Source organism: Undibacterium sp. 5I2, from assembly GCF_035019605.1.
Classification (GTDB): Bacteria; Pseudomonadota; Gammaproteobacteria; order Burkholderiales; family Burkholderiaceae_D; genus Undibacterium.
On the sequence record NZ_JASJVS010000028.1, the window covers coordinates 1 to 54,635 of the forward strand.

The following is a 54,635-nucleotide window of genomic DNA, read 5'->3' on the forward strand; positions in this document are numbered from 1 at the left end:
GGGACTCGAACCCCCACACCTTGCGGCACATGGACCTGAACCATGCGCGTCTACCAATTCCGCCACGTGGGCAACGGAAGGCGCTAGTATACTGGAAGTGCTCTCTATTAGGGGTGATTATTAAAAATTTATTTTGAATTGGCTGTAGACATTGATTTTAAGCTTGCACTTAGTGCAAAATTGGAGTGGACACAAAAAAGCCCGTTGAGGTATCAACGGGCTTTCGCAAAACGGTGGTGCCCACGGAGGGACTCGAACCCCCACACCTTGCGGCACATGGACCTGAACCATGCGCGTCTACCAATTCCGCCACGTGGGCAACGGGAGAGCAAGATTATAAATCGTTTGGCCGTCATGTCAAGTACTGGCCTTGAGCTTATTCAAGAATAGTTAGGTGATTGGCGCTCGCTCCGGTAAACTACAGGGTATGTCTCTGTTTGGGACCTGAGCTCACTTTTTTAGAAATCAACGACATTTGAACAAGCACAACTACCCCATTCCGAGCCGTGAAGAAATCCTGGGTGTCCTGCGTACCAGTCAGGAAACGATGGATATTGCGGCACTTGCAGATAGACTCGGCGTGAAACCCGAGGAATTCGATGGCTTGACACGCAGGCTCAATGCGATGGAAAGAGATGGCCAGATCAAACCTGATCACACAGGCAACTATGCCTTGGCCAATCACGAACATTTCATTTCTGGTAAAGTCAGCAGCCACCGCGATGGTTACGGCTTTCTGATACCCGATGACGGCAGTGCCGATTTGTATCTGTCCGAGCGCGAAATGCAAAAGGTTTTGCATGGCGACGTAGTCACGGCGCGCGTGGTCGGTACCGACAAGCGCGGCCGTCTCGAAGGCAGCATTATCGAAATCCTCGAGCGCGCCAATTCCCATGTGATAGGCCGACTGCTGCATGAAAACGGTGTTTGGGTGATTGCACCCGAAGATAATCGCATGACCCAGGACATTTTACTGGCCGGTTCGCCCGGTAAAGCCAAGGCTGGCCAGGTTGTGAGTGTGCAACTGACTGAGCAGCCGACGCGTTACGCCCAAGCGGTTGGCAAGATCGTTGAAATTCTCGGTGAGATCGATGATCCGGGGATGGAAATCGAAATTGCGGTGCGTAAATTCGGTGTGCCGCATGTGTTTTCCGACTTGGCGCAAAAAGCCGCGGCCAAGCTGCCGCTCGAAGTGCGTCCACAAGATTTGGCCGCACGCGTCGATTTGCGCGATATTCCGCTCGTCACCATCGACGGTGAAGATGCGCGCGATTTTGATGATGCGGTGTATTGCGAGCCGGTGAAAATCGGTCGCGCCCGTGGCTACCGCCTCTTGGTGGCGATTGCCGATGTCAGTCATTATGTGACACCGAACGATGGCCTCGATGGCGATGCGCTGTTGCGCAGTACCTCGGTGTATTTTCCGCGGCGCGTCATCCCTATGCTGCCGGAGAAACTCTCCAATGGCTTGTGCTCCTTGAATCCGCATGTCGATCGCTTGACCTTGGTTTGCGATATGGTGATCACCGCTGACGGCGATATTCATGCTTACCAGTTTTACCCGGCCGTGATTCATTCGGCGGCGCGCTTTACGTATACCGAAGTGGCCGCCGTGTTGGGCAACACCAAGGGGCCGGAAGCGGCCAAGCATCAAGCTTTGGTGCCGCACCTGTCGCACCTGTATGAAGTGTTTCAAGCCTTGCTCAAGGCGCGCCATGTGCGCGGCGCGATCGACTTTGAAACCACGGAAACCTATATCGTCTGCAACGCGGCTGGAAAGATTGAAAAAATCATTCCACGCACGCGCAATGATGCGCATAAATTGATCGAAGAATGCATGTTGGCCGCCAATGTGTGCGCCGCCAATTTGCTTGAAACTTTCAAGCATCCCGGTACCTACCGTATTCATGCTGGCCCGACCAAGGAAAAGCTGATGCAAGTGCGCAATTTCCTCAAGCAGGTTGGCCTTAACCTGGCTGGTGGCGATAAACCGAGTGCCTCCGATTATGCGGCCTTGATGACCAAGATCAAGGGGCGTGCCGATGCGCCTTTGCTGCAGACGATGTTGTTGCGCTCTATGCAGCAAGCGGTGTATAGCCCGGATAATATCGGTCATTTCGGCTTGTCGTATCAAGCCTATGCGCATTTCACCAGCCCGATTCGACGCTATCCCGATTTGCTCACGCATCGCGCTATCAAAGCGATTTTGCTCGGCAAGGTCTACGAGCCCAAGGGTATCGATGCCAGCTTGCTCAACACCACGATCTCGAATGCAGCGCGCAAACAGTTGGTGCTCGATAAAGCTTCTGGTAAAAAGAAAGTCGAAAAAGATAACACTATCTGGGATGCGCTCGGCACCCATTGTTCGGCCAATGAGCGGCGTGCCGATGAAGCCTCGCGCGATGTCGAAGCATGGCTCAAATGTTATTTCATCAAAAATAAAATCGGCGAAGAATTCATCGGCACGATTACAGGGGTCACACAGTTCGGTATTTTCGTCCAACTCGATGAAATTTATATCGAAGGCTTGGTACACGTCACCGAGCTCGGCACCGATTACTTCCAGTTCGATGAGGCGCGCCATGAATTGCGCGGTGAACGTACCGGCAAACGCTATCAGTTGACCGATAAAGTGACGGTGCAGATCAGCCGGGTTGATCTGGATGCGCGCAAAATCGACCTCAGTATGGCTGGGGTCGCAGCGGTCGGCAGTCGTGCCCCCGCTGGTGGTAAGAAGTCGACGCCTGGCACGCCGCTCAATAAAATGCCTGCAGCGGCACCACGTACTGGAAAAAAATCCTTTGTGGCGGCGGATAAGCCGAAATCGGCACCGCCTGCGGCCAAAGCTGCTGCGAGCAAGTCAAACGGTGCGGCCGCCGGTGGCGGCAAGAAAGTGGCAGCCAATGCGGCCAGTAAGTCTGTGAAGAAAAGACGTTAATTTAAAAGAGTATTATGAAAAGTAAAATGATTTTTGGTTTCCACGCCGTGACCTCGCGGATTCGTCACGAGGCCTCTTCAGTGGAAGAGCTGTATGTCGACGCCGAACGCAACGACCGCCGCATGCAGGATTTGCTGGCCAATGCCAAGGCGGCCGGTGTACGCATCATTCACGCCGATGACCAGCGCTTGTCGAATATCGTCGGTACCCGTCGCCATCAAGGTGTGGTTGCCAAGGCCGGTGAATTGTCATTGGCGCGCAATTTAGATGAATTGCTCGATGCGATCGATGGTCCACCCTTATTATTGGTGCTCGATGGGATTACTGATCCGCATAATCTCGGTGCCTGCCTGCGGGTAGCCGACGGCGTTGGTGCGCATGCTGTGATCGCACCGAAAGATCGTGCGGTCGGTTTGAATGCGACTGCTGCTAAAGTCGCCAGCGGTGCGGCGGAAACCGTTCCTTACATCACTGTCACCAATTTGGCGCGCACTTTGCGCGAATTGAAAGAGCGCGACATTCTGTTGGTCGGTACCTCGGACGACGCCGACAGCAAGACCATCTACGATGTCGACATGAGTGGTGGTTGCGCCATCATCATGGGCTCCGAAGGCGAGGGCATGCGCCGTTTGACGCGTGAAACCTGTGATGTCTTGGTCAGCGTGCCGATGTTCGGTACGGTCGAGAGTCTCAATGTCTCGGTAGCTTCCGGTGTGTGTTTGTACGAAGCGCGTCGTCAGCGTTTGCCGAAAACCATCTGATCTTCAGGCGCGGGAAAAAATGCGCTTCGGCGCATTTTTTTTGTTTGCGTTACACTCACTGCCAGTTAACCCTTCATACCGTCCTCATGTTCAGCCGTTTCCGCGAAGATATCGCGAGCATCATAGAAAAAGATCCCGCCGCCCGCAATGCTTGGGAGGTGATTACCTGTTATCCCGGCTTCCAAGCCATCGTCATGCATGGCTGGGCGCAGTGGTGCTGGCGGCGCGGTTGGAAATGGTTGGGGCGCTTTATCTCGCACATCGCACGGGTATTGACCGGAATAGAAATTCATCCGGGCTCGACCATCGGTCGGCGGGTATTCATCGATCATGGTTTTGGTGTGGTGATCGGTGAGACTGCCGAGGTTGGCGATGATTGTACGATTTACCAAGGGGTCACGCTCGGAGGTACTTCGCTGTCGCGCGGTGCCAAGCGCCATCCTACACTCGAAGCCGGCGTCATCGTCGGTGCCGGTGCCAAGGTGCTCGGCAATTTCACCATCGGTGCTGGGGCGAAAATCGGTTCGAATTCGGTGGTGGTGAAACCGGTGCCGGCTGGTGCCACGGCAGTTGGGAATCCTGCTCATATCGTCAAAAAAGATCAGGCTGCCGAAGCCGGCAATGGGCAATTGTTCTCAGCCTATGGTGTGACGCAGAACAGTGATGATCCGATCTCCAAGGTGCTGCATAAGCTGATCGACCATGCGGTTTCTCAGCAGGAGCAAATAGAAAAACTGACCGCAGCGATCGCCTGTGCCGGGATTGCCTGTGATGCCCAGGAAAAAGAAAAGCTCATTGCCGAGCAAATCAATAGTTTGGTCGATTGAGTGTGGCGCTGACGAGTAGATTGAGTTGCCGGCGTATCGCCGACGCTAATTCGCCGGCATGCAGCCCTATGGGGCCGTCACCGTCTGCGACCAATTGATCAGCGGCTGCGCCATGCAGCCAAACCGCCAAGCGCGCTGCCGCATCGCCATCCATGCCTTGCGCCAGCAGGGCACCGACCAGACCGGCCAAGACATCGCCGCTGCCACCGCTGGCCAGACCAGGGTTGCCAGTGGTATTGATGGCCAGTTGCGTATTCGGACTGGCAATGATGCTGCCGGTCCCCTTGAGTACCACCGTGCAGTGCCAGTCGGCGGCTAATTTGGCGGCGCTGGGCAGGCGCGCGCCTTGGATAGCCGCGGCATTGCACTGTAACAGGCGCGCCGCTTCAAGCGGATGCGGCGTCAGTACCGTCGCGCTGCGGCGTGCGCGTAGCCGAGCTTGCAAGGGCGCCTGGGTGGCCAACAGGTTGAGGGCATCGGCATCGATGACCAAGCGGCAGTCAGACTCGAGCGCGCGCGTCAGCCAGTCGGCCGCTGCCGGCGTTTGGCCTAGGCCGGGGCCGATCACCACGATTTCACGCCCGAAGACATGGCTGCGCAGATCGCGGCACATGATTTCCGGGTACGCCAGATCGTAACTGATGCCGCCTTCCGGCAGACCGAGCATGACTCGGCCAGCGCCGCCATACAGCGCCGCGCGCGCCGCCAAGATAGCGGCACCGACCATGCCGACGCTACCACCGATGATCAAGACATCGCCGTAACTACCCTTGTGGCTGTTGTGCCGGCGCGTTGGTAAATCGAAATCAAAACTCAGTGGACAATTCAATACACTCTCGCTGTGCGCTTGATCAGTACGCGCGACGGCCAGGTCGGCCAGACTGACGTGTCCGGCATAATCTTTACCAGCGGCCGTATGCAAGCCAGCTTTGTCGGTGATGAATGTGAGGGTGTGGTCGGCGCGGATAGCGATACCGGTATCGTCTGCGTCGTCGCTGATTACGCAGCCGCTGTCGGCATCAAGTCCGCTTGGCACATCGAGTGCCAACAGTGGTAGTCGATGTGTCGCCGTGTGGGCATTGATGTGCTCGACCAAGCTGCGATAAGGTCCACTGAGTGCGCGTGCCAGGCCGATGCCGAACAGGCCGTCGATGATCAAGTCCCAGTCTTGTTGTAATAATTGAGTGAGTTGCTCGGGCCGAGCGATCGTCGCGCCGGTGCTGCGCGCTTGCGCCAGCGCTTGGCGCGCATTCTTGGCTGCGGCATAGTCATCGTCGGCATACAGCAGCAGAGAGACCTGCCAGCCCGCTTGCGCCAGTATAGCGGCGCAAGCGCACGCGTCGCCACCATTATTGCCAGGGCCGGCCAGCAGCAATACCTTGCGGGCTGGCTGGCCGAGCAGGGTGATAGCGAAGTCGGCCGCGGCTTGGCCGGCGGCTGGCATCAGTGCTGCGCCGCTCGCCAAGGCCGCGCTTTCGAGTGTGCGAATACTGGCAACGCTGTAGAGATCGAGGGCGGCGCGCGGTGAAATCGGCATGCTGATCAACTTTTTGGAATGGCTTGCTTGAGATTAAGTATCGTATCCAAGCCGAGATGGAACAGATTTTCCATCGGCATGGCCAAATACGGCAAAATCAGGGCCAGCATCAGAAAGCCGACGCCTATCGTGATCGGAAAGCCGATGCCGAACAGATTGAGCTGGGGTGCCGCACGGGTCAGTATACCGAGTGCGACGTTGGTCAACAATAAGGCGGCGACGATAGGCAGTGCCAAGCGCAGGCCGGTCATGAAAATTTGTTCGCCCCACAGCGTCAATTGGTAAAAATTAAAGCCACTTTGCAAGGTGGTCGAAATGGGTATGGTTTTGAAACTTTCGATCAGGGCACTGATCAAGGCGATGTGAATATTGAGGGTGAAAAACAATAAGGTGGCGATCAGTACCAGAAATTGCGACAGTGCTGAAGAGCGGCCCTGAGTTTGGGGATCGAAAAACGAGGCGAAGCCCAGGCCCATGGTGGTGGCCGAGAGTTCACCGGCCAGTTCGATGGCGGCAAACACTAAGCGCATCACAAAGCCCATGCCCAAGCCTATCACCAGTTGCTGAGCCAGAATCATGATGCCGGTGAGTGACATCGGATCGGCCCCGGGCAGAGCTGGCATGGTGGGGGCGACGATCAGGGCGATCATCACGCCGAGCGCGAGCTTGACTTGGACCGGGATGGAACTGTTGCCGAATGGAGGAGCAATCGCGATCAGTCCGAGGATGCGGGTCAATGGCCACAAAAAGGAGGTCAAGAGCGCCAGCAATTCGTTACTGGTGAAGGAGATCATTGCCTCATCCGGCCATGGTGGCGATGCTGGTAAACATTTGCCGCATGTAATCCATCAGGATGGTCAACATCCATGGGCCGGCAATGATCAGTGTGGCAAAGATGCCCACTAACTTGGGAATGAAGGACAGGGTGGTTTCATTGATTTGGGTGGCGGCTTGAAAAATACTGACGATCAAACCGATCACCAGAGCCACCAGCAGCAAAGGTGCCGAAACCATGAGCGTGACTTCAATGGCTTGCATGCCCAGTGTCATCACATTGTCGGGAGTCATGGCCATTTTCAGTAAAAACTTTGTGCCAGCGAACCGATGATCAACTGCCAGCCATCGACCAGTACGAACAGCATCAGTTTAAACGGTAGCGAGACAATAGACGGCGATACCATCATCATCCCCATCGACATCAGCACACTGGCGACGACCATGTCGATGATGAGGAAGGGAATGAAAATCGCGAAACTGATTTGAAATGCGGTTTTCAATTCACTGGTGATGAAAGCCGGAATCAAGACGCGGAACGTGACATCTTCCGGGCCTTGTAAGGCTGGCGAATTCGACAGTTTGACATACAGTGCCAAGTCGGATTGACGGGTTTGCTTCATCATGAATTGTTTCAGCGGTACGCCGCCTTTGTCGACTGCATCCATCATGCTGATTTTTTCTTGCGAGAACGGCAGATACGCGTCGGTATAGATTTTATCGAACACCGGCCCCATCACGAACAAGGTCAGGAACAGTGACAAGCCGATCATCACTTGATTCGGCGGTGCTGATTGGGTGCCCAAGGCTTGGCGCAGCATCGACAGCACGATGATGATGCGGGTGAAGCTGGTCATCATCAACAGCGCCGCCGGAATGAAGCTGAGTGCCGATAGAAACAGCAGCGTTTGTATGCTCAGTGAATAGTTCTGTCCGCCGCCGGTTGCCGGTGTTGCGCTGATGGCTGGCAAACCGCCGGCCGCTTGCGCCAATTCAGGTACGGTGAGCAGCAGGCTCAGCAAGGCGAGCGGGAGCAGTAGCGTCGGCCGCAGTGTTTTCATGTCGGCGAACCTGGTTTGCTGTCGTCGCGCGCTTGTTTGCGTTGTTCGATAGTCCGGCTGAGCCAAGCCTGAAACGGTCCGCCGACCAGTGTCGCATCGGCGCTCACGCCTTCTTGTTTCGGTAAATTGCCGAGATGGTTGATTTGATTGGCGGTCACGCCGAGTATCAGCCACTGATCGCCCACTTCGACCACCATCACGCGCTCACGATTGCCGATACTGATGCCGGCGACCACTTTGAGATTGAGTTTATTGGCTTGCGCGATAGGCCCCATGCGCTTGAGTAGCCAAGTGCCACCGAACAGTAATGCCAACACCAACAGCAAGGCCAAGGTGATTTGGCTGAAACCGATGGCCGGGGTGATGGCCGGTGCGACTGCGGCCGCTTCGGCCGCCATGCTGCTGCCGCTGGCCAGCGCCAAGGCGATACAGTAAAGTAAGCGAGTACGATTCATTATTTATTGAGTTTGCGTATGCGTTCAGCCGGTGTCACGATATCGGTCAGGCGTATGCCGAACTTATCATTGACCACCACCACCTCGCCTTGAGCGATCAGGCAGCCGTTGACCAGCACATCCATCGGTTCGCCGGCCATGCCGTCGAGTTCGACCACCGAGCCTTGTGCTAATTGCAGCAGATTTTTAATGGCGATTTTAGTGCGCCCCAATTCCACCGTCAACTGCACCGGGATATCGAGAATAAAATCGATATCGTTGTGGGTTTCGGTATGGACACCTTTGCTGCCGCTGAATTCTTTGAAGATGGCGGCACTGGCCGGAGCTTCGGTTTTTTGGCTGGCGGCCGCTTCGGCTTTTTCTTGCTCGGCAATTGCCGCGCCCCAGTCGTCTTCGCTGATCGGGACTTCGGTATTTTCATCCATGGTTCTCTCCTTGTGCTACTTCGTGTACGCTCGAGTTGATCAGCTTCTCGACGCGTAAGGCGTATTGGCCGTTAAATACACCGTATTTGCATTCCATGACAGGGGTGCCGTCGACCTTGGCCGACAGCAGTTCCGGTACATGGAATGGAATGATGTCACCGGTTTTCATATTGAGTATGTCGCCCAGAGTGATGCGGGCAGTACCCAGGTCGGCGACGATTTCTACTTCGGCAATTTGGATTTGCTGCGTCATCAGGCGCACCCAACGTTTGTCGATTTCCAGCGTTTCGCCTTGCAAGCTCGAGGTGAGGATGTCGCGTATCGGTTCTATCGTCGAGTACGGCATGCAGATATGCATTTCACCGCTGACCGGCCCAAGTTCTATCGTAAATGTGGTCGAAACCACGACTTCATTAGGGGTGGCGATATTGGCAAACTGGGTATTCATTTCTGAGCGGATATATTCGAATTCAATCGGATACACCGGCTCCCAGGATTTTGAATAGGTTTCGAACACAATTTCGAGTATGCGCTGAATGATGCGCTGCTCGGTTTGGGTGAAATCGCGCCCTTCGACCCGGGTATGGAAGCGGCCATCGCCACCGAACAGATTGTCGACTATCAAGAAGACCAAACCGGGATCGAGCACGATGAGCGAGGTACCACGCAAGGGTTTCATGTGTACCAGATTCAAATTGGTTGGCACGACCAAGTTGCGGATGAATTCACTGTATTTCGACACGCGCACGGTACCGACTGAGACTTCAGCACTGCGCCGCAGAAAATTGAACAAGCCTATGCGCAGCAGTCGAGCGAAACGTTCGTTGATGATTTCCAGCGTAGGCATACGGCCGCGAACGATACGTTCCTGGGTGGCCAAATTATATGGTCGAACCCCGGAAGTATCTTCCTGCGACTGCGAATCATCTTGATCTCCCGTGACGCCCTTGAGCAGGGCATCGACTTCTTCTTGGGAGAGAAAGTTATCGGACATGATCTTACTGCACTATGAAGGAAGTGAAATACACGCCGCTGACTTTTTGCGGTTCGCCCTTGGCAGTAAACGGCTGACTGATTTTTTCCATGATTTCTTCCACCAGTTTGTCTTTACCCTCGTTGGAAATGATTTCACTCGCGTCTTTACTCGATAACAGCAGTAACAAACGACTGCGCACTTGCGGCATATTCGCTTTGATCACATTGACTTGTTCTTCGCCTTCGACTTCGACCGTCATGGTTATTTGCAAATACTTATCATTGCCGTCGGATTGCAAGTTGACGGTAAACGGTTCCAGAGGCAGAAAAACGGCTGGCTTGGCGACTTCGGTTTTATGTTCTTTTTCTTTAGCACCGGCATTTTTCTTCGATAAAAAGAATACAGCACCGCCGCCCAAACCGGCCAACAGCAGAACTGCAGCCAGAATGATGATGATCAGTTTCTTTTTCGACTTTCCAGCTGGCGCTGCCTCAGCGTGTTCTGGAGCTGCTTTCGCAGGTTTTTTTGCCATGTTTATCCTCAAGCCAGGCAGAATTGCCACAAAATAATTTTTCCGACCGCGCCGAATTCTTGCCGGACTTGTTTTTCCGAGCGTTCTTGTTTGCTAAGTCATATACCTCGTCATTCTACATGCTTGAGTGGCAATTTGAAGCAGCGACTGCACGGTGTCTGATCAAGTTCCTGTTAAATTTCTGCAAATTTGCCATTGGCTATCCCGATTTTCAGGCGAAAGTATCGACTTCTCCTATGCGCGAGCTGAACTTTTGCACGTTTGTTGCTGCGCCGCTCACTACTGGCAGACTGTCCTTGCCGCTGTTGCCGCTGTATTGCGGTGTTTGTGGCGCACGGTAGGCATTGCCTTGTTGACCGGCACCAGCCGAACCGGTATTGACCGCAAAACCAGATAACTCTATTCCAGCTTCACTCATCATTTGCCGCAGTTTCGGCAGCGAGGCTTCGAGCGCGGCACGCACTTCCGGCTGTGCCGTGGTAAATGAGGCACTCGCTTGCTCGTTACTGATCTTCAAGACCACCTGTAAGGGGCCGAGATCGGGCGGATTGAGGCTTAATTCCGCTGAATGGATGCTGGCACCCACCATCCACAACACTTTTTGTCCTATTGCTTTATCCCAGCCTGGGTTACCCAACGCTTGCGGCACATGTTTGAGCGCCGTCGCGGCGGCCAAGCTCGGGTCGGGCAGGGTAGTGAGGGTAGCGCTTGGGGCCGCAGCAGCGCTGATCGGCGTGTCTGTTGGTTTTTCCAGTGCTGCGGGCGACAATTCCGGTGTTACCTCCGCTTTCACGGTGCCGAGCGCGGCACTGAGCGCTGGCGCCAGCTGGGTGCTCGCGCTGCTGGTGTCGCTGCTGTGTGTGTCGGTGATGTCTGGCGGCGCGTTGGTGGCCTGGTCTTGGGCCGTCAAGCTGGCGGAAAAATTGCTGACGGCCGGTGAGTTTTTGGCGCTGGCGCTGGTCTTTTTGCTGTCGGTGTTGGCGCTGAGGCTGGCACTCAATGCAGTTGCTGCCAGCTTGCTGGCATCGGTGGCGGCATCAGTCGTTGCCGAGTCGATAGTCGGCGCTGGTATCGCTCGCATCGCTGGCGTGCTCACTACCTCGCGCGGATCGGGTGGCATCGCTGGGGTGCTCGCTACGCTGGATGGATCGCTTGGTGTCGGTGCGGCGCTCGCTAAGCTGGGCAGATCGCTTGGTGTTGGTGCGGTACTCGCTAAGCTGGGCAGATCGCTTGGTGCTGTTGAGCTGCTCACTACGCCACGCAGATCACTTGGTGTCGCCGAGGTACTCGCTACAGTGGGCGGGTCTACTGGTTTGGCAACTTCGCTCATCGCACCGAATAGCACTAACAGCGGATGCACACTGTCGCTGGCAGCGGTGTTGCTGCTTGGATCACTATCTTCAGTGCTGTCCGTGTCCGTGGTTTTTTTGCTACTGCTCGTGGACGCTGTTGCTGTTGTCGGCGCTGTTGCCGGCATTGTGCTGTCTGCTGGTACCGATGCCGCCGCCTGTTTGCGCAGCTGCTCATTGGCAGTGGCGCTGGCTTGTTGATTACTGCTATTGGTTGCGGCGGTTTGATTGCTTTGATTGAGTTTGCTAGTCGTGATTTCGCGCTTCAATATGCGATTGAACGATGTGTCTGCGCTGCTCTCGGCCGGATTGCGACTGGCTGGTGCGGCAGCTTGCAGGGCCGGTGTGCTGGCAATATTTATCGTTGGCATCATGAGACCGTTAGGAAAAAGACTTAGGTTTTGTAAAAATAGCTGCGGGCGGCAAATTCATCGGTTTGTTTCTGCTCGCGTTTAGCCTCTTTATGTTGCTGCACTGATTTGGCACGCTCATCGAGTGTGCGGTAAGACAGGCGCTTTTTCTCACACTGCTGCCAACTGCTTTTGGCAAATTCGACCTTGCGCTCGGCATCGCTGATAACTTTTTTCTGGCCGCTGACGGCGTCATCAAGTTTGCCCAAAAAACTGAGAAAATTACCGTACTGGCTGGCTGACAGACCGGCGGCGGCGCGTTGCTGAAAATTCGCATCGTAATCGTCGCGATATTGCAGCAGCATGGTCAGCTTACTCTGCGTTTCTTCCTGCGCACGGATGGCCTTGCCGAGCTGTTTCGCCGCGGCTTCGGTATCCTTTTGTGCCAGTTCTATCAAGGTTTCCAGCGGGGACTTGTGTGCCATAAGAAGGAGTATAGGTCAATGCCGCGCCGGGCTATGCTTGGAACAGAGCCCGAAGTCCTGCCAAGCTCTCGCTTATGCTGCACTTTTGTAGTATGTCTTGCTGCAAAAAGGCGGTAATCCGCGGTTGCAGACGGATGGCTTCATCAAGCAAGGGGTCAGAGCCGGGGGCATACGCGCCGACGCTGATGAGGTCGCGACTGCGCTCATACCGCGAATACAATTGCTTGAGACGGCGCGACAGTTGTTGATGCTCAGGGTCGGTGATGCTGTGCATGGCGCGACTGATCGATTGTTCGATATCGATGGCCGGGTAATGGCCACTTTCTGCCAGCGTCCGGTTGAGGACGATATGACCATCGAGAATCGCGCGCGCCGCATCGGCGATCGGATCTTGTTGATCATCGCCCTCGGTCAGTACGGTATAGAAAGCGGTGATCGAGCCACCGCCTTCTTTGCCGTTACCGGCGCGTTCCACCAACACCGGCAATTTGGCAAATACCGAAGGTGGGTAGCCCTTGGTGGCGGGCGGTTCGCCGATGGCCAGGGCGATTTCGCGCTGAGCCATGGCATAGCGGGTCAGCGAATCCATGATCAATAAGACGCTGTGCCCTTGATCGCGGAAATATTCGGCAATCGTGGTGGCATAGGCGGCGCCTTGTAAGCGTAGCAGCGGAGCGGCATCGGCCGGGGCCGCCACGACTACCGAACGGGCCAGACCTTCGGGGCCGAGAATTTGTTCGATGAATTCTTTGACCTCGCGGCCGCGCTCACCGATCAAGCCCACTACGATGACGTCGGCGGTGGTGTAGCGTGCCATCATGCCGAGCAAAACGCTTTTGCCGACGCCGGAACCGGCAAACAGGCCGAGTCGCTGGCCGCGTCCGACGCTGAGCATACTGTTGATGGCGCGTACCCCGACATCAAGCGTTTCGACAATCGGGGCACGTTCGAGCGGATTATAAATGCGCGCCGCCAAGGTGGCCGAGGTGGTGGTGTTGAGCGGGCCGAGGGTATCGAGGGCGCGACCGTTACCATCTAGTACGCGCCCGAGTAATTGGTAACCAACCGGTAGCTTACGGCTGCGGTCGCCCGGTCGGCCATCGGCTTGGGCGGCGATGGCGGCGGCAAACACCGGTGCGCCCGGGGTGACCCCTTCGAGGTCGCTATGCGGCATGAGAAACAGGCGATCGCCATCGAAACCGACCACTTCGGCATCGACCGTGGCACCGCTGGTTAAATGAATTTCACAGGCGCTGCCGACCGGCAGGCGTAAGCCTACCGCTTCCATCACCAAGCCGGTGACCTTGGTGACCTTGCCGGCGATGGGTGTGCTGGAATTGGCGGCGGCGCGGCTTTGGCTACGCTGTAACAAGCCTTGCCAACTGCTGGTGAAATCTGTCTCGCTGGCGCTGCTCATGCTGCCTCGGTTTCGACTTGGCGCAGCGCGGCGGTCAGGCGCTCCCAGCGTGTGCTTAAGCTGGCGTCGACCAGATTGCTGGCGGTTTCGAGCAGGCAGTCGCCACGTGTCATATTGGCGTCGCCGCTGATACGCCAACCGGCTTCGAGGAAGCGTTCACCAGCGAGTTTTTTAACCAGTGCGGCATCGTCAGGATGCAGCAGTATTTGCGCCGGCAATTGTACCGTCGGCAGCTGTTCGATGGCGTCTTCGATGATAGGCAGGATCAAGGCCGGCTCGATATCGAGTTGGGTTTTCAGCATGCTGTGGGCTAAATCGAGTGCCAGTGCCAGCAATTGATGGCCGGTGTCTTTGGCAGCACTGCTGACTTGGGTGCTGAAGCGCTGTGCCAGTGCATGCATGAGTTCGATTTCCGGCTGCATACTGGCGTCGGCCGCTTGATAACCGGCTTCCTGGCCTTCGCGTAAGCCTTTTTCATAGGCTTCCTGGTAGCCGGTGGCATAGCCTGCTTGCTGCGCCTCGTTGCGAATGGCATCGATTTCGGCTTGGCTCAGCACCACTGGTGGCGGTGTCACGATCACTTGCTGCTGCTGTTGCTCTTCGATGTGCGCCAAGTGACTGGGGCGAGTGTCGCCAAACGAGGCCATTTCCCAGCGTTGGTAGGCCGACACATCGGGATGCAGGAGCTTAGACATACGAATCTTCGCCTTTTGAGCCGAGCATGATCTGGCCTTCATCGGCCAAGCGGCGCACGATCAGCAGTATCTGCTTCTGTTGGGTTTCGACTTCGGACAAGCGCACCGGACCTTTCGATTCCAAATCTTCGCGCATCATTTCCGAGGCGCGTTGCGACATATTTTTGAAGATTTTTTCGCGCATATCTTGATTCGCGCCTTTCAAGGCGATGATCAGCGAATCAGACTGCACTTCGCGTAACAGCAGTTGTATGCCTTTGTCATCGATTTCCATGATGTTGTCGAAGACGAACATTTCATCCATGATTTTTTCGGCCATATCGCCATCATATTTGCGCAGATTGTCCATCACCGAGGCTTCGTTTTCGCCGCTCATGAAGTTCAGAATTTCGGCTGCCGCACGAACTCCGCCTATGGATTTTTTCTTCAGGCTTTCATTGCCGGTTAATAATTTGGTCAGTACGTCATTGAGTTCGCGCAGGGCGGTTGGTTGGATGCCGTCGAGGGTGGCGATACGCAGCACCACATCGTTACGCAAACGTTCCGAGAAATTATTCAAGATTTCGCAGGCTTGATCGCTTTCCAGATGGACTAAGATGGTGGCAACAATCTGCGGATGTTCATTCTTGATCAATTCGGCCACCGATGGCGAATCCATCCATTTCAGGCTTTCGATGCCGCTGGCGTCTTTACCGCCGAGGATGCGATTGAGCAGTGAGGAAGCCTTGTCGTCGCCCAGCGCCTTAGTCAACACATTGCGGATGTATTCATCGGAATCGAGCCCAACCGAGGAGCTGATATCGGCTACGGCCTTGAACTGTTCGAGTACCACCGCGATGCGTTCATGCGGAATCGCACCGATGGTCGCCATGGCGGCACCGATTTTCTGTACTTCGCGTGGGCCGAGGAACTTCATTACTTCAGCGGCACCGTCTTCGCCCAGTGCCAGTAAAAAAGTCGCCGCCTTTTGTACGCCTTCGTCACTCATTATTTACCCATGTCTTGATTACGTTGGCGACAATTTTCGGATCTTGCGATGCTAATTCGCGCGCAAACGCCAGATTCGTGTCGTAACTATTGCCCTGTTTTGCCGCATGTTGTGCATCTTCGCCCGAAAGTTGCACTACTGTATCATCATCTTCCTCTGCTTCGGCCGCTTCACGCAGTGCCTCCGCTTGTTTTTCTTCTTCCTCTTCGGCCGCGGCCTTGGCCTTGGCTTCTTCTTCGGCTTTGTCTTTGCCCATGATTTTATACAGCATGGGTTTGAGAAAACCGAAAAACAGGTAAGCCAGCACGATGGCAGCGAGCAGATATTTGCCGAATTCTTTAGCCAATTCCAAGCTGCCCGCTTGTTTCCAGAATGGTAAGTCGGCAATGATATCTTTTTCTTGGCCGGCGAACGGGCTATTGACTACATTGAGCGTGTCGCCGCGGTCTTTATTGAAGCCCATCGCTTCCTGGGCTAAATCGGTAATTTGCGCTTTTTCGATATCGGTCAGCGCTCGTGTAATGATTTTGCCATTCTTATCGGTTTCCGATTTGTAATTGACCACGACGGCGACCGACAAACGCTTCACGCCCCCCATGTTTTGTTGGGTGTAGCGAATAGTTTTGTCGACTTCGTAATTGGTGGTCGTGTCTTTCTGTTGCAAACCAGTATTTGAAGCGGCGCTGGCAGTGGCCCCGCCGGGAGCGACGATCGGTGCTGTAGCCGGGGCCGGCGGCTGATTTGACAAGGCCCCGGGTACGCCGCTGGCGCTGTTATTTTTATTAAAACTTTCACTCGATTGTTGACTACGGATAGTCGAACTTTCCGGTGGCGAGTTCGGCCGATAGGTTTCGGCCGCCTGTTCGCTGCGTGAAAAATCGATATCGGCAGTGGCTTCGGCGCGAACATTATGGGCCCCGACGATAGGGCTGATGATCGATTCTATGCGTTTGACAATATTTTCCTGGAAATCTTGCACATACTTGAGTTGTGAAGGGTCGAGGTTGTTATTGCCATTCTGTTTCGACATATCTGATAACAGATTGCCATTTTGATCGATGATCGACACGCTTTTCGGCGACAACTCGGGTACGCTGCTGGCCACCAAATGCAAGATGGCGCTGACTTGTTGTTGGTCGAGAATGCGACCAGGATACAGATTCAACAGCACCGAAGCGGTGGGTTTTTGTTGATCGCGAATGAAGACCGACGATTTTGGCATGGCCAAATGCACGCGTGCCGCTTGGACGGCCGACACCGCTTGGATTGAGCGTGCCAACTCGCCTTCAAGTGCGCGTTGAAAATTGACTTGTTCGAGAAATTGCGAAATACCGAGTTTTTGGTTTTCCATTAATTCAAAACCGACATTGCCACCTTTCGGTAAGCCTTGCGCGGCCAATTTGAGGCGCGCATCATGTACTTGACTGGCCGGTACCAAGATCGCTCCGCCCGATTCCGAGTACTTGTAAGGCACATTCATCTGCTGCAACGATGCGACGATGGCACCGCCATCGCGGTCGGTGAAATTGGAAAACAAGACTTTGTAATCGGGTTGCTGGCTCCACATCCACACCCCGACCATAATCGCCAGCACCAAGGCAGCCCCGGCCGAGAGCAGGGCCGTGCGTACGCCTGGCGTTTGCGCTAAGCCGAAAATTTTTGGTAACTCAGGCGGTACATCGCCGCCCATCAGCGTCGTTTCAGCGGTTGCCATACATTACCTTGCCCGTTGTGGAACTTGAAATAGATTGCAGCATTTTATCAGCCGTTGTGGTTTTTTCCCTGTTGCTGATTGTGGACCGGTTTGGCCAATTCAATTCGCTGAGAACACCTGCTTTTCCCGCTCTGCTCGGACAAATGCCCGTAAGTGACAGTGCTAAGCTTGGTCACATCATGCTTATACTATGCGGGAGGAAAATATGAATGTCGGTGGCATAGATCGCAGCCAGATTGATGCAATGGTGGCGCAACTGAAGGCAGCGGCCGCCAAAATGGAGCCGGCGGTGCAGCCGGTTGGTACGGCCGCGCAAGCGGCACCGTCGAAAGTTAATTTTGCCGATACCTTGAAGGCGACACTCGACCAAGTCAATCAAGTGCAGAGTGATTCGCAGAAGTTAGGGGAAAAATTTGCGCTCGGCGACGATAAGGTCAGTTTGGCCGATGTGATGATTTCGATGCAAAAGGCGAGCATCTCGTTCCAAACCACGGTACAGGTGCGCAATAAGCTGGTGTCTGCGTATCACGACATCATGAGTATGCAGATATAGTTCCTGCTATTTTACTAAGATAGAAAGCGCGCTGCCTTATCCAGGCCGCGCGCTTTTTTTTCAGCGTATGCCGGTCAGCTTGGAATTGCGTTCACGTTCCAACTTCATGATGTAGCGCTGGATGCTGGACAAGACAGAGTTGGATAAATTAATGAACTGACAGCCGACACGTCGGTTGGTTTTGCCATTCAATAAAATCAAATCTTGCGAATTCCGGATCTGCAAGCTGACATCGACTAAGCCTATGCCCGGTAATTCGACCTTGCAATGTTCATAAGTTTGGCCGACGCTGCAATCGAGCTGGCGTTTCTCATCAAGCACGGCAATGCCGCCGCAACTGATATCGACCAAAGATAATTTCAGTACTTCGCTCTGACCCTCGGTATCGAGATGAAAACTGGCCTTGAGCGGGGTCGACAGCGGCGTGTTAATACGATAATTTTCGCGTCTTTGCAGGCGGATGATGCTGGCCGGGATAGAAAATTGCAGCGCCGGGCGATTTTCAAAATCGGTACGCACCGCACCCGTGGTGGAAAACTGTATCCCTATCTTGTCGAGCAAGCCCTCGAACGAGACCCGCGGTGCTTCGACGATGCGTTGATTGGCCAATTGGCTGGGGGCGCTGTCGACGATGACACTGTTATTGGTGTCATCGATCTCGAGTATCGAGGTCAGATAGACTTCCGATCCGCTGTTGATGAGCATGCTGATCAACTGATTATTATCTTTTAATCCACGCAGCAGAGAAATGATCTCCCGACGTGAGTCAACTTGAAACGGACTTTGATTTTCAGTCCCTAGGGACGGCGAAGGTTGCATATTTTTCGTGAGTTATGTGCTGTCAAAACTAAAACAGATCAGGGGGTGGTGCGGTCGATCTGTTTCAGTGTCCCCGATTTTTCGGTGTCGACATGGTAAAGCCAAGCGAGCAGTTCTGCAACAGCCAGATACAGCAAAGGTGGAATATCTGCATCCAAGTCTACTTTCATGAGCAATGATACCAACTCTTTCGACTCATGCACGGCAATTCCGTGTTCTTTGGCGCGCGCAATGATTTGTTCCGCCACCAAACCCTTACCTTTGGCAACCACGCGCGGCGCACCGGCACCGGCTTCGTAGCTGAGGGCGACCGCAGTTTTTTTCGGTTCGGCAGGCGTGCTCAAGATTGTACCGTGATCATCGCCGGCATGCCGGCGGCTTGGGCCAATGCGGCGCTCAGTGTCGGTGTGGCCGCACTGAGTGCCGTGGCCACCGCCGCATCGGGGGCTTGCAAACGTAATTGCAGGGTTTGTCCGCGCAGCGTCAAGAGCGCCTGCACTGGCCCCAGATTCGGCATGTCCAAACGCAGCACACTTTGCCATTGTTCTTCGGCGGGGCCGGCTTTGGGCGCTTTTGCCGTGCCACGCTCGCGCCGAATATCCCACTCCAGCGCTTGGCCGGGGAAGATGTCGCCGCGCCAGCGCAGGGTTTGATCATCGAGGGTTTGTAATTGTTGTTGCACCAGGCTGCGTATGCTGTGGTCGGCACTATCGGTCGCGGCACTGTCACTCCAAGCCGTCGCCGCTAAGCTGGGCAGGTGTGCTTGCGGCTCTTGTAATACCTCGTGCAGCGGTTTTTGTCCGGTCGCCCACTGCGCCAGATGCGATTCATAAAACACCCCGCTTTGCGTAATCTGCTGTTGCAAGGCTGCCGCCGTACTGCTTGAATCAGCGAGCAAGTCGGCATGGGTCAGCACCGGTTCGCTGGCCGCCGGCGGCGCTGCCGAGGGCAGTTGCAGCAGTAAGTTGATCAGTCGACTGGCGTCGCTCAAGGTGGTTCGGCTACTGGCCGAGGTGGGAAGGGCGCTGGTGCTGCTGGCTGCCAGACTCGCTGCCAGCGCCGTCGCTGCGGTGCTGTTGGTGGCGGCAGATTTCGTTTCAGCAGTGAGCATGCCCGGCGTGCTGAGGCTTAAGCCGGGCGGTGTGCTATTGGTCAGGCGCATGGCTAAGTTGTCGCCGACTTGGCTGCCAGCCGGCAGCAGCATATGCAGCCGGCTGCCAGCCAGATCAACTTCGAAGCTACCATCTGCCAGTTGGCTCAGTACTTGTGCTTTGAGCTCAGTAGTGCTGCTCAAATGGCTCAGCGCCTCAGCCGGTCCGAGCAGTACCACGCTTTTGCTGGCACCGGCGACGCTTGCCAGCGGCGTCCGCGCCGCACTGTCGAGACCCTCAATCATGCCATGGCTGCTCAGACACCGTGTCCGGCACCATACGCATGATTTAACTTATGCGAAGTACGCGAAGTATTGATCAAGTTGGACAATTCTTCCATCCACGGCTCAGTAATGTCGCGAATTTCCTTGTCATGCGCGAGAATTTTCTTTATCACGCGAATTTTTCTTTCCTTCTGTTCCGGCGAAAGAAAGCCGCCCGACTCGCCATCGCGTATCGTCTGCACTTTACTGCTGCAATCAGATTCCAAGCGCGTCAGTAATTCCCAGTCGCGCTCACGAGCAGCATGCAACATTTGGTCGGTAATGACGGCGATATGTTCATACAGCGTGATGATTTCTAAGCTTTCCATAGTCGGTTATGCCTCAAAGACGTGCACTGCGCGGGGTTGTAAAGGATCGAAATTCGGCATGACCTGGGCGCTTTGAGCCACTATCGGCGCAGCCGGCGCAATCGCTTCCCAAGTGGTTTTCAAATCGCGTAACAAGGTTTGCACCTCGGCGAGCAAGCTTTCATCATTTTTTGCATTGGCTAAAAATAATTGTGTGCTCATGTATTCATACAGCGCATCGAGATTAATGGCGATGTCACCGCCGGCTTGTTTGTCTAAGCTGGCGCGCAAACCGTTGTCGATGATGGAAATCGCATGCGAGATCGATTTGCCTTTGGCGGCGATTTCTTTCTTGCGCATCTGATTGATCGCATTGCCGATCGCAACAATGGCACCGTCATACAGCATGACGATGAGCTTGTGCGGATTGGCCGAGCTCACCCCGGTTTCTTCGCTGACGCGAGCGTAAGCGTTCGCGCCGTTTAATTTAGCTGAGCCAAACATAGTGGGTCCTTTGCTGGGTGATAAAGTTCATGACTATTTGTGTCTATTTGCTGGTCGTGCCGTTCAACACGCCGATTTGCTGTGTCAAAAAGCTCGTGGTCGCCTGCGCACTCGATATGATCGTGTCAAGTGCGCTGTACTGCGCCATCAGACGTGCCTGCGTCAATGCCAAGCGCGCATTGAGATTGGTCGTTTGTGTGGTCAGTTGCGTGAGTGAGCTGTTAATGCCCTTGGTGGCGCTGGCGATGGTGCCGGTCGAGCTCAAGATGCTGCTGGTAAGGTTATTGAGTTGATACGCGTAACCCTGAGAAAAATTCACCGAACCACGGCTGCCAGTTGATCCGCCATTGATCAGCAGTTGCAAGCCTTCCGAAGCCGAACCGCCCGATCCGGTCAGAATTTGCCCCTTGCCGGTGGCGGATACGCCGTTAAAAGAGCCGGCGACATTTTTGCCGTTGGTGCCGCCGGAAACCGTGCCGCTGAAGGCCGAAATCAAGGTGCCGCTGCTATTGGCCAAGTTGATACTCGAGGTGCTGCCAAAGCTGGCCGATTGCAAATTAAGAAAGCCATTGGTGTCGATCGAGGCCACGACCGATAAGCCACCGCTGGAAAAACCGGAGCTGCCATTAATCGAAGATTGCAGCATTGTCGCGAACTGGGTGGCGTTGTAACTGCCGGCCGGTAAGCTGACGTTGGCCGTCACACCATCGAGCGTTACGCCGATCGTGGTACCGGCAGCAATCGTGGTCGAGGCGCTGTTGAGATTGGTGTTGCCAACCATCAGCCCCTGAGTGGCAATCTGCGTGATATTAACCGCATAATTGCCAGCCTGGGTGGCCGAGCTCGAGCCGACCAGAGTGCTCAGGCTATCGTTCGACTTACCCATGGAGGCGAATAAACCACCGATATCGCCGAAATTACTATTGAGTGCCGTCGTCAGCTTGGTCGAGTCGGCTGCCAGCGTGCCATCTTTTTGAAACGTGATACCAATCTGCGCCAAGCTGGTAAAGCCGCCGCCGGTACCATTGACCGCCGTACCCAGAGTGGTACGCAACTGGTTTTGTATGGTGCGGGTAGTCGGGTCACCCAGCAGCGCGCCGCCGGTCTTGGTGGTGGCATTGTAGGAGGTGAGTTGGCCGATGACCGTAGTGAGGTTGTTATACGCGGTGATCATCGCGGTAATCCCCGATTGCACCGCGGTTTTATTGGCCGCCACAGTAATGGTGGTGCTGCCGACTTTTGCGACATTGAAACTCATCCCTTGCACCGAACTGCTCACGCTGTTGGTCGCGCTGGTGATGGCGATGCCATTGATGGTCAGCTTGGCACTCTGGGCCGAGGTGATTTCGGTGAAATTCTGGGTGCTGCCCGGATCATAATTGAATAAGGCTTGCACGGCCGCGTCGCCAGTACTGGAAGCGCTGATCTTCATGCTCGAGTTGGCACCCGTGGTCGAAGAGGCCAGTACCAAGTGATACGGTGTGGCACTGCCATCACCGACGATCGAGGCGGACACGCCCAAGGCGGCCGTATTGATGGCGTCGCGTATGCCTTGCAAAGAATTATTCGTGCTATCTATGGTAATCGTGCCGGTGGCATTGCTGGCATCTTGAGTAAACGTCGAGCCGGTATATACGCCGCCGGTTGCCGTGCCGCCGGTAATCGCCCCAAATTGAAAGCTGATGGTGGTGCTGGTGCCGCTGCCTATCGCATTCGACGAGGACACCTGACCGGCACTGGAAATCGATTGTGCTTGCGCTAGCTGTGTGACGGCCAGGCTGTAGCTGCCGGCTGAGGCAACGCTGGTAGTGGTGGCCGAGGCAACGCTGGAGTCGCCCGAAGTAGCCGTCAGGTTTTTAAACGTGGAGGAATTAGCCAGGGCCGTGAGCGAACTCTGAAACGAGCTGACCGCACTGCTGAGCGTACCGTAAGCGGTCAAGTCGGCATTGTAGCTGGTCTGTTTTTTTTGTATCGTCGTCAGCGGTGCGCTTTCGAGCTGCATGAGCTTGCTGACGATGCCAGTGACGTCGAGGCCAGAACCGATGCCGGTGGATTGTATTGCCACAATAATTCTCCTTTGTTAAGCGATACTGTATCAAACCACTGCACGATTCAATTGCTTCGTCAGAGGGGTATTTGCCCTCTATATTAGCGCCTGGGCGCAATTACGCCTGTTGCTTGATCAGTAAACCCTGTAATTTATCCAAAGATTTGGAAATTTCAAGCGCTTCTTGACTCGGCATTTGCCGCAGCACTTGATTAGTTTTTTCATCGACCACTTTGACAATCACGCGCTTGCTGTCGGCATCGATGGAAAAACGCACCTCTTGATTATGACTTTGCAATGCTTGATTGATTTCTTTGACGGCTTGCTTGAGCTGGGCCGGGTCGGTTTTTTTCTCGGCGGCAGGCGCGACGGTGTTACTTGCGCTGGCGCTGGTGTTGGCTGTAGTGAAAGTCGCCGCCGCTGGGGGCGCGGTTTCTTTATCGATATTTTTACTGCTGATCAATTGTCCCGAGGGAAGGCTGCTGCCAGTCGCGAGTATGTCCATGATCATTTCCTTCAAATTAGATTCCCCCGTTCAAAACTTGAACGGGGGAATAGGCTACGTCAAGACGTTAATCAAGAATTAACGCAGCAGAGCAAGAACACCACTTGGTGCCGAGTTAGCTTGCGCCAAGATTGCCGTACCAGCTTGTTGCAATACTTGGGCACGTGTCATGTTGGCAGTTTCCGATGCAAAGTCAGCATCTTGAATACGGCTACGGGAAGAAGCCAAATTCTCTTGCGAAGTTTGCAGGCTGGTAACAGCCGAAGTGAAACGATTTTGGTAAGCACCGAGCGAAGCGCGCGAGGTATTCACCGATTGAATCGCTGCATCGATTGTTGCCAAAGCGGACGTTGCACCGGCTGCCGTGGTCAGGTCGAGTGAAGAGACCCCGGCACCGGCTGTCGTGGTTTGTGTTGCTTTACCCGTTGCGATACCGGCGGCTGTGGCACCGGTACCGGCACCTGCGCTGGTCGTACCGGCGGTCAAGCCTGAGGCCGTTGCGGCAGCGCCAGTAATGACGGTTGTGAATGCAGCACCGGTGGTCGATTTCAAAGTGACCAGGCCGGCTGAGTCGGCGCTGGCAGTTACACCAGATTTGCTCGCTACGGCATTGACTGCGTCGGCAATGTTTTGACCAGCGACTTGCGAGGTCGAAGCAGAGGAAACTGCACCGATATCGACGCCATTGATTTTGATACCACCGGAGCTGACGCCACCACCACTACCGGCAACGGCTGCTGTACCAGTTACGGCTGCACCGGAACCGTTATCAATGACGATACCAGCGGCAGCAGTCGAAGACAAATTGACTTGACCAGTTGTGGTTGAGGTGTAGGCAGCAGCAGCAGAAGCGCCATCGGTAGTCAAACCAGTATTGGTGTCGAGTGCGCCGGCAGTCGCTGCGCGTTCAACTGTGATATTGCGACCATCGGACGCGGCCAAGGAAACGGCACCCGTGGTCGTGTCGAAAGTTGCTGTAACACCAGTTTGCGAAGTTTTTGCATTGATCGCTGCGCTGACTTGCGAACCGCGTGAAACGACGCTGGAGCCGGAAGAAATTGCACCGATATCGACGCCATTGATCTTGATGTCGCCAGCGGCGATCGCTGTTTTTGTGGTCGCTGCGGTACCGCTGATGGTGGTCGCTTGTGCCGTAGCCACGACACCAGTTGTACCGGTCGAAGCATTGATGGCCGCTGCTTTGGCGATCGCACTGGCGGCAGCATCTTTATATGATACGCCGTCGGCCGAGCTGGCACCGATATTGGCACCATTGATGACCAGATCACCGGCACCGATTGCATTGTTGGTGGAGCTGCTGCCGGACACGGTAGACGAGTAACCGGAAGTCGAACCGACGCCGAGCGAGCTCGATTTGGCGCTGGAAATCGCACCGATGGTGATTTGATCATTGGCAGAGCCATTGGCACCGACTTGGAACGATTGGTTGGAGAAGCTGCCGTCAAGCAAGTTCACGCCATTGAAGTTCGATGTGCTGGCAACGCGGTTGATCTCAGAGATCAACTGATGCGATTCATTATTGAGAGCGGCGCGATCGGAAGCACTGTTGGTACCATTGGATGCTTGCACGGCCAAGTCACGAATACGTTGCAAGTTAGTAGAGATTTGCGACAAATCGCCCTCAGCGGTTTGCGCTAAAGAGATACCGTCGTTCGCATTACGGGCCGCTTGATTCTGGCCATTCAGTTGCGAAGTCATACGTTGTGAGATCGCCAAACCAGCAGCGTCATCTTTGGCGCTGTTGATACGCAAGCCGGAAGACAGGCGTTGCATGGCTGTGGCTAACGATGATTGCGATTTAGTCAGATTATTCTGCGCAGTCATCGAAGCGATGTTGGTATTGATATATGAGGCCATGGTGATTCTCCTTACCTAAGTTATGCCGATTGGCTAGTCCGTCTGAACTTTGGTCTTATTTCCTGTTGCTTCACGACCGCCGTTGAAATTGGTAACGGACGGGTTCGTCAAATGTTTAACTTATTGCTGTAAATAAATAATTTATTTTTGACTCAAGTTTTAATAAAGCTTCCGCTCAACGGCAGGTTTTTTAAATTCTTTAGGGCTAATTTTCTTTTAATTGCAGTAATAGATAGGCTTTTTTCGAAGAAAATGATTGTCTTTAATTTAATAAATTAGTCTCTGGCAAGCCAGTGAAGATCGGCGGGTAGTGTTAAAAGGAAACATTTCCTCAGAAATTACTGGGAATCGCCACGCAATAGTGCTTGCTAGACATTCTTTAAGCTAAGCTGAGCACGTTTCCACCCTCTGATCGGCGGATGAAACTGGCGTTTGCCCGATAAACTGCGAGTGTGAGTGAAGCAAGGTATAAGAGCAAAAAGAGCAAAATCAAGAAACACGTACTTTTTCCTTGAGGAAATGATGAAAGCAGGAAAATTGAAGCTGGCCAGCATCGGCGAAGCGAAAAAATTATTCAAGGCCAATGCCTTGCCTGAGGCTGAATTGGCCTGTCGGCAACTGATCGGGAAATTCCCGCTGCATGCCGAAGCCAATTACTTATTGGCGAAAATCGCCTTGAAGCGGCAGGATTGTAGTTTGGCCTTTACCTATTTGCGCAGCGCCATGTCGAGTGTACAGATACGCAGCCAAGATGCGCGCGAATTTTATGATTTTCTTGATGTCTGCTTGAGCACTCTTCAATTCGAGCTCATGGAGCAGGGCAGTCTGTGGTTGAGCGCACAGTGCCCCAAAGATGCCTATGCCTGGGATTACCTGGCGATCTCTTTTATACAGCAGGAGAAATTCCAGGTCGCCTTGGCCGCTGCCGAGAAATCCTTGGTGTTGCTGCCAACTAATGCCCGGATGTGCAACAACGCCGGTGCCGCCTTAAATGGTCTGCACAAGTTTGCCGCCGCCATTCCCTACCTTGAACGTGCTGTGTTGTATGAACCCTCATTGGCGAATGCGCATAATAATCTGGGCAATGCGCTCAATGGGGTAGAGCGTAAACAAGAGGCGATATACAGTTACCTGCGCGCGATCGCGATCGATTCGAACAGTTATTATATTCACAGCAATTTGGCAGGGGTGTATGTTGATCTGCAGCGCTTCGAAGAAGCAACTACCCATCATCTGCGCTCGATAGAGCTTAATCCGGCTTACATCAAGCCTTATGCGGCCCTGATTAATACCTTTGCTCGCGTCGGTCAGGTCGGTGCCGCCTTGGATTTGGCGCAAGTGGCGTTTACCCATAGCAAAGACGATGCGGAATTATGGTCTGCCTACGGCAATACATTGCAAAAAGCGCATCAATTGGATGCGGCGATTGAAGCGTATATGCAGGCTTTGAAGCTGGAAAAAGATCCGCAATCGGATTTTGCGCGCAAAGTATTCAGCTCACTATTGTTTACCTTGAATTGTCATGCCGATCTATCTGCTGAAGTGATATACAGCGCCTATCAAGATTTTGAAATACGCTTCGGGGTACCGTTCCGCTCCGCATGGACGGTATTGAATAATGAGAAAAACCCAGGCAAGCGCTTGAAAGTCGGCTATCTGTCTCAGGCATTTTGTAATCAAGTTTGCCGTTACTTCCTTTTACCTTTGCTCGAACAGCATGACAGCGCCGTAGTGGAAGTGTTTGCCTATTCCGACCCGCCTTACGAAGATCATGTTACCGAACGCTACCAGGCCAGTGTCGATCATTGGCGCGACACCCGTGGCATGAGCGATGAAGCCATCGTTGAGCTGATTAAGAGCGATGGCATCGATATCTTGATCGATATTTCCGGCCATTCCACCGATAACCGGCTCGGTGTTTTTGCGCGCAAGCCGGCACCCGTCTCCTTACATTGGCTCGATTTCGGCTATACCACCGGTCTGACTGCCGTCGATTACTATTTAACCGACAGCCAAGGCGTCACCGATGATTGTGACCATCTGTTTTCAGAAAAATTATGGCGACTCGATGGCCCCGCGTTCGCCTATCGACCGGATTTTCAAGAAGAATTCGCGACCGATTCGCCATTTTTACAAGACGGCATCATTACCTTCGGCAGTCTGTCGCGTGCTAATCGCATCAACCATAAGCTCATTGCCGTGTGGGCGGCGATCCTTGATGCCATGCCGAATTCGCGCTTGGTGATCAACAGCGGTGACTTCAAAGATAAGCCGAATCAAGATGCCATGGCCCAGCGCTTTGTCGATCTCGGTATTGCGCGCGATCGTCTTGAGGTCGGTTATGACAGTCCGTCGCGGATACCTCTGAGTAAGATCGACATCAGTTTGGATTGCTTTCCACATAATTCCGGCACCACCTTGATCGAATCGCTGTATATGGGGGTGCCTTTCGTGAGTTTGGCGAATCGGCCTACCGTCGGTCGTATCGGTTCGAGTGTGCTGGCTGCAGCCGGTCATCGCGAATGGATCGCCGAAACCGAAATGGAGTATGCCGAAAAGGTCTTGACCTTGGCGCACGACACCGAAGCCTTGATACATTTGAGGAAAAATTTGCGCCGTGAAATACAAGGCTCGCCACTGATGGATGAAGTTGGCTTTGCCCGTTCGGTCGAAAAAGCCTATCGCCAAATGTGGCAAATCTATTGCCAAAAGGATAATGCATGAAAGCCGTGATACTGGCCGGCGGTCTCGGTACCCGGATTTCCGAAGAAACCTCGCTGCGCCCGAAGCCGATGATAGAAATCGGCGGTTATCCTATTCTTTGGCATATCATGAAATCGTATTCTGCCCATGGAGTCAATGAATTCGTGATTTGCTGCGGTTACAAGGGTTACGTGATCAAGGAGTATTTTGCCAATTACTTCCTGCACATGTCCGATGTCACTTTTGATATGCAGAATAACCGCATGGAAGTACATGAACGGCATGCCGAACCGTGGAAGGTGACGCTGGTCGATACCGGCGACGACACCATGACGGGCGGCCGTTTGAAGCGCGTGGCGCGGTATATAGAAAATGAAGAAGCGTTTTGCTTTACCTATGGCGATGGGGTGTCGAACGTCGATATCGCTGCCTCGATTGCCTTTCATAAACAGCATGGAAAAGCCGCCACGGTCACGGCCGTTTTGCCGCCTGGGCGATATGGTGCGCTCGAACGTGATGCTGACAGGGTGGCAGGATTTACTGAAAAGCCGCGCGGTGATGGTGGTTGGATCAATGGCGGTTATTTTGTGTTGTCACCCTCGGTACTCGATTTGATCGATGATGATAGCCAGAGTTGGGAATTGGAACCGCTCAATCGCTTAGCCACCCAACAGCAGTTAATGGCTTACGAACACAGTGGCTATTGGCAACCGATGGATACCTTGCGGGAAAAAAATCTACTCGAAGAATTGTGGGCTTCCGGGAAAGCGCCATGGAAAATTTGGTAACTTTACCGTCGCCTCAGCCTGATCCGGCGTACTGGCGTGGTCGGCGTGTCTTGTTGACAGGTCATACCGGTTTCAAAGGCGCATGGTTGGCGTTCTGGTTACACAGTATGGGTGCCGAGGTGCTCGGTATCGCCTTAGCGCCCGCCACAAAGCCGAATTTATTTCAGGCCTTAGGGCTGGCTGAGCAGATGCACAGCCGTGTGATCGATATCCGCGACGCCGCAGCGCTGAAACCAGCGGTGCAAGCGTTCGCGCCGCAAACCGTGTTCCACCTCGCGGCGCAAGCCTTGGTGCGCGCCGCCTATGCTGATCCGATTGCGACTTACCACACCAATGTGATGGGGACGGCGCACCTGCTCGAAGCCTTGCGCACGCTCAGTTCGCTCGAGGCCGTGCTGTGTATCACCACGGATAAAGTCTATAAAAATCTCGAATCGCCACAGCCTTACGCGGAAAATGCAGAACTTGGCGGCCATGATCCTTACAGTGCCAGCAAGGCCGCGTCAGAATTGCTGATCGCCAGCTATCGTGCGGCATTTTTTGATGCCATGGGCGTGCCGCTGGCAGTCGCCCGTGCGGGGAATGTCATCGGCGGCGGCGATTGGTCGGCTGATCGCTTATTACCCGATGCAATCCGCGCCTGGCAGCAAGGTGATTGTTTGCAGATTCGTCGCCCTGATGCCGTGCGCCCATGGCAGCATGTGCTCGAACCGCTGTCGGCGTATTTATGTTTGGCCGAACGCTTACCGCATCAAGCATCCTACGCCACAGCCTGGAATATCGGCCCGGACGGGGCGGCCAGCGTGCGTCAGGTGATACAACTGGCGCAGCACGCCTATGGCAGTGGCCGCACCGAGTTTGCCGAGGCGTTGAGTGGCCCGCATGAAGCCGGCTACTTGGCACTCGACGCGGGCAAGGCGCGCCGTGAATTAGGCATTATTCCGCGCTGGAGCTTGGAACAAGCGGTGACCCGCAGCATGCATTGGTATCGCGATTTCGCGGCTGGCCAAACGGCCGAGGATTTGTGTGCGGCTGATCTGGCCGCTTATCTGGCACCTGCCACCAATGCGCCAACAGGAAAGGCCTGAGCCATGACAGCGAGGTTTGAACTGATAGAAACACCTTTGCAAGGCTTGCATCTGATACAAAGAAGCGTGCTCGGCGATGTGCGCGGCAGCTTGCAACGCTTGTTTTGCCAAGACGAATTGGCGCTGTTCGGCTGGTCGGCACCGCTGGCCCAAGTCAATCATACTTTTACGCGTGAGTGCGGCAGCGTGCGCGGTCTGCATTTGCAATTGCCGCCACACGGCGAAGCAAAATTGATTACCTGTTTGCGTGGCGCAGTGTGGGATGTGGCGGTCGATTTACGCGCTGGCTCAGCGACATTTTTGCACTGGCATGCCGTGCATTTGGTGGCGGAACAAGCTTGTTCTTACTTGATACCGGCCGGTTTTGCGCATGGCTTTCAAACCCTCACGGATGAGGTGGAAATGCTGTACTGCCATAGCCATCAGTATGTTGCTGAGAGCGAATTCGGCCTGCACGCGTTCGACCCGGCGCTGGCGATCACTTGGCCTTTGCCGGTGACGCAACACTCTGAGCGCGACCGTCATAGTGCTTTTATTGATACGACTTTTTCAGGAATTCAATTATGAAATGCCGCCATTGCGCCGCGCCACTCGAACAGGTTTTTCTCGACCTCGGCAGCGCGCCGCCATCGAACGCTTATCTGCGTGAGAGTGATTTGCCGCGCGCGGAAACCTGGTTGCCCTTGAAAATCATGATTTGCACCTCGTGTTGGTTGGCGCAAACAGAAGATTTCACCGGTAGAGAAAATCTGTTCGATGCCGATTATGCCTATTTCAGTTCTTGCTCCTCGGGCTGGCTGGCCCATGCGCAGCGTTTTGTCAGCGACATGATCAGTCAACTCGGTCTCGATGGCGGCAGCATGGTGGCGGAAATCGCCGCCAATGATGGCTACCTGTTGCAATATGTAAAAGCGGCCGGCATTCCTTGTTATGGGGTTGAACCCACGCACAGCACGGCGAGTGCCGCCAGCGCCAAGGGCTTGACTATTTACGAGCAATTTTTTGGCTCGGCATTGGCGCAGGAATTGCTGGAGCAGGGGCGGGCAGTCGATTTACTGGTGGCCAACAATGTCTTGGCCCATGTGCCGGATATCAATGACTTTGTTGCAGCATTTGCACAGTTATTAAAGCCGCACGGCGTGCTCAGCGTGGAATTCCCGCATTTATTGAATATGGTGCAGCAAAACCAGTTTGATACGGCGTATCACGAACATTATTCCTATCTGTCGTTTCATGCGGTGCAGCGAATTTTTGCCGCACAGGGCTTGCAAGTCTTCGATGTGCAGGAATGGCCTACCCATGGCGGCAGCTTGCGCGTGTTGGCGCAGCGCTGCGATAGTGGAACGCGCGCGATCACGGCTGGGGTTGGGCAGATGCTGGCGCGCGAAGTGGCCGCAGGCATGTTGGACGTGGCATTTTATCGCCATGCCCAAGCGGCGGCAGAAACAGCCAAATTTGCCTTGCTCGAATTTTTACTCGATTGCCGCCGCAAGGGTTTGAAGATTGCCGCGTATGGAGCTGCAGCCAAAGGCAATACACTGCTCAATTTCGCCGGAGTGAAAGCCGATTTACTGCCGTATGTGGTTGATATCAATCCGCACAAGCAGGGGAAATACTTACCTGGCAGCAGAATACCGATAGTTGGCGTCGAGCATATGCAACGCCATCGTCCTGATGTCATTATGATTTTGCCGTGGAATTTACACCTCGAGATCATGCGTGAATTAGAAACTGTTTTACAAGTTCCGGCACAATTCTTTATCGCCATACCGGCAATACATCAACTTAAGCTCAGCTAATCTCTGTGAAGGATGGAAAAATGATACCAGTCTTTAAACCGCTCATCGAGCAAGAAGAAATCGATGCCAGCAGAAAATCTCTCGAAATGGGTTGGCTGGGCATGGGCAGCTATGTGGCCGAATTTGAGCAGCAAGTGCAAAAAATTATACAGACTGAGGATCGCTATGTTGCCGCAGTCAGTACCGGTACGGCGGCTTTGCATATTGCTTTGCTGATTGCCGGCGTGGAAAAAGGCGACGAAGTCATCGTTGCTTCATTTAATTGTTCGGCTGATTTTCAGGCAGTAGGCTGGGTGCAGGCTGAGCTAGTTTTTTGCGATTGTGATGACAACACGCTGGAACTTGATTTAGTCAAGGCGGAACAGTTAATTACGCCTAAGACCAAGGTCATTATCGTCATGGATTACGATTGCATTATTTCGAATCATGATGCGATTGCTGCCTTCGCCGAAAAACATCAGTTACGCGTCATTCATGATGCCGCCCATTCCTTCGGCTCCTCGTATAAAGGCAAGCCGGTAGGCAGTTTTTCTGATATCTGTGTGTTCAGTCATGATCCGGTGAAAACCATCACTTGTCTCGATGGCGGAACCATTATCGTCAGAACCAAAGAAGAACTGGCGTATGTCCACGAATTGCGGCTGTTAGGCATGCAGCAGCCTTCCTCGGTCATGTATCAAAACCAAAGAGCCTGGACTTTTGATGTGGAACGGGTCGGTTTCCGTTATCACATGCTCAATATGCATGCTGCCATAGGACTGGCACAATTGAGTAAATTGGATGTGATCACGCAATCTCGTCGCGATGCTTCGCGCCACTACAATCAGCTATTGGCCGATTTGCCGCTGGTTCGCGTACCGAAAACTGATTTTGCCGAGGTCAATCCTTTTCTGTATTACATCCGGGTACCGCAACAACAACGCGATGATTTACGTGCGTTTCTTAAAGAAAACGGCGTCGACACCGGTATCCATTGGCAGCCAGGCCATCTGTTTTCGCTCTGGAAGAATTGCAAAGCCGGTGACTTGTCGGTAACGGATGCAGTCGGTGCGGAAATTTTATCCTTGCCCTTGCATTCCAAAATGGCGATGGCGACGGTAGAGGAAGTGGCTCGTCAAATTCATCGCTTTTTTGAAAGGGCTTAAGCATGTCCGGTACCCTTGCAAATGGAAAGACTCTATTACAAGCGCTGAAGCGCGCCGCCGGTTCCGGCCGAGTCGGACTGGCCATTCCTGTGGGCCGGCCGGTGAGCGGCTATTTAAGGGTGATTCCGACGGCAGCGGGCCAGCTCGACCCCATCGACCTGCAATTGCTCAGCGAGTGGCGCAACAAATACGTCACCTCATTTTTGACGGAATTTCACGCGCACCCGGAACGCACGGCCGATTGGTTGACTGAGTATGTGCATGACAATGATAGCAAAATCCTGTTCATGCTGGAAGATTTGCATGGTACAAGGCTGGGTCATGTCGGTATCGCTTTCATCGATTGGGCCAGCGGCTATGGCGAAGCCGATGCCATCGTCAGCGGCGGCGACTCGCCACCGGGCTTGATGAAGCTGGCGCTGCAAACCAGCTTGGCATGGGTGCGCGATCAATTGGGCATACAGACGATCGCTGTGCGCGTGCGCTCAGATAACAGCGCACTGGATTTTTATCGCAAAGTGGGGTTTCAAGAAACTAAACGTATTTGTTTGCGCAAAGAGTTCGTTGCTGATGGCATAGCCTGGCATGAAGACCCGAGCCTGAGTGAGGTCGAACCAAGCTTGGTCTATATGATTTATGAGGCGAGCGCATGAAGGTATTGAGCTTGGGTAGGGCTGGCTTATTGCAGTATGTGCTGCGTCAATTGCATGCATTCTTTCCAGATGAACAGGAAAACTTGCCGGCACTGTTAGAGGCCGACCTCGATCAAGCCTTGGAACGCCTGCATAGTTGTATTAATGCGGTGCGCTTGTGGCCGGAAAATCAATTCGACTATCTGCATTCAACCCAGTATGCGATGTTTCTGTATTTCCTCTCCAATACCATCTGGCGTAATCGTGCAGAGAAAATTGTCTGCACCAAGCTGTTTTATCTGAATAAAGCCTTGAACGGCATCGATTGTTTTTATGAAGTCGAACTGCCGTCCATCTTTTTCATCGGGCATACCGTCGGCATCGTGCTGGCTAAAGCCAGCTACGCCGATTACCTGGTGCTGTATCAAAATTCCACGGTTGGTAAAAACCATGGGGTGGCACCGGTACTGGGCCGGGGTGTGGTGATGTATCCGAATACCGCCATCATCGGTCGTTGCGATGTGAAACCCGGCAGCGTGATCGCCCAAGGTGTGAGCGTGATTAATCACGACACACCCGGCAATTGCCTGGTATTTCAAGCGGCGGATGGCGGCTTGACGTGCAAGCCCAACGAACGCGATATCTTGGCCGATATTTTCCGGCGCTGAATCAGCTCGCCTGCATCACCCGATTTTTACCGGCACTTTTGGCCGCATACATGGCTTTGTCCGCTCGTTTGATCAGCGCTTCCTGGGTTTCGCCGGCTGCGCGCAAGGCTACTCCGGCAGAAAAAGTGATGAACAAGCGCTGTGCATCGGTGCTGAAGAAATGCGTCGTCAATTCGCGCTGTACCCGTGTCATTGCCAGCGCGGCTTCGTCGATTTCGGTTTCCGGCATGATGATGACAAACTCTTCGCCACCATAGCGCGCGATCACATCGATCGAGCGCAGCGTTTGTTTGACGATGCGGACCAAATGTACCAGAGCCTCATCGCCGGCCGCATGGCCGTGTTGGTCATTGAGCTTTTTGAAGTTATCGAGATCGAGCATGGCCACGCACAGCGGCGTGCCGCGCCGATCGGCGCGATCGGCTTCGCGCTCATAAATATCATCCATACCGCGCCGGTTCAGGCTGCCGGTCAGTTGATCTTCGCGTACCAGTTCACTCATGTGCGCGAGCTTGCTCTCCAAATTCTTGATCTTCTCTTCCGCATCCGTGACTTCTTTTTGCGCTGCCACGATGATGTCGCGTGAACGGATCGTTTCACTGCGTACCGTCCGGGTCTCATTGAGAATATTGCTGATGATGCCAGCGACTTGGCCAGCATTGGTGGCGCTGCCGATTTCGACTGCGTAGTCATCCATCTTATGTTGATAGACATCGGTGCTCACGACCATCGCATCGAGACGGTCGATAAACGCCGTCATCATGTTCTTGACCGACGTTTTGGAGGCAGCGATACTGGTCTTCAGAGTCGCTTGCTTATAAATCACTTCTTTCAGGCTGCGCGTGGCGTCCTGTAGCGCGCGATGGTCGATCGGTCCGGCGATCAGATGCCGCACCACGTCGATTTGACCACGCAGCCAGTTGTCATTGTCGAGCAAATCATGAATATTGGTGAGCAAGAGATCGAACAGGCGTAGCAGTAATTCTTGTTGTTCTGCGCTGTCGCCGCTTTGCAGTTCAATTTGAAAGCATAAATGCTTCAAGCGGACTGCGACTTGGTTGAGTGCGCCTTCAGTCTCGGCCTGCTTCACTTCCACGCCCAGCGCTTCCGCTTCGCTGGCCAAGCTGGGGGTGGGTTTGAGCAGTGAGAACAGTGCCAGCGTCAGGGTACGATAGAGTAAATCTTGCAGCAACTTGCGGCAGGGGTCGACCGCTTCATCGACCAAGGAAATCGTGTTCAGTGGTGGCGTCGCGCTACTGGCAAGTGCTGTACTACTGAGAGCGAACGCAGCAGCAGGGGGCGCGCTGATGCGTTCGCTCAGCTGTCGCAGACCCTTGCTGTAATCATCCCAGTTACCGGTTTTGGCGGCGCGGCTGAAGCGATGGCCATAGGTTTCGAGTTCGCTGCCCGAGTTTTGCAAGCTGGCGGCGAAACTGGTCAGCAGATTTTCTGCTGCCGATGGCGCGGCCGCGGCAGCTGGAATGGTAGCGGCGACTTCGAGCGGCAGACCGGCGATGTCATGATAGAGCTTACTGTAGGCGTCCGGGGTCGGTGCGATACGTTGTATGGCCAACTGGCGAAAGGTTTCGCGGGCGATGTCGGTGGGGCTTTTGAATTGCGAATTATTTGTTGTATTGGACATGGGTGTCAGTTCGCAAAAAAAGGATTAATCCACCAATTGATTCTTGATTGCATAGTGCGTAATTTCTGCATTGTGCCGTAATTTCATCTTCAGTAATATCCTGGAACGGTATTCACTGATGGTTTTTACCGACAAAGATAATTCTTTGGCAATGTCGCTGACCGAGCGACCGGAGGCAATCATGGTCAAGGTTTGGAATTCGCGGTCCGACAAGGTTTTGTGCAAGGCATCTTCATGTTCTTGGTTGAGGTTGTTGGCCAAGTCTTGCGCCAGTTGCGCGCTGATGTATTTCAGGCCGCCGGCGACCTGGCGGATCGCTGTCAGGATGTCGCCGGTGCTGCTTTGCTTGTTGATATAGCCGGATGCGCCGGCCTTGAGGGCGCGTATCGCGTATTGGTCTTCGCGATATACCGAAAACATCAGAATATTAGCCGTCGGTTTCTCAGTCTTGATCTGTTTAAGTACTTCCAAACCGTTTTTATCGCCCAGAGCGATGTCGAGCAGCATGACTTGATAATCGAGCTGGCGCGACAAACGAATTGCTTCCAAGCCGCCGCTGGCTTCGCCGGCCAAGCCGATGTCACCGCTGGTGGCGATGATGCTCTTGATGCCTTCCCGGACGATGGCATAATCGTCGACAACGAATAATTTGATCGGCGTGTAATCAGCCATGCACAATTCCATTTCTGTATGAGTCTGCCGGGTGCAAACGCCAAGCGCTGCGGATCGCTGACTATCCTAGGGAAGCGCGGATTAAATCCGCACTTCCTTAGCCGCAGCTCGCATACAATGGCGTGTATCGTTTTGCTATCCCTTATAAAATATGTCCATATTTTATAAGGGATAGCCGGTATATGGTGAGAAGATAGCAATAAATTTGATCTGACTTGAGACGATGGTAAAAATAAAGCAAGCATTGGCAACAGCAAGCCCGGCGGACGACGACGAAGACTTCGGTGCGCCGGCGATTCCGGCTGGCTCAAAAAACTACATGACCCCGGCCGGCCACGCGCAGATGAAGGAAGAATTTCTGCGTTTGATCGATGTCGACCGCCCCGAAGTGGTCAACATCGTCCACTGGGCTGCTTCGAATGGCGATCGTTCGGAAAACGGCGATTACATCTACGGCAAGCGGCGCTTGCGGGAGATCGACCGGCGGATTCATTTTTTAACCAAGCGTCTCGATCTCGCTGAGGTAGTCGATCCGCGCGTGCATCATGGCTCGGACCAGATTTTTTTCGGCGCTACCATCGTCTATGAAAACCAGCATGGCACCGAAGTGTGCATTACCATAGTCGGGATCGATGAATTCGATCCCTTGGCTGGAAGAATCAGTTGGATTTCTCCGGTTGCGCGGGCTTTGACGAAATCGCGTATCGGCGATACAGTCATGCTGAAAACCCCTTCCGGACTCGATGAATTGACCATCATCGACGTCACTTACCCTGCTTGACCGACGCTGGAACACTGCCCATGGCCTTTAATACCCTGACAATCAATCATCCCTTACGCATTCCCTTAGCCGCCGAAGTCCATTCGCGGCCTTCCTTGGAGTTGGCCGGGGCGGAAACCCTGACCCATCTGGCCGTGTTCGCACGGAGTGACGCACACAGCGGTGATGATACCGCACCCACCCAGCTGTCTTTGTTGGCGCAATTTTGCGGCCACTTCGGGGTGGCTGCTCCGGGCGTGCACGCCAAGTACTTTTTTCATGACTTCGGCGGCTTTCGCCTAAAGTGGGAGTGCCACACCGAATTTGCTACCTACACATTTCTGGAAAATCATCTGGCCAGCGCTGCTTTGGTCAGCGATTCTGCAGTCAACGTAACGGCCGGCTTGGATGAGGTATTCGCCAGGCTGCCTTTGCGTCATATACCACAGTGGTGGTTGGCCGGCTTGCAGGGCAAAGTTATGGTGGCCGCTCATCTGGCCCTGATTGCCGGCGATAGTCGCGAGCAGCCGGCCGGCTTGCGCAAGTATTTCGAGGGTGGCTTGGCAGTCGGCAGCGAGCTCATCGCGCGCGGTGAAGTGTGGACCGATTTTCTGATTCAAGCCGATGGTTTCGGTCGCTTTGTCCTCAAAGATTTTGGTTTTCTTGAACAGCAAGCCGGCCGTACCGTGCAACGTCTGCTGGAAATCGAAACTTACCGGATGATGGCCTTGCTGGGCTTGCCGCAGGCGCAGTCGGCAGCGCCGGTGCTGACAGCGATAGAAAACGAATTGGTGGCACTGACGGCGACGCTCACACGTAGCGAGGCAGCTGAGTTGGCCGATACCGATGCCGAGCAGGCGGTATTGCGCAGTATTATCGATTTGGCTGCGCGTTTGGAACAGTTGACGCTGGAAAACAGTTACCGTTTTTCCGCCTCAAAAGCTTACTTCAGCTTGGTCAAAGCGCGCATCCTGGAATTGCGCGAAACGCGCATCGAAGGCTTGCCGACCATTGCCGAATTCATGGATCGGCGCTTGGCACCGGCCATGCATACCTGCGAAGCCATCGTGCGTCGCCAAGAAGCGCTGGCGGCGCGGATTGCGAATACCAATGATTTATTGCGCACGCGCGTCGGCATCATGCAAGAGCAGCAAAATCGTAAAATCTTACAAAGCATGAATGCGCGCGCGGCCCAACAATTGCGCTTGCAACAAGCGGTCGAGGGTTTGTCGGTCGCCGCCATCAGCTATTATGTGGCCGGCTTATTTTTGTATACCGGAAAAGGCTTGAAGGCGCTCGGTCTGAACATCAACCCGGAGTTACTGACGGGTGTACTGATACCAGTCATCGCCCTGACGGTGTGGTACAGCTTGCGGCGCATGCACCGCAAGCTGCACTGACGTAAGGGAGGGGCGCAATCGATCGGTCTGCTGAGCGATCAGTTGCGCTCTCTGAGTACGCGAACCACGCCGCTCAAGTGCTTGATATTGCGCATGATGCGCGCCAAGTGCGTGCGGTCTTCGACTTGTATCGTGAAGTGGATGTGCGTCATGTCGTTGGCGTCGCCATCTTCCATATTGACATGGCTGATATTGGCTTCTGATTCACCGATTTCAGCGGCAACTCGTGCCAGCGCGCCGCGCTCATTGCTGGCGGTGACTTCAATACGGGTATCAAAACTGCGATTGACTTCATCGCCCCAATTGACATCGATCCAGCGGTCCGGTTCTTTGCTGCGTAAACGTTTGGCGTGCTCGCAGTCGTCGGTGTGCACGATCAAGCCTTGGTCGCGTTTCAGTTGACCGACGATGACATCGCCCGGAATTGGCAGGCAACATGGTGCCAATTGTACTGACACGCCTTCGCTGCCATAGATAATCACCGGTTCGTGCTTGTACTCAGGACGGTCGCCCAACTGTTGAAACGGTATCGAGGAGGAGTCATCTTCGACCAAGTCGAGCAAATGGCGTGCCACCAATGCTGCCATGCGCTTACCGATGCCGATGTCGGCATACAGTTCATCGATGGATTTAGCGCTCGATTCGTTGAGTAACTTATCGATCAGCGCATCGGGCAGTTCCGGATTGAGATTCACCGCCACCAAGGCTTGTGCCAGCAATTGCTTGCCCAGTTCGGTTGATTCGCTCAGATTGATGGTGCGTAAATAATGACGGATCGCCGAGCGCGCCTTGCCAGTTCTGACATAGGTCAGCCAATTCGGGGTAGGGCGCGAATTCGGTGAAGTGATGATTTCGACGATATCGCCGTTCTTGAGTTCTGAACGCAGTGGCACCGGCTCGTGATTAATCCGGGTGGCAATCGCTTGATCGCCGATATCGGTATGGATATTGTAAGCAAAATCGAGTGCCGTGGCACCGCGCGGCAGGGCGATGATTTTGGATTTCGGGGTGAACACATAGACTGAGTCGGGGAACAGATCAATTTTGACATGTTCGAGGAATTCAGCCGAATCACCGGTTTGTTTTTGTATATCTAACAGCGACTGCAACCAGGCGTGGGTACGCTGCTGCAGATCGGTCAAGCTGCCTTCGTCGTTTTTATACAGCCAGTGTGCTGCCACGCCTGATTCGGCGACACGATGCATTTCTTGCGTACGGATTTGAAATTCCACCGGCGTGCCGTATGGGCCGATCAAGGTGGTATGCAGCGATTGGTAGCCATTCGTCTTGGGAATGGCGATGTAATCTTTGAACTTGCCCGGCATAGGCTTATAGAGTGCGTGCAGCGAGCCGAGGGCGTAATAACTTTCGCGGAAATTTTCTACCACCACGCGAAAACCGTAGACATCCAGCACTTGTGAAAAGCTCAGGTGCTTGTCTTGCATTTTGCGGTAAATACCATACAAAGTTTTTTCGCGCCCATAGACTTCTGCGGTCAGTCCGGCTTCTTTGAGTGTGCTTTTTACCGCTTCGAGAATTTTGCTGACGACTTCGCGGCGGTTGCCGCGTGCCGCTTTGACCGCTTTCGACAGCGTGCGATAGCGCATCGGGTACAAATGAGAAAATGCCAGATCTTGTAATTCGCGGTAAATATTATTGAGTCCGAGACGGTGCGCAATCGGCACATACACGTCCATGGTCTCGCGCGAGATGCGGCGTTTTTTTTCTGATGACATGACGCCGAGCGTGCGCATATTGTGCAAACGATCGGCCAACTTGACTAAAATGACGCGGACATCGCGCGCCATGGCCAGCAGCATCTTGCGGAAATTTTCCGCCTGTGCCTCGATCTGGCTTTGAAATTCGATTTTTTCCAACTTTGACAAGCCGTCGACCAAGGCCGCTACCGGCGCGCCGAAACGCTCGATCAATTCATCTTTTTTGACATCCTGATCTTCCATCACATCATGCAGCAGCGCTGCCATGATGGCCTGTACATCAAGCTTCCAGTCGGCGCAGATCTCGGCCACGGCAATCGGGTGGGAAATATATGGTTCGCCCGACTTTCTGACCTGACCTAAGTGCATTTCATCAGAAAAACGGTAGGCTTCCTTGACCAATTTCAGATCGGCCGGCGACATGTACTCGGCCAGACGTTGACTTAATGCGGTGGTGGAGGCGACGCCGATGTGCGTAACGACAGGGGGTGCGGCAGGACTGCGAGGGGAGGACGGCATGGTACTCGATTTGCTGCTGGTGGGGCTGCTGGTGGGGCTGTTGTTGGGACCGCCGTTAGGGCTATTGCCGCGGGCCGACGCAACAGCCGCCGATCCGGCCGGAGAGTGGTGTAACGAGGAATTGCAAAGCGCGGTATTCATTCCCTGGCTCCCGGCCGGTTGGCGTTGAGGCGATCTGATGCGAACGCGGTAACGATTACATCGGTACTTTTTTAAGCATTTCTATGCCGATTTTACCTTCAGCGATTTCGCGCAGCGCGGTAACCGTCGGTTTGTCTTTGGATTCTACCTTAGGTGTATGACCTTGCAACAACTGGCGCGTGCGGTAAGTCGCACAGAGTGTCAGTTGAAAGCGGTTAGGGATGCGTTTCAAAGCGTCTTCAATGGTAATGCGTGCCATGGTTTTTTCCTGATTGCTGATGATATATGATGAAATGTAAAGCGCGTCGTGCCAGTGATGCTGTCGTCTGCGGCTATAAGCGCAGCCTCAGTCGGGATTGGCATGAATGCCGAGCTGGGCGAATAACTCGCTGTTTCGTGTCGCTTGTTGTATAAAACGACAACGTGTCGCTCTGATGATGGCGTTCAAGTCGGACAGCGCAGTAGCAAAGTCTTGGTTGATAATAACATACTCGAACTCTGGCGAGTGCGCCATTTCGCCGCCGGCCGCCAAAATCCGCCGGGTAATCACGTGCGGTTCATCTTGTCCGCGCTTTTTCAGGCGATCTTCGAGTGCCGGAATCGACGGCGGCAAGATAAAAATTCCTACTGCGCCGGGAAACTGTTTGCGTACCTGCTGTGCGCCTTGCCAGTCGATTTCCAGTAGTACATCGGTGCCAGCCCGCATTTGTTGTTCGATCAAGAGGCGCGAGGTGCCGTAGAAATTGCCATGCACTTCGGCCGATTCCAAAAACTCGCCTTGTTCTTTGCGCGCCAGGAAATCGGCCGGTGTGGTGAAATGGTATTGGCAGCCATCTTGTTCGCCCGGGCGCGGGGCGCGCGTGGTAAACGAAATGGATAGTTTGATCTGCGGCTCTTGCGCCAGCAAAGCGTTGACCAAGGTCGATTTGCCAGCCCCGGAAGGGGCGGCAACGATGAATAAACTGCCGGCGGTGGATGACGCAGCAGCGGTGAGCGGGGACGTGAACGGTAACATCCTGGGCCTTTCAAGTGGCGGTGTGGCGCGAGCAGCGCGCGGGACTACAGCAGTCTGGCAGCCGTGCTGACGAAAAATATCGCGCGAGTATACGTAAAAGCGCGTGCTTATTCAAGATTTTGTACTTGTTCGCGCATTTGTTCTATGAATAATTTTAATTCCATGGCGGCATCGGCGAGTTCTTTGAGTGCCGCTTTCGAACCCAGTGTATTGGCTTCGCGATTCAATTCTTGCATCATGAAATCGAGCCGCTTACCAACTTGGCCGCCTTTTTTCAGGATATGTCGCGTTTCGCTCAAATGCGCCGACAGCCGCGCCAGTTCTTCGGCCACGTCGACGCGTATGCCGTACACCGTCACCTCTTGGCGGATGCGGTCGAGCGTCTCTTCACGCGTGATGCCGGGCGTGCCGGCAGCGGTCAGGCCGAGCGCTTCTTCGAGGCGGGCAATGGCCTTTTGCTGAAATTGCTGCAACATTTGCGGCATCAGCGGGGTAATTCGGGCCACGATCTGTTCCATCGCATCGATTCGGCTCGTCAAAACCTGTTCGAGTGCGGCCCCTTCGCGGCGGCGACTCTCAAGGAAGGCGTCCAGGGTTGCATTGATGGTGTCGTTGATACTGGCCTGTAAACTGTCGGCATTGATCTCGCTTTCTTCGATCACACCAGGCCAGCGCAAGAGTTCATTGCTGCTCAAGGCGGTGGCATCGGGGAAGTAGGCTTGCAAATCTGCCTGAAAACGCGCCAATTCGGCCAATACCGTGGCATTCAGTGATTTTTGTTGCTTGTCGTGGAGGTTTTTGCCGAAGCTGAAGCGGCATTCGACCTTGCCGCGCGTGAGCTTGCGTGAAATGGCGTCGCGAAACAAGGGTTCGACCGAGCGGAAGTCGTCATTGATACGAAATTGCAGGTCAAGGAAGCGCGAATTGACGCTCTTGATCTCGATAGTCATCGTGCCAGCCTCGGTTTCGCGTGTGCTCGTGGCATAGCCTGTCATACTGTAAATACTCAAAATAGTGACCTCATTCGTTCTGATTCGTTCTGAATCGGCACAGAAGAATCCAAAAAAGTTATTGCGTAGAAGGATATTCTTTACAAACCGCCCGATTATCCACACAATCGCTGCTGTATATAGGATTGGAAGATTGATGGCTGCACAAAATAATGCCCCCCTACCAGATGGGCTGGAAATCGCCGGATACCGTATTGTAAAGAAAATTGCCTCCGGTGGCTTCAGTATTGTCTATCTGGCGTCGGATGAAGATGGCAATGCGGTGGCGATTAAAGAATATTTGCCGAGTTCATTGGCTTTGCGTCAGCAGGGTGAGCTTGTGCCTTCCATTTCGAATGACAATTTACCTATCTATCGCATCGGTCTCAAATGCTTTTTTGAGGAAGGCCGCGCACTGGCGCGGATTTCCCATCCGAATGTGGTCAGCGTACTCAATTTTTTCCGCGCCAATGAAACCGTGTACATGGTGATGGCCTATGAATCAGGGCGCTCCTTGCAAGAGCATATCTTGCGCCGCCGTGACAAAGGCGAAAAACCCTTGGTCTCCGAGCGTTTCATTCGGCGCATGTTCAACCAAGTCATGAATGGCTTGCGCGAGGTGCATACCAATAAGCTGCTGCATCTCGATCTGAAACCGGCCAATATCTATCTGCGTCTTGATGGCACGCCGATTCTGCTCGACTTCGGTGCCGCGCGCCAGACCCTTAAAACCGATATTCCCAAGCTTTATCCTATGTATACCCCGGGTTTCGCGGCGCCGGAACTGTATCAAAAGAATGGCAACCTCGGCCCTTGGACCGATATTTACAGCATTGGTGCCTCGATCTTCGCCTGCATGATAGGCGCGCCGCCACAGCCGTCGGATCAGCGTAAAACCAATGATAAAATGGATTCCCATTACCGCAAGCTCGAAGCGATGTATTCGCTCGAACTCATTGAGGTGGTACGCTGGTGTTTGAAGCTCGACCCGCTGGAACGGCCGCAGAGTGTATTTGCCCTGCAAAAAGCCTTGGCAACCAAAGCCCAGGTGCCGCCGGAGCAGAGTTTGGGAGAAAAGTTGAAGCAAAAAATTTCGGGACTGTTTTCTCGTGGGAATCGAAAAACGCGCGACAGCGACCACACGACCATACAAGAAAGCACCTTGAATTGAACCTGTCAGGTAGCAGCAGGGACCGCACGGCGGTTTTTTATTAATTATTATTTCAAAAGCTGATACACGTCATGCGTTTTTCCGTTTATCAAGAAAGCCATATCGGCGGTCGTAAAGTCAATCAAGATCGCATGGGCTACAGTTTTACCCGCGATGCGATTCTGTTATTGCTGGCCGATGGTATGGGCGGCCACATCATGGGTGAAATGGCCGCGGCCATCGCCATGCAAACCATCGGTTCGCTGTTTCAACAACAAGCGCATCCGCTGGTCGGTCGTCCTGAGCGTTTTTTGGAAGACAGCTTCCTGGCTGCGCATCAGGAAATTCATCGTTATCGCACCATCAATAATCTGCCCGAAACACCGCGCACCACCATCGTCGCCTGTTTAATACAAAACGGTTACGCGTATTGGGCGCATTGTGGCGATTCGCGTCTGTACTGGATGCGCCAAGGGCAAATCTTATTGCGCACCAAAGACCACTCGCGCATCGAAACCTTGATTGCCCAAGGCAAGGTCGATCCATCCGAACGCCATACCCATCCTGATAGAAATAAATTGTTCAACTGTCTCGGTGCGCCGAATTCACCGATCGTCGAACTGTCCCGCCGCGCCGTACTGCAGCCGGGTGACCTGTTGTTACTGTGTTCAGATGGTTTTTGGTCTATGCTGCCCGACCATGTGCTGGCACAAAAACTGCACGAAAACACGATCGTGCGGGCGATCCCGGAATTAATCCGTTCTGCCGTCAGCATCGCCGGTAAGCACAGCGACAATGCCACGGCACTGGCGATGATGTGGGAAGGCGATGATCGCCTCGAAGATTCCTCCATCATCTCCACCAATACCTTGCCTATCGGTTCGATTACCACCACGATTCAAGCACCGCTTGATCCTGATGTGGCGATGGATAACAACGATGCCGATATTTTCAACGATGCCGAAATTGAAAAAGCGATTGCCGAAATTCGCAACGCCATTCATAAATCGGCGCGTATCACCACTAAAAATTAACGCCATGTCTACTAATTTACGTCCTAGCGGTCGCGCCGCTGATGCTTTACGCCCGGTTGTCATCAACCGTCATTTCACCAAACACGCCGAGGGCTCGGTATTGATCGAATTCGGCGACACCAAGCTCATCTGCACCGCCAGCATTGAAGACAAAGTCCCGGGCTTTTTAAAAGGCAAGGGGCAGGGCTGGATGACAGCGGAATACGGCATGCTGCCAAGGTCTACGCACACACGCATGGACCGCGAAGCGGCCAAAGGCAAGCAATCTGGTCGTACCCAGGAAATTCAACGTTTGATCGGCCGTTCACTACGCGCCGCGTTTGACCTCGAAGCCTTCGGCGAACGCACCTTGCATCTTGATTGCGATGTGCTGCAAGCCGATGGCGGTACCCGCACGGCCGCGATCACCGGTGCCATGGTGGCGGCCTACGATGCCTTCGCTAAATTAGTCGATAACGGCGTGCTGCCAGCGGTGCCGCTGCGGCATTTTGTTGCGGCCATCTCGGTTGGTGTCTATCAAGGCATGCCGGTACTCGACCTCGATTATCCGGAAGATTCGAATTGCGACACCGATATGAACGTGGTCATGACCGAGGCCGGTGATTTTGTGGAAATTCAAGGCACGGCCGAAGGCGCGGCGTTTGATCGCGCCAGCATGAATCAATTGCTCGACTTGGCCGAGGGCGGTATCAGCGATCTGATCGCCTTGCAAAAGCAAGTGCTCGGTTTGCTGGAACAGTGAAGGCTGCGCGAATGACAAAAGAAATCGTATTAGCATCGAATAACGCCGGTAAGTTGCGCGAGTTTTACCAAATTCTCGCGCCGCTGGGAATCGAATTGCGCGCGCAAGCTGAGTTGGGCGTGGCCGAAACCGACGAGCCGTATTTCACCTTCGTTGAAAACGCCCTGCGCAAGGCGCGCCATGCTGCTGCAGAGACTGGTTTGCCGGCCTTGGCCGACGATTCCGGTATTTGTGTGCCAGCCTTGGGCGGCGCGCCTGGCGTGCTGTCGGCGCGGTTTGGCGGTGCCCCGAAATCGGACCAACGCAATAACGCAGCATTGCTCAGTGCCATGGCTGCGCATGCCGACAAGTCGGCGTATTACTACTGCGTGCTGGTGCTGGTGCGCAGTGAACATGATCCGCAGCCGCTGATTGCCGATGGCTTATGGCATGGTCGGCTCATCGATACCGCTCGCGGCAGCAATGGCTTCGGCTATGATCCGCACTTTTACCTGCCGGATTTAGGGAAAACCGTGGCTGAACTCGATGCGGCAGAAAAAAATCAACGCTCACATCGGGCCCAAGCACTACGCGTTTTGTTCGAGAAATTAAAATGATTCCGATTAAGCCGATTTCGAATACTGGCGCGCCGGCTGCCCGCCCAGCCATGGCGCTCGACGCCGTGCCGCAGGATGTGGCCGCGCGTTTCCTCGCGCCTGGCAGCCTCAATCTGAGCGTCTTGCCGCCCTTGTCGCTGTATGTGCATTTTCCTTGGTGTGTTAAGAAATGCCCGTATTGTGATTTCAATTCGCATGAAGTCAAAGGCAGCTTCGATGAAAATGCTTATCTCACAGCCTTGCGCAGTGATTTGGAAGCGGCGCTGCCGCTGATTTGGGGCCGTAAAATTTACACCGTCTTCATCGGCGGCGGCACCCCCAGCCTGATGTCGGCGGCCGGACTCGATCGCTTGATGTCGGATCTGCGCACCTTGCTGCCCTTGGCCAGCGAAGCAGAGATCACCATGGAAGCCAATCCAGGTACCTTCGAGACCGATAAATTCCGCTCCTTTCGCGACAGTGGCATCAATCGGCTGTCGGTTGGCATACAGAGTTTTAATTCTGCGCATCTGGCTGCGCTCGGTCGCATTCATGATGGTGACAGTGCCGCGCGTGCCGTCGAGATCGCGATGACGCATTTTGATAACGTCAACCTCGATCTGATGTTTGCCTTGCCCGGGCAAAACTTGGATCAAGTAGCACAAGATGTGGCGCGCTTATTGGCGTTCGCACCGGCGCATCTGTCTTTGTATCACCTGACGCTGGAACCGAATACTTATTTCGCCAAATTTCCGCCGCCAATTCCGGACGACGATACCAGCGCCGATATGCAAGACTACATCCACAATAGTCTGGCAGCGGCCGGCTATGGTCACTACGAAGTGTCGGCCTATGCCCAGGTCGGCCGCGAAGCGCGCCACAATCTCAATTACTGGAATTTCGGCGATTACCTTGGCATCGGTGCCGGTGCTCATTCCAAATTGTCCTTCCCCCATCGCATCGTGCGCCAAGCCAGACTCAAGCAACCGCAAGCCTATATCGACGCCTGCCGCAGCGGCAATCCGATACAAGAATCGCATGAAATCGATGCGGCAGATTTGCCGTTTGAATTCATGCTCAATACTCTGCGGCTTAATCACGGCTTCCCAGTTAACTTATTCCAAGAGCGCACAGGATTGTTGCTCAACGACATGGAAGCCTCGTTGCAACTGGCTGAGCGCAAAGGATTGATGCAACGTGACCACAGTCGCATCGTTCCTACTCCATTGGGGAAATTATTTTTGAATGATTTGCAGCAAATTTTTTTGAAGTATGCATAATAAGCAATGATTTTAGTAAACGCAGACGCTACGCCAGTTGCCTAGGCTTAGTGTAAACCCTCCAGAGTGTTGTTTTGCTTTGAAGAAAGATTTACATTCCTTGCTGCAAGTTAAAAAAATACGCCAAATTGGTGTTACTTGTCACATTTGAACAAAGTATTTATGATTCACAAAACCGGGCTTCCGAGCTTAATGCCAGTAATGAATGTGAAACAGCAACTGTCAGCAATCCATGCCGACTTTGGTGCAGCAGAAATAAATGAAGTGTTATCCACCTTAGCTATCTGGAAAGAAAAGCAATTTTTTGATGAACTCTCTGCGATCTCTTGGCTGTTAACATTTTCCGATCCTCAACAAATCCCCACTGATTTGCACACGCGCTTGCCGGCTTCGCGCATCAGCTTGTGTATTCCGGAGGTGATGTGTGCTGAGCGCGACAACCACTCGCGCCTCAAACATTTTGCCAGTAACGGCTTTCGCGTTTTTACCGATGAGTTTGCCTCGCAAACCGAGTTGGCTTGGGCTGACACCAAACAAATCGCGCTCGACTGTAGCAACGGCGTGCCATTTTTTGCCAAAGGCTGGACTGGACGTTTGGGCGCGGCCCAGCACTGGGCTAAAAATATCTCGACTCCGAATGTACTGGAGCAAGCGCAGCAGGCTGGTTTCAAATGGTTTTCCGGCGAGTATGCGTTTCAACCGCCAGTACTGAACAAAACTGCCGATGGCTCGGCGCGCACGCGTTTGCTCAAACTCTTGGGCCTGGTCGCGCGCGATGCCGATTCCGCCGAACTCGAAGAGTTGTTCAAACAGGATGCCAGCCTGTCGTTCATGCTCTTCAAATTGGTCAGCTCGGCCGCCTTCGCCCAGACCATGCGGGTATCGAGTTTTGCTCAAGCCATCAATCTGCTTGGCCGTCGACAGTTGCAGCGCTGGTTGCAATTGCTGCTGTATGCGCGCCAACAAGACCAAGTGGGCGGGCTCAATCCGCTCATGGCCAGAGCCGCGTTTCGCGCCAGTATGATGGAAAATTTATGTCTCCGACTCGGTGGTAGTAAAGATGATCTCGACGGCGCCTTCATGGTCGGCATGTTTTCTTTGCTCGATAAACTGTTTGGCAGCGAGCTGCCGGAAATCTTGCAGCCACTGTGTTTGGAGCAGCACATTCTTGACGCTTTACTCGAACGTAGTGGCCAACTTGGCCTGTGTCTGCGTTTGGTTGAGTGCGCCGACCGGCCACAAGGCCCGCTGCTGACAGAAACACTGCAATTGTTGGAACTCGATGCCGACACCTACTACGATAGTGTGTTGCGCGCTTATATTTGGGTTAATCAGGTTTGCCGGGATATGTGACGATGAAAACCATTTCCGCTGCGACTCATTTGGAACTCGGCGCTTCGCTAGGCGAAGCCGTGCTGAGTTTGTCTGATGCAGCCTTGGACCGTGAAATCAATCGTATTGCCGGGGCATTATTCGATGATGCCACGGTCAGTTACCAGCGCCATGGCGCTGCGTTGGAAATCTGCGCGCCGGCCAAGCAAGAGGGCTTGCGCTATCCGGTGTCGCCGGAAACGTTTTATTTGCTGTCAGCCAAAAACGGCATATATTCGGAAACCGATCTGATCGAGCTCAATCGCTTATCCATGCTCACGGCACGCTTGTTTGAAGTGCGTCAAGCCAGTGCGAAAACGCAGGCGCTGCAACTGCGCGAACAGCTGTTGCAGACCCAGGTACTCGATCAGATTCATGAATCGGTGATCACCATGGATTTGGCTGGATTTATTCTGAGTTGGAATCGTGGCGCAGAAAAATTATTCGGTTATCGCTCCGATGAAGCCGTTGGAAAAAATATCTTATTCCTCTACGAAGAGGAAGGGCAGCAGGGCGACGATGAATTTTTACAGCATGGTGGGCGCGAGATGGAAGTGCGCCGCCGTAAAAAATCAGGGGAAGTTTTTTGGGCCAGCCTGAGCTTGTCTTTATTAGCCCAGCACGACCAGGCGGTAGGCATGGTGGCCTACTTGAGCGATATCACGCATCGCAAAGAATCGGAACAGAAAATCAATCATCTGGCTTACTTCGATGCGCTCACCAATTTGCCCAATCGAAATTTATTCAAGCAATTAGTCGATCAGTCTTTGCAAACTGCGCTGCGCAAACAAAGCAACTGCGCTATTCTGTTCATCGATCTCAACCGCTTCAAGCCGGTCAATGACATGCTTGGGCATCAAGTTGGCGATGCCTTGCTGATTCAAGTGGCACAACGCTTCCGTGCCAGCTTGCGCGACCAAGACATGGTGACCCGACTCGGCAGCGACGAATTTGCGATCGCCTTGCCCGAGATGAATCAACACTATCATGCCAGTCTGGTAGCGCAAAAAATCTTGTCCTGCTTGGAGCAGATTTTTCATATCGATGGACATGAATTACGCATCGGTGCCAGCATAGGCATCGCCGTTTATCCCGACGATGGCATGGACGCGGAAGGCTTGTTGCAACGTGCCGACATCGCCATGTATAAAGCCAAACGCAGCGCTCTTGATGCCAGCGGTAGTTACGCCTTTTATAATCCGAGCATGAATGCCCACATCGCCGGCAAATTGTTCATCGAGGCGGGCTTGCGCAAAGCCTTGGAGCGGCAAGAATTTTTCTTGGTCTACCAACCCAAGCTCGATGTGCAGAGCCAGACCATGACCAGCGTGGAAGCGCTGTTGCGCTGGCATCATCCGGAGCGCGGCTTGATCTCGCCGGTGGAATTCATCACCATCGCCGAAGAAACCGGTTTGATCTTGGCGGTCGATGCCTGGGTATTGGAACGCGCCTGCCAACAGGCGGCGCAATGGCAAGCGGAGGGCGTGCCACCGTTTCGCATCGCCGTTAATTTATCGGCCAAGGAATTCACCGTCGGTTTGCCGGCGCGGGTCAGCGCGGTACTGCTCAAATACCAAATCGCCCCACAATGGCTGGAACTCGAAATTACCGAGAGTATGCTCATGCACAGTACCGAGAGCGTGATCGCCATCATGGATGATATCGTTGCCTTGGGTGTGAGCTTGGCGCTCGATGATTTCGGTACCGGTTACTCGAGTTTATCGTATCTGAAGCGCTTCCCCATCACCTCGCTGAAAATCGACCGCTCGTTTGTGCAAGGCATACCTGGTGACAGTAATGATTGTGCGATTGCCAGTGCGATCATTAAAATGGCCCATCAACTCAAGCTCAAAGTCGTCGCTGAAGGCGTGGAAACCCCAGCCCAGCTGGCTTTCTTGAAAGCGGCCGGTTGTGACGAGGTGCAGGGCTACTTGTTCGCCCGTCCGCTGCCACCGACGCAAGTAGCCGGATTGCTGGGCATGGTTTTTTAGCGCAATACCGCGCGCAGCGCTTGTCCAGCGGCCGATCTCAGGCTATAATTACGCGCTTGGAAGGTTGGCAGAGCGGTTGAATGCACCAGTCTTGAAAACTGGCGAGGTGTTATAGCCTTCGTGAGTTCGAATCTCACACCTTCCGCCAGATTGATAAGATAAGCCCTTGATTTTCAAGGGCTTTTTCTTTTTCTGGCCTACCCAGTATGCCATTCGGTATGCCATCTTATTTGGGTTGGCGTTGGATGTTATTGGATTCCTTTGGAGTATCTGTTTATTATTGTTGTAAATTTTAAACGTGCCGAGCTGTCAATTAGATGCATAAATTTTCTCAATTTAATTAACGATACTATTTAGGGCCTGTTGTTATGTGGGTTGCTAGCAACGGTTATCGGTATGAATGTACCTAGATATTGTAATTTTACCCTGTGTTCTATCAGACTATTTTTGTATGTTAATACACGCCAAGCTCCCGGCGATTCTCCCGTTGACCTAAGGAGGAAATTATGGTCCGAATGACATAATTCTACGTAGCAATATTAAATGAAATTAAATATCTCGAACAAGTTTGTGGCCCAGCCTGTTTCGGCACAACATCAACAATGCAAAAGAGATGTTTTAAAGCAGTCGATTGTAAAACCTCCTACATCGAAAATAGTCTCCGAACCGTAGAAATCTGCGCGCAATAATCATTCGAATCAACTTAACTCCAATAACATCGCTTATTGGAAGTCACGCGGGCTTGTTCCGAACCAAAAACCTTAGCAATTAATATTTGCTTACCCTGATGCGCCAGCCTCTAGGTGGGTTTCCTTTATTTGAGAAAAAAATATGCAACGAATATTGATAACTGGATCAGAAGGTCTAGTGGGTAAGGCTGTGCGAATCGAACTGGAAAAGCAAGACATGATTGTTCAAGGTCTAGATTTGCTGGGGAAGGGAAGGGAATGGGGGAACGTATTAGACACGAATGCGGTTCATTTAGGGCTAGAAGGTTGTGACGGTGTTATTCATCTTGCAGCAGTTTCTCGCGTCGTTTGGGGGGAGCGCGACCCTGACGCATGCTGGAGAACCAATGTGGAAGGATTGGGCAATGTATTGACTGAGGTTTCCAATCAAGTAACTCCACCGTGGGTAATTTTTGCCAGTAGTCGTGAAGTGTACGGGCAACCTGAGCATTTGCCGGCCAACGAAGAGACGCCGCAGTGTCCTGTAAATATCTATGGTCGATCCAAACTGGCAGGGGAGGAACTGATTCAGCAAGCTCGCTTAAAAGGCATGAGAGCGGCAACGATACGTCTTTCAAATGTATATGGTCGGACTTGTGATCATCATGATCGGGTAATTCCTGCATTTGCAAGAGCTGCAGTAAATGGTCATCAACTGCGTGTTGATGGTTCTGGACATACTTTTGACTTTACACATATTGACGATACCGTTGGCGGTATCGTCGCGCTTGTGCATTATTTACAGCAAGGAAATGATGCGCCTCTTCCAATTCACTTCTTAACTGGCCAAGCAACCACGCTGCAACAACTAGCGGAGATTTCGATAGAAATTGCTGGAACTTCAGCCTCTGTAGTGCAGGCGAGTCCGCGTTCATACGATGTTTCTCAGTTCTATGGGTGTAATCAGCGTGCTTTTGATGTACTAGGGTGGAAACCCAAAGTATCTTTGCGTGAGGGCGTGACAAGATTAATCTCCGATTATAAATCCGATCAATCGATCAACACATTCAATGAGTCCTTATCATGAAAATATTGCAAGTTATTCATGGGTACCCGATGCGCTACAACGCGGGCTCAGAAGTCTATACACAAACTTTATGTCACGGGTTAGCAGAGCGCCATGAGGTTCACGTGTTTACCCGTGAAGAGGATCCTTTTGCACCTGATTTTGGAATGCGTATAGAAACAGACATTGACGAACCAAGAATTACAGTTCACTTGGTCAATAATGCTCGGAATCGGGACCGCTATAGTGAGATTGGAATTGATCAGCGATTTGCAGAGTTGCTTAATCGATTAACTCCTGACATTGTTCATGTCGGACATTTAAATCACTTGTCTACTTCGATGTTGCAAGAGGCCGCTAATCGGGATATTCCAATTGTCTACACTTTGCATGACTATTGGGTGATGTGTCCGCGCGGGCAATTTATGCAAATGCAACCCAAAGACGCAAATACGCTATGGGCAGCCTGTGATGGGCAAGAGGATAGAAAATGTGCCGAAAATTGTTATTCTCGATATTTTAGTGGGGACCCAGCCGAATATGAGTCGGACACTATCTATTGGACGGATTGGGTTTCGCGAAGAATGAAACATTTGCGAGCGATGACCGATCTTGTCGACGTCTTTGTCGCCCCCGCTAAGTATCTGTATCAACGATATCGTGATGATTTTGGATTGTCTGAGTCAAAATTAAAATACCTTGATTATGGATTTGATCTTAATCGACTTGAGGGGCGACTACGTGAGTTTGGCGAACCCTTTACATTTGGCTATATCGGGACACACATTCCTGCGAAAGGAATTCATCAGTTAATCGAAGCATTTGGAATGATTAAGGGCAGTGCCAAGTTGCGAATATGGGGGCGACCAAGGGGGCAAGAAACGCAAGCGCTAAAGGCACTTGCGCTTGCCTTGCCAAAGGAAATTTCAGAGCGGATTGAGTGGATGCAGGAATATCGAAATCAAGAAATCGTTCACGACGTTTTCAACCATGTTGACGCGATTGTTGTTCCTTCAGTGTGGGTAGAAAATTCACCCTTGGTAATTCATGAGGCACAACAGGCCCGCGTGCCAGTTATTACCGCAGACGCGGGTGGTATGGGGGAGTATGTACGTCATGAAGTCAATGGTCTAGTGTATGAGCATCGCTCAGTAGCAGCACTCGCATTGCAGATGCAGTGTATGGTTGACGACCCAGTCCGAGCGCGTGAGCTTGGCGAGCGAGGCTATCTATATAGTGATGATGGTCAAATTCCTTCGATTATTGACCATGTAATTGAGATCGAGAACTTATATAGGGATGTTCTTAGTCGACGAAATAGTGCTCGCGTTAGCTCAAGTGATGGACCTTGGCGTATCACTTTTGACACCAACCCAGACTCCTGCAACTTGCGTTGCATTATGTGTGAAGAGCACTCCCCACATAGTGCACTTCAGAGCATACGGATCGCCGAGGACCGCCCTCGTCGTGTCATGCCTTTTGAACTGATTCGTAAGACAGTGGCGGAAGCCGCAGCGCATGGTTTGAGAGAAATCATTCCTTCTACCATGGGGGAGCCATTGTTATATAGTAATTTTGAGGATGTTTTGGCACTTTGTGTTGAATATAAGGTGCAACTTAACTTAACTACCAATGGTACTTTTCCGCGGTTAGGGGTCGAGGCATGGGCGAGGCGACTCGTTCCTGTGACCGGAGTTTTTCAAGCTAGTTGTCGCCTAAAAGTAAATTTTTATGCCGCCAGTTTCAGTTCTTGATATACGTCCTCAT

The 54,635-nt window shown here is 53.3% G+C and carries 52 protein-coding genes and 2 tRNA genes; 25 read left to right on the forward strand and 29 right to left on the reverse strand.

The features are described 5' to 3' along the window. Nucleotides 1–234: 234 nt before the first annotated feature. Nucleotides 235–319: transfer RNA gene (locus QN359_RS11300), tRNA-Leu, on the reverse strand. A gap of 156 nt (nt 320–475) precedes the next feature. Between QN359_RS11300 and rnr the strand changes: the two genes are divergently transcribed. From rnr to cysE, 3 genes are all read left to right on the forward strand, one after another. Then, nucleotides 476–2,938 (forward strand): ribonuclease R, encoded by a 2,463-nt coding sequence (gene rnr / locus QN359_RS11305; protein ID WP_322248088.1) that lies wholly within the window; start codon nt 476–478, stop codon nt 2,936–2,938. Nucleotides 2,939–2,952: 14 nt separating this feature from the next. Further along, nucleotides 2,953–3,699: a 23S rRNA (guanosine(2251)-2'-O)-methyltransferase RlmB gene (gene rlmB / locus QN359_RS11310; protein ID WP_322248089.1), complete on the forward strand. Its 747-nt coding sequence runs from the start codon at nt 2,953–2,955 to the stop codon at nt 3,697–3,699. A gap of 86 nt (nt 3,700–3,785) precedes the next feature. Further along, nucleotides 3,786–4,526, forward strand: a complete 741-nt coding sequence (cysE, locus tag QN359_RS11315) for a serine O-acetyltransferase (protein WP_322248090.1) — start codon at nt 3,786–3,788, stop codon at nt 4,524–4,526. Here the strand turns inward: cysE and QN359_RS11320 are convergent. The 14 genes from QN359_RS11320 to fliF form a co-directional block, all read right to left on the reverse strand. Next, the gene (locus QN359_RS11320; protein WP_322248091.1) at nt 4,507–6,063 is read right to left on the reverse strand and encodes an NAD(P)H-hydrate dehydratase; all 1,557 of its coding nucleotides are present in this window, start codon (nt 6,061–6,063) and stop codon (nt 4,507–4,509) included. The two genes, cysE and QN359_RS11320, sit on opposite strands and share 20 nt — an antisense overlap. A 5-nt stretch (nt 6,064–6,068) precedes the next feature. Next, entirely contained in the window at nt 6,069–6,857 is a 789-nt protein-coding gene (gene fliR, locus QN359_RS11325; RefSeq protein ID WP_322248092.1) for a flagellar biosynthetic protein FliR, read from the reverse strand. Nucleotides 6,858–6,861: 4 nt separating this feature from the next. Further along, a complete protein-coding gene (gene fliQ, locus QN359_RS11330; protein ID WP_322248093.1) occupies nt 6,862–7,131 on the reverse strand; it encodes a flagellar biosynthesis protein FliQ in 270 nt (89 codons plus the stop codon). 8 nt (nt 7,132–7,139) lie between these two features. Then, on the reverse strand, nt 7,140–7,898 hold the full coding sequence (fliP, locus tag QN359_RS11335) for a flagellar type III secretion system pore protein FliP (RefSeq protein ID WP_322248094.1): 759 nt from the start codon (nt 7,896–7,898) through the stop codon (nt 7,140–7,142). Continuing rightward, nucleotides 7,895–8,353 (reverse strand): flagellar biosynthetic protein FliO, encoded by a 459-nt coding sequence (gene fliO / locus QN359_RS11340; protein ID WP_322248095.1) that lies wholly within the window; start codon nt 8,351–8,353, stop codon nt 7,895–7,897. Before fliO ends, fliP begins: the two co-directional genes overlap by 4 nt. Then, the gene (gene fliN / locus QN359_RS11345; RefSeq protein WP_322248096.1) at nt 8,353–8,778 is read right to left on the reverse strand and encodes a flagellar motor switch protein FliN; all 426 of its coding nucleotides are present in this window, start codon (nt 8,776–8,778) and stop codon (nt 8,353–8,355) included. The genes fliO and fliN overlap by 1 nt, the downstream gene beginning before the upstream one ends. After that, a complete protein-coding gene (gene fliM / locus QN359_RS11350; RefSeq protein WP_322248097.1) occupies nt 8,771–9,772 on the reverse strand; it encodes a flagellar motor switch protein FliM in 1,002 nt (333 codons plus the stop codon). The genes fliN and fliM overlap by 8 nt, the downstream gene beginning before the upstream one ends. 4 nt (nt 9,773–9,776) lie before the next feature. Beyond that, nucleotides 9,777–10,286, reverse strand: a complete 510-nt coding sequence (gene fliL, locus QN359_RS11355; RefSeq protein WP_322248098.1) for a flagellar basal body-associated protein FliL — start codon at nt 10,284–10,286, stop codon at nt 9,777–9,779. 211 nt (nt 10,287–10,497) lie between these two features. After that, nucleotides 10,498–12,006 (reverse strand): flagellar hook-length control protein FliK, encoded by a 1,509-nt coding sequence (locus tag QN359_RS11360; RefSeq protein WP_322248099.1) that lies wholly within the window; start codon nt 12,004–12,006, stop codon nt 10,498–10,500. Nucleotides 12,007–12,029: 23 nt separating this feature from the next. Next, on the reverse strand, nt 12,030–12,470 hold the full coding sequence (gene fliJ, locus QN359_RS11365) for a flagellar export protein FliJ (RefSeq protein WP_322248100.1): 441 nt from the start codon (nt 12,468–12,470) through the stop codon (nt 12,030–12,032). Between the two features lie 31 nt (nt 12,471–12,501). Beyond that, on the reverse strand, nt 12,502–13,887 hold the full coding sequence (gene fliI / locus QN359_RS11370) for a flagellar protein export ATPase FliI (RefSeq protein WP_322248101.1): 1,386 nt from the start codon (nt 13,885–13,887) through the stop codon (nt 12,502–12,504). After that, complete coding sequence (locus QN359_RS11375) at nt 13,884–14,582, reverse strand: flagellar assembly protein FliH (protein WP_322248102.1); 699 nt, start codon at nt 14,580–14,582, stop codon at nt 13,884–13,886. The genes fliI and QN359_RS11375 overlap by 4 nt, the downstream gene beginning before the upstream one ends. Further along, nucleotides 14,575–15,570 carry a flagellar motor switch protein FliG gene (gene fliG / locus QN359_RS11380; protein WP_322248103.1) on the reverse strand — a complete coding sequence of 332 codons (996 nt, stop codon included), beginning with the start codon at nt 15,568–15,570 and terminating at the stop codon, nt 14,575–14,577. The genes QN359_RS11375 and fliG overlap by 8 nt, the downstream gene beginning before the upstream one ends. Then, nucleotides 15,563–17,284: a flagellar basal-body MS-ring/collar protein FliF gene (fliF, locus tag QN359_RS11385; RefSeq protein WP_322248104.1), complete on the reverse strand. Its 1,722-nt coding sequence runs from the start codon at nt 17,282–17,284 to the stop codon at nt 15,563–15,565. The genes fliG and fliF overlap by 8 nt, the downstream gene beginning before the upstream one ends. Before the next feature lie 205 nt (nt 17,285–17,489). Between fliF and fliE the strand changes: the two genes are divergently transcribed. After that, the gene (fliE, locus tag QN359_RS11390) at nt 17,490–17,837 is read left to right on the forward strand and encodes a flagellar hook-basal body complex protein FliE (protein ID WP_322248105.1); all 348 of its coding nucleotides are present in this window, start codon (nt 17,490–17,492) and stop codon (nt 17,835–17,837) included. A gap of 60 nt (nt 17,838–17,897) precedes the next feature. Here the strand turns inward: fliE and QN359_RS11395 are convergent, their stop codons facing one another. The 8 genes from QN359_RS11395 to QN359_RS11430 form a co-directional block, all read right to left on the reverse strand. Beyond that, the gene (locus QN359_RS11395) at nt 17,898–18,656 is read right to left on the reverse strand and encodes a flagellar brake protein (protein WP_322248107.1); all 759 of its coding nucleotides are present in this window, start codon (nt 18,654–18,656) and stop codon (nt 17,898–17,900) included. Nucleotides 18,657–18,694: 38 nt separating this feature from the next. Continuing rightward, the gene (locus QN359_RS11400; RefSeq protein WP_322248108.1) at nt 18,695–19,000 is read right to left on the reverse strand and encodes an EscU/YscU/HrcU family type III secretion system export apparatus switch protein; all 306 of its coding nucleotides are present in this window, start codon (nt 18,998–19,000) and stop codon (nt 18,695–18,697) included. Then, nucleotides 18,997–20,052 carry a flagellar hook-length control protein FliK gene (locus tag QN359_RS11405; RefSeq protein WP_322248109.1) on the reverse strand — a complete coding sequence of 352 codons (1,056 nt, stop codon included), beginning with the start codon at nt 20,050–20,052 and terminating at the stop codon, nt 18,997–18,999. Before QN359_RS11405 ends, QN359_RS11400 begins: the two co-directional genes overlap by 4 nt. Before the next feature lie 11 nt (nt 20,053–20,063). After that, a complete protein-coding gene (locus tag QN359_RS11410; protein WP_322248110.1) occupies nt 20,064–20,399 on the reverse strand; it encodes a flagellar protein FliT in 336 nt (111 codons plus the stop codon). 6 nt (nt 20,400–20,405) lie between these two features. Next, nucleotides 20,406–20,882 (reverse strand): flagellar export chaperone FliS, encoded by a 477-nt coding sequence (gene fliS / locus QN359_RS11415; protein ID WP_322248111.1) that lies wholly within the window; start codon nt 20,880–20,882, stop codon nt 20,406–20,408. Between the two features lie 43 nt (nt 20,883–20,925). Then, on the reverse strand, nt 20,926–22,947 hold the full coding sequence (gene fliD, locus QN359_RS11420; protein WP_322248112.1) for a flagellar filament capping protein FliD: 2,022 nt from the start codon (nt 22,945–22,947) through the stop codon (nt 20,926–20,928). A gap of 100 nt (nt 22,948–23,047) precedes the next feature. Next, nucleotides 23,048–23,434: a flagellar protein FlaG gene (locus QN359_RS11425; RefSeq protein ID WP_322248113.1), complete on the reverse strand. Its 387-nt coding sequence runs from the start codon at nt 23,432–23,434 to the stop codon at nt 23,048–23,050. 78 nt (nt 23,435–23,512) lie between these two features. Beyond that, on the reverse strand, nt 23,513–25,312 hold the full coding sequence (locus QN359_RS11430; protein WP_322248114.1) for a flagellin: 1,800 nt from the start codon (nt 25,310–25,312) through the stop codon (nt 23,513–23,515). 522 nt (nt 25,313–25,834) lie between these two features. Between QN359_RS11430 and QN359_RS11435 the strand changes: the two genes are divergently transcribed. From QN359_RS11435 to QN359_RS11470, 8 genes are read left to right on the forward strand one after another with little or no spacing between them, the layout of a single operon-like run. Further along, nucleotides 25,835–28,036 (forward strand): tetratricopeptide repeat protein, encoded by a 2,202-nt coding sequence (locus tag QN359_RS11435; protein WP_322248115.1) that lies wholly within the window; start codon nt 25,835–25,837, stop codon nt 28,034–28,036. After that, a complete protein-coding gene (gene rfbF, locus QN359_RS11440) occupies nt 28,033–28,803 on the forward strand; it encodes a glucose-1-phosphate cytidylyltransferase (RefSeq protein ID WP_322248116.1) in 771 nt (256 codons plus the stop codon). Before QN359_RS11435 ends, rfbF begins: the two co-directional genes overlap by 4 nt. Next, entirely contained in the window at nt 28,788–29,891 is a 1,104-nt protein-coding gene (gene rfbG / locus QN359_RS11445) for a CDP-glucose 4,6-dehydratase (RefSeq protein WP_322248117.1), read from the forward strand. The genes rfbF and rfbG overlap by 16 nt, the downstream gene beginning before the upstream one ends. Before the next feature lie 3 nt (nt 29,892–29,894). Continuing rightward, nucleotides 29,895–30,458, forward strand: coding sequence for a dTDP-4-dehydrorhamnose 3,5-epimerase family protein (locus QN359_RS11450; protein ID WP_322248118.1), 564 nt, complete (start codon nt 29,895–29,897; stop codon nt 30,456–30,458). Then, nucleotides 30,455–31,690, forward strand: a complete 1,236-nt coding sequence (locus tag QN359_RS11455; protein ID WP_322248119.1) for a class I SAM-dependent methyltransferase — start codon at nt 30,455–30,457, stop codon at nt 31,688–31,690. The genes QN359_RS11450 and QN359_RS11455 overlap by 4 nt, the downstream gene beginning before the upstream one ends. A gap of 20 nt (nt 31,691–31,710) precedes the next feature. Then, on the forward strand, nt 31,711–32,835 hold the full coding sequence (locus QN359_RS11460) for a DegT/DnrJ/EryC1/StrS family aminotransferase (protein WP_322248120.1): 1,125 nt from the start codon (nt 31,711–31,713) through the stop codon (nt 32,833–32,835). Nucleotides 32,836–32,837: 2 nt separating this feature from the next. Further along, nucleotides 32,838–33,488 carry a GNAT family protein gene (locus tag QN359_RS11465; RefSeq protein ID WP_322248121.1) on the forward strand — a complete coding sequence of 217 codons (651 nt, stop codon included), beginning with the start codon at nt 32,838–32,840 and terminating at the stop codon, nt 33,486–33,488. Further along, nucleotides 33,485–34,135 carry a hypothetical protein gene (locus tag QN359_RS11470; protein WP_322248122.1) on the forward strand — a complete coding sequence of 217 codons (651 nt, stop codon included), beginning with the start codon at nt 33,485–33,487 and terminating at the stop codon, nt 34,133–34,135. Before QN359_RS11465 ends, QN359_RS11470 begins: the two co-directional genes overlap by 4 nt. 1 nt (nt 34,136) lies before the next feature. Here the strand turns inward: QN359_RS11470 and QN359_RS11475 are convergent, their stop codons facing one another. Both QN359_RS11475 and QN359_RS11480 read right to left on the reverse strand, forming a co-directional pair. Beyond that, on the reverse strand, nt 34,137–35,777 hold the full coding sequence (locus QN359_RS11475; RefSeq protein ID WP_322248123.1) for a GGDEF domain-containing protein: 1,641 nt from the start codon (nt 35,775–35,777) through the stop codon (nt 34,137–34,139). 24 nt (nt 35,778–35,801) lie between these two features. Next, nucleotides 35,802–36,449, reverse strand: a complete 648-nt coding sequence (locus tag QN359_RS11480; protein ID WP_322248124.1) for a response regulator transcription factor — start codon at nt 36,447–36,449, stop codon at nt 35,802–35,804. A gap of 223 nt (nt 36,450–36,672) precedes the next feature. Between QN359_RS11480 and greB the strand changes: the two genes are divergently transcribed. Next, nucleotides 36,673–37,230, forward strand: a complete 558-nt coding sequence (greB, locus tag QN359_RS11485; RefSeq protein WP_322248125.1) for a transcription elongation factor GreB — start codon at nt 36,673–36,675, stop codon at nt 37,228–37,230. Nucleotides 37,231–37,250: 20 nt separating this feature from the next. Continuing rightward, entirely contained in the window at nt 37,251–38,609 is a 1,359-nt protein-coding gene (locus QN359_RS11490; RefSeq protein ID WP_322248126.1) for a DUF3422 domain-containing protein, read from the forward strand. 38 nt (nt 38,610–38,647) lie between these two features. Here QN359_RS11490 and QN359_RS11495 read toward each other — a convergent pair whose 3' ends face one another. Continuing rightward, entirely contained in the window at nt 38,648–40,846 is a 2,199-nt protein-coding gene (locus QN359_RS11495) for a bifunctional (p)ppGpp synthetase/guanosine-3',5'-bis(diphosphate) 3'-pyrophosphohydrolase (protein WP_322248127.1), read from the reverse strand. Here QN359_RS11495 and QN359_RS11500 point away from each other — a divergent pair. Continuing rightward, the gene (locus tag QN359_RS11500; RefSeq protein WP_322248129.1) at nt 40,845–41,015 is read left to right on the forward strand and encodes a hypothetical protein; all 171 of its coding nucleotides are present in this window, start codon (nt 40,845–40,847) and stop codon (nt 41,013–41,015) included. The genes QN359_RS11495 and QN359_RS11500 overlap by 2 nt on opposite strands. A 27-nt stretch (nt 41,016–41,042) precedes the next feature. Here QN359_RS11500 and rpoZ read toward each other — a convergent pair whose 3' ends face one another. The 3 genes from rpoZ to QN359_RS11515 form a co-directional block, all read right to left on the reverse strand. Next, nucleotides 41,043–41,246, reverse strand: a complete 204-nt coding sequence (gene rpoZ / locus QN359_RS11505) for a DNA-directed RNA polymerase subunit omega (RefSeq protein ID WP_322248130.1) — start codon at nt 41,244–41,246, stop codon at nt 41,043–41,045. A gap of 87 nt (nt 41,247–41,333) precedes the next feature. Next, a complete protein-coding gene (gene gmk / locus QN359_RS11510; protein ID WP_322248131.1) occupies nt 41,334–42,002 on the reverse strand; it encodes a guanylate kinase in 669 nt (222 codons plus the stop codon). Nucleotides 42,003–42,109: 107 nt separating this feature from the next. After that, nucleotides 42,110–42,997 carry a YicC/YloC family endoribonuclease gene (locus QN359_RS11515; RefSeq protein WP_322251111.1) on the reverse strand — a complete coding sequence of 296 codons (888 nt, stop codon included), beginning with the start codon at nt 42,995–42,997 and terminating at the stop codon, nt 42,110–42,112. A gap of 151 nt (nt 42,998–43,148) precedes the next feature. On the opposite strand from QN359_RS11515, the gene QN359_RS11520 reads away from it, so the two are divergent. From QN359_RS11520 to QN359_RS11565, 10 genes are all read left to right on the forward strand, one after another. Further along, entirely contained in the window at nt 43,149–44,162 is a 1,014-nt protein-coding gene (locus tag QN359_RS11520) for a serine/threonine-protein kinase (RefSeq protein WP_322248132.1), read from the forward strand. A gap of 71 nt (nt 44,163–44,233) precedes the next feature. Next, nucleotides 44,234–45,175, forward strand: coding sequence for a PP2C family serine/threonine-protein phosphatase (locus tag QN359_RS11525; protein ID WP_322248133.1), 942 nt, complete (start codon nt 44,234–44,236; stop codon nt 45,173–45,175). 4 nt (nt 45,176–45,179) lie between these two features. Then, complete coding sequence (gene rph, locus QN359_RS11530) at nt 45,180–45,917, forward strand: ribonuclease PH (protein ID WP_322248134.1); 738 nt, start codon at nt 45,180–45,182, stop codon at nt 45,915–45,917. Between the two features lie 11 nt (nt 45,918–45,928). Then, complete coding sequence (gene rdgB, locus QN359_RS11535) at nt 45,929–46,513, forward strand: RdgB/HAM1 family non-canonical purine NTP pyrophosphatase (RefSeq protein ID WP_322248135.1); 585 nt, start codon at nt 45,929–45,931, stop codon at nt 46,511–46,513. Beyond that, on the forward strand, nt 46,510–47,772 hold the full coding sequence (gene hemW / locus QN359_RS11540) for a radical SAM family heme chaperone HemW (protein ID WP_322248136.1): 1,263 nt from the start codon (nt 46,510–46,512) through the stop codon (nt 47,770–47,772). Before rdgB ends, hemW begins: the two co-directional genes overlap by 4 nt. A 207-nt stretch (nt 47,773–47,979) precedes the next feature. Beyond that, nucleotides 47,980–49,125: an EAL and HDOD domain-containing protein gene (locus QN359_RS11545; protein WP_323493581.1), complete on the forward strand. Its 1,146-nt coding sequence runs from the start codon at nt 47,980–47,982 to the stop codon at nt 49,123–49,125. Nucleotides 49,126–49,127: 2 nt separating this feature from the next. Next, nucleotides 49,128–51,134, forward strand: coding sequence for a putative bifunctional diguanylate cyclase/phosphodiesterase (locus tag QN359_RS11550; RefSeq protein ID WP_322248138.1), 2,007 nt, complete (start codon nt 49,128–49,130; stop codon nt 51,132–51,134). 58 nt (nt 51,135–51,192) lie between these two features. Then, nucleotides 51,193–51,282, forward strand: a tRNA-Ser gene (locus tag QN359_RS11555). Nucleotides 51,283–51,965: 683 nt separating this feature from the next. Next, nucleotides 51,966–52,889, forward strand: coding sequence for an NAD(P)-dependent oxidoreductase (locus QN359_RS11560; protein WP_322248139.1), 924 nt, complete (start codon nt 51,966–51,968; stop codon nt 52,887–52,889). After that, a complete protein-coding gene (locus QN359_RS11565; RefSeq protein WP_322248140.1) occupies nt 52,886–54,622 on the forward strand; it encodes a glycosyltransferase in 1,737 nt (578 codons plus the stop codon). Before QN359_RS11560 ends, QN359_RS11565 begins: the two co-directional genes overlap by 4 nt. The last annotated feature ends 13 nt before the right edge of the window (nt 54,623–54,635 follow it).

Excerpts from the sequence above, each read along its gene's own strand:
- QN359_RS11560 (WP_322248139.1), top strand. The coding sequence starts at position 51,966 with ATGCAACGAATATTGATAACTGGATCAGAAGGTCTAGTGGGTAAGGCT.
- QN359_RS11475 (WP_322248123.1), bottom strand. The coding sequence starts at position 35,777 with ATGTCCAATACAACAAATAATTCGCAATTCAAAAGCCCCACCGACATC.
- QN359_RS11495 (WP_322248127.1), bottom strand. The coding sequence starts at position 40,846 with ATGCCGTCCTCCCCTCGCAGTCCTGCCGCACCCCCTGTCGTTACGCAC.
- fliG (WP_322248103.1), bottom strand. The coding sequence starts at position 15,570 with ATGAGTGACGAAGGCGTACAAAAGGCGGCGACTTTTTTACTGGCACTG.
- QN359_RS11395 (WP_322248107.1), bottom strand. The coding sequence starts at position 18,656 with ATGCAACCTTCGCCGTCCCTAGGGACTGAAAATCAAAGTCCGTTTCAA.
- fliP (WP_322248094.1), bottom strand. The coding sequence starts at position 7,898 with ATGAAAACACTGCGGCCGACGCTACTGCTCCCGCTCGCCTTGCTGAGC.
- fliO (WP_322248095.1), bottom strand. The coding sequence starts at position 8,353 with ATGAATCGTACTCGCTTACTTTACTGTATCGCCTTGGCGCTGGCCAGC.
- rpoZ (WP_322248130.1), bottom strand. The coding sequence starts at position 41,246 with ATGGCACGCATTACCATTGAAGACGCTTTGAAACGCATCCCTAACCGC.
- fliR (WP_322248092.1), bottom strand. The coding sequence starts at position 6,857 with ATGATCTCCTTCACCAGTAACGAATTGCTGGCGCTCTTGACCTCCTTT.
- fliF (WP_322248104.1), bottom strand. The coding sequence starts at position 17,284 with ATGGCAACCGCTGAAACGACGCTGATGGGCGGCGATGTACCGCCTGAG.
- fliJ (WP_322248100.1), bottom strand. The coding sequence starts at position 12,470 with ATGGCACACAAGTCCCCGCTGGAAACCTTGATAGAACTGGCACAAAAG.
- greB (WP_322248125.1), top strand. The coding sequence starts at position 36,673 with ATGGTAAAAATAAAGCAAGCATTGGCAACAGCAAGCCCGGCGGACGAC.
- hemW (WP_322248136.1), top strand. The coding sequence starts at position 46,510 with ATGATTCCGATTAAGCCGATTTCGAATACTGGCGCGCCGGCTGCCCGC.
- QN359_RS11470 (WP_322248122.1), top strand. The coding sequence starts at position 33,485 with ATGAAGGTATTGAGCTTGGGTAGGGCTGGCTTATTGCAGTATGTGCTG.
- fliS (WP_322248111.1), bottom strand. The coding sequence starts at position 20,882 with ATGTTTGGCTCAGCTAAATTAAACGGCGCGAACGCTTACGCTCGCGTC.
- fliE (WP_322248105.1), top strand. The coding sequence starts at position 17,490 with ATGAATGTCGGTGGCATAGATCGCAGCCAGATTGATGCAATGGTGGCG.
- QN359_RS11490 (WP_322248126.1), top strand. The coding sequence starts at position 37,251 with ATGGCCTTTAATACCCTGACAATCAATCATCCCTTACGCATTCCCTTA.
- fliM (WP_322248097.1), bottom strand. The coding sequence starts at position 9,772 with ATGTCCGATAACTTTCTCTCCCAAGAAGAAGTCGATGCCCTGCTCAAG.
- QN359_RS11450 (WP_322248118.1), top strand. The coding sequence starts at position 29,895 with ATGACAGCGAGGTTTGAACTGATAGAAACACCTTTGCAAGGCTTGCAT.
- rfbG (WP_322248117.1), top strand. The coding sequence starts at position 28,788 with ATGGAAAATTTGGTAACTTTACCGTCGCCTCAGCCTGATCCGGCGTAC.
- QN359_RS11410 (WP_322248110.1), bottom strand. The coding sequence starts at position 20,399 with ATGGAAAGCTTAGAAATCATCACGCTGTATGAACATATCGCCGTCATT.
- QN359_RS11515 (WP_322251111.1), bottom strand. The coding sequence starts at position 42,997 with ATGACAGGCTATGCCACGAGCACACGCGAAACCGAGGCTGGCACGATG.
- QN359_RS11520 (WP_322248132.1), top strand. The coding sequence starts at position 43,149 with ATGGCTGCACAAAATAATGCCCCCCTACCAGATGGGCTGGAAATCGCC.
- QN359_RS11455 (WP_322248119.1), top strand. The coding sequence starts at position 30,455 with ATGAAATGCCGCCATTGCGCCGCGCCACTCGAACAGGTTTTTCTCGAC.
- rfbF (WP_322248116.1), top strand. The coding sequence starts at position 28,033 with ATGAAAGCCGTGATACTGGCCGGCGGTCTCGGTACCCGGATTTCCGAA.
- QN359_RS11460 (WP_322248120.1), top strand. The coding sequence starts at position 31,711 with ATGATACCAGTCTTTAAACCGCTCATCGAGCAAGAAGAAATCGATGCC.
- fliN (WP_322248096.1), bottom strand. The coding sequence starts at position 8,778 with ATGGATGAAAATACCGAAGTCCCGATCAGCGAAGACGACTGGGGCGCG.
- QN359_RS11500 (WP_322248129.1), top strand. The coding sequence starts at position 40,845 with ATGGTACTCGATTTGCTGCTGGTGGGGCTGCTGGTGGGGCTGTTGTTG.
- QN359_RS11360 (WP_322248099.1), bottom strand. The coding sequence starts at position 12,006 with ATGCCAACGATAAATATTGCCAGCACACCGGCCCTGCAAGCTGCCGCA.
- rph (WP_322248134.1), top strand. The coding sequence starts at position 45,180 with ATGTCTACTAATTTACGTCCTAGCGGTCGCGCCGCTGATGCTTTACGC.
- QN359_RS11565 (WP_322248140.1), top strand. The coding sequence starts at position 52,886 with ATGAAAATATTGCAAGTTATTCATGGGTACCCGATGCGCTACAACGCG.
- QN359_RS11480 (WP_322248124.1), bottom strand. The coding sequence starts at position 36,449 with ATGGCTGATTACACGCCGATCAAATTATTCGTTGTCGACGATTATGCC.
- fliI (WP_322248101.1), bottom strand. The coding sequence starts at position 13,887 with ATGAGCAGCGCCAGCGAGACAGATTTCACCAGCAGTTGGCAAGGCTTG.
- fliQ (WP_322248093.1), bottom strand. The coding sequence starts at position 7,131 with ATGACTCCCGACAATGTGATGACACTGGGCATGCAAGCCATTGAAGTC.
- QN359_RS11375 (WP_322248102.1), bottom strand. The coding sequence starts at position 14,582 with ATGTCTAAGCTCCTGCATCCCGATGTGTCGGCCTACCAACGCTGGGAA.
- QN359_RS11435 (WP_322248115.1), top strand. The coding sequence starts at position 25,835 with ATGAAAGCAGGAAAATTGAAGCTGGCCAGCATCGGCGAAGCGAAAAAA.
- gmk (WP_322248131.1), bottom strand. The coding sequence starts at position 42,002 with ATGTTACCGTTCACGTCCCCGCTCACCGCTGCTGCGTCATCCACCGCC.
- QN359_RS11320 (WP_322248091.1), bottom strand. The coding sequence starts at position 6,063 with ATGCCGATTTCACCGCGCGCCGCCCTCGATCTCTACAGCGTTGCCAGT.
- QN359_RS11550 (WP_322248138.1), top strand. The coding sequence starts at position 49,128 with ATGAAAACCATTTCCGCTGCGACTCATTTGGAACTCGGCGCTTCGCTA.
- rlmB (WP_322248089.1), top strand. The coding sequence starts at position 2,953 with ATGAAAAGTAAAATGATTTTTGGTTTCCACGCCGTGACCTCGCGGATT.
- QN359_RS11405 (WP_322248109.1), bottom strand. The coding sequence starts at position 20,052 with ATGATTGAGGGTCTCGACAGTGCGGCGCGGACGCCGCTGGCAAGCGTC.
- rdgB (WP_322248135.1), top strand. The coding sequence starts at position 45,929 with ATGACAAAAGAAATCGTATTAGCATCGAATAACGCCGGTAAGTTGCGC.
- fliL (WP_322248098.1), bottom strand. The coding sequence starts at position 10,286 with ATGGCAAAAAAACCTGCGAAAGCAGCTCCAGAACACGCTGAGGCAGCG.
- QN359_RS11525 (WP_322248133.1), top strand. The coding sequence starts at position 44,234 with ATGCGTTTTTCCGTTTATCAAGAAAGCCATATCGGCGGTCGTAAAGTC.
- QN359_RS11425 (WP_322248113.1), bottom strand. The coding sequence starts at position 23,434 with ATGGACATACTCGCGACTGGCAGCAGCCTTCCCTCGGGACAATTGATC.
- cysE (WP_322248090.1), top strand. The coding sequence starts at position 3,786 with ATGTTCAGCCGTTTCCGCGAAGATATCGCGAGCATCATAGAAAAAGAT.
- QN359_RS11465 (WP_322248121.1), top strand. The coding sequence starts at position 32,838 with ATGTCCGGTACCCTTGCAAATGGAAAGACTCTATTACAAGCGCTGAAG.
- QN359_RS11430 (WP_322248114.1), bottom strand. The coding sequence starts at position 25,312 with ATGGCCTCATATATCAATACCAACATCGCTTCGATGACTGCGCAGAAT.